60 protein-coding genes and 2 tRNA genes (2 of these 62 cut by a window edge) are annotated in these 52,784 nt (G+C 68.7%); 30 read left to right on the forward strand and 32 right to left on the reverse strand.

Annotated features, from left to right (window positions below; all coding sequences use genetic code 11):
- The 4 genes in view from V6M51_RS05015 to V6M51_RS05030 are tightly spaced (each overlapping or abutting the next) and all read left to right on the forward strand, a layout consistent with a single transcriptional unit that may run on beyond the window.
- Positions 1 to 102, forward strand: partial view of a hypothetical protein gene (locus V6M51_RS05015; RefSeq protein WP_332765172.1) — the end only. 630 nt of this gene lie to the left of the window's left edge; 102 of the gene's 732 nt are visible here — the last part of the coding sequence; its start codon lies off the left edge, out of view; its stop codon occupies positions 100 to 102.
- Entirely contained in the window at positions 99 to 965 is an 867-nt protein-coding gene (locus V6M51_RS05020; protein WP_332765173.1) for a VOC family protein, read from the forward strand. Before V6M51_RS05015 ends, V6M51_RS05020 begins: the two co-directional genes overlap by 4 nt.
- Entirely contained in the window at positions 962 to 1,573 is a 612-nt protein-coding gene (gene leuD / locus V6M51_RS05025; protein WP_332765174.1) for a 3-isopropylmalate dehydratase small subunit, read from the forward strand. The genes V6M51_RS05020 and leuD overlap by 4 nt, the downstream gene beginning before the upstream one ends.
- Positions 1,570 to 1,872 carry a putative quinol monooxygenase gene (locus tag V6M51_RS05030; protein ID WP_332765176.1) on the forward strand — a complete coding sequence of 101 codons (303 nt, stop codon included), beginning with the start codon at positions 1,570 to 1,572 and terminating at the stop codon, positions 1,870 to 1,872. Before leuD ends, V6M51_RS05030 begins: the two co-directional genes overlap by 4 nt.
- Here the strand turns inward: V6M51_RS05030 and V6M51_RS05035 are convergent.
- On the reverse strand, positions 1,869 to 2,705 hold the full coding sequence (locus tag V6M51_RS05035; protein ID WP_332765178.1) for an ATP-grasp domain-containing protein: 837 nt from the start codon (positions 2,703 to 2,705) through the stop codon (positions 1,869 to 1,871). The genes V6M51_RS05030 and V6M51_RS05035 overlap by 4 nt on opposite strands.
- Positions 2,706 to 2,849: 144 nt before the next feature.
- On the opposite strand from V6M51_RS05035, the gene leuB reads away from it, so the two are divergent.
- Both leuB and V6M51_RS05045 read left to right on the forward strand, forming a co-directional pair.
- Positions 2,850 to 3,902, forward strand: coding sequence for a 3-isopropylmalate dehydrogenase (gene leuB, locus V6M51_RS05040; RefSeq protein WP_332765180.1), 1,053 nt, complete (start codon positions 2,850 to 2,852; stop codon positions 3,900 to 3,902).
- A 107-nt stretch (positions 3,903 to 4,009) separates the two neighbouring features.
- Positions 4,010 to 4,339 (forward strand): DUF6481 family protein, encoded by a 330-nt coding sequence (locus V6M51_RS05045; RefSeq protein WP_332765182.1) that lies wholly within the window; start codon positions 4,010 to 4,012, stop codon positions 4,337 to 4,339.
- Positions 4,340 to 4,348: 9 nt separating this feature from the next.
- Here V6M51_RS05045 and V6M51_RS05050 read toward each other — a convergent pair whose 3' ends face one another.
- The 3 genes from V6M51_RS05050 to V6M51_RS05060 form a co-directional block, all read right to left on the reverse strand.
- Positions 4,349 to 5,617, reverse strand: coding sequence for a sulfatase family protein (locus tag V6M51_RS05050; protein WP_332765184.1), 1,269 nt, complete (start codon positions 5,615 to 5,617; stop codon positions 4,349 to 4,351).
- Between the two features lie 65 nt (positions 5,618 to 5,682).
- Complete coding sequence (locus V6M51_RS05055) at positions 5,683 to 6,600, reverse strand: bifunctional helix-turn-helix transcriptional regulator/GNAT family N-acetyltransferase (RefSeq protein ID WP_332765186.1); 918 nt, start codon at positions 6,598 to 6,600, stop codon at positions 5,683 to 5,685.
- Between the two features lie 81 nt (positions 6,601 to 6,681).
- Positions 6,682 to 7,125, reverse strand: coding sequence for a MarR family winged helix-turn-helix transcriptional regulator (locus V6M51_RS05060; RefSeq protein ID WP_332765188.1), 444 nt, complete (start codon positions 7,123 to 7,125; stop codon positions 6,682 to 6,684).
- An 87-nt stretch (positions 7,126 to 7,212) separates the two neighbouring features.
- On the opposite strand from V6M51_RS05060, the gene V6M51_RS05065 reads away from it, so the two are divergent.
- Positions 7,213 to 8,199, forward strand: a complete 987-nt coding sequence (locus tag V6M51_RS05065; RefSeq protein ID WP_332765190.1) for a D-2-hydroxyacid dehydrogenase — start codon at positions 7,213 to 7,215, stop codon at positions 8,197 to 8,199.
- On the opposite strand, the gene V6M51_RS05070 is transcribed toward V6M51_RS05065, so the two are convergent.
- The 3 genes from V6M51_RS05070 to V6M51_RS05080 are packed head-to-tail and all read right to left on the reverse strand — an operon-like array spanning position 8,196 to position 10,028.
- Complete coding sequence (locus tag V6M51_RS05070; protein ID WP_332765191.1) at positions 8,196 to 8,876, reverse strand: tetratricopeptide repeat protein; 681 nt, start codon at positions 8,874 to 8,876, stop codon at positions 8,196 to 8,198. The genes V6M51_RS05065 and V6M51_RS05070 overlap by 4 nt on opposite strands.
- A gap of 49 nt (positions 8,877 to 8,925) precedes the next feature.
- Positions 8,926 to 9,312: a PaaI family thioesterase gene (locus V6M51_RS05075; RefSeq protein WP_332765193.1), complete on the reverse strand. Its 387-nt coding sequence runs from the start codon at positions 9,310 to 9,312 to the stop codon at positions 8,926 to 8,928.
- A 20-nt stretch (positions 9,313 to 9,332) separates the two neighbouring features.
- The gene (locus V6M51_RS05080; RefSeq protein ID WP_332765195.1) at positions 9,333 to 10,028 is read right to left on the reverse strand and encodes an EF-hand domain-containing protein; all 696 of its coding nucleotides are present in this window, start codon (positions 10,026 to 10,028) and stop codon (positions 9,333 to 9,335) included.
- 155 nt (positions 10,029 to 10,183) lie between these two features.
- On the opposite strand from V6M51_RS05080, the gene V6M51_RS05085 reads away from it, so the two are divergent.
- Positions 10,184 to 11,215: an aspartate-semialdehyde dehydrogenase gene (locus V6M51_RS05085; RefSeq protein ID WP_332765197.1), complete on the forward strand. Its 1,032-nt coding sequence runs from the start codon at positions 10,184 to 10,186 to the stop codon at positions 11,213 to 11,215.
- A 72-nt stretch (positions 11,216 to 11,287) separates the two neighbouring features.
- Here V6M51_RS05085 and V6M51_RS05090 read toward each other — a convergent pair whose 3' ends face one another.
- The gene (locus V6M51_RS05090; protein ID WP_332765199.1) at positions 11,288 to 11,656 is read right to left on the reverse strand and encodes a winged helix-turn-helix transcriptional regulator; all 369 of its coding nucleotides are present in this window, start codon (positions 11,654 to 11,656) and stop codon (positions 11,288 to 11,290) included.
- Between the two features lie 57 nt (positions 11,657 to 11,713).
- Here V6M51_RS05090 and V6M51_RS05095 point away from each other — a divergent pair, with 57 nt between their 5' ends.
- From V6M51_RS05095 to V6M51_RS05105, 3 genes are read left to right on the forward strand one after another with little or no spacing between them, the layout of a single operon-like run.
- A complete protein-coding gene (locus V6M51_RS05095; RefSeq protein ID WP_332765201.1) occupies positions 11,714 to 12,250 on the forward strand; it encodes a carboxymuconolactone decarboxylase family protein in 537 nt (178 codons plus the stop codon).
- A 19-nt stretch (positions 12,251 to 12,269) separates the two neighbouring features.
- The gene (gene rarD, locus V6M51_RS05100; RefSeq protein WP_332765203.1) at positions 12,270 to 13,166 is read left to right on the forward strand and encodes an EamA family transporter RarD; all 897 of its coding nucleotides are present in this window, start codon (positions 12,270 to 12,272) and stop codon (positions 13,164 to 13,166) included.
- Between the two features lie 59 nt (positions 13,167 to 13,225).
- Entirely contained in the window at positions 13,226 to 14,305 is a 1,080-nt protein-coding gene (locus V6M51_RS05105; RefSeq protein ID WP_332765205.1) for an MBL fold metallo-hydrolase, read from the forward strand.
- Positions 14,306 to 14,315: 10 nt separating this feature from the next.
- On the opposite strand, the gene V6M51_RS05110 is transcribed toward V6M51_RS05105, so the two are convergent.
- From V6M51_RS05110 to V6M51_RS05125, 4 genes are all read right to left on the reverse strand, one after another.
- Entirely contained in the window at positions 14,316 to 15,440 is a 1,125-nt protein-coding gene (locus V6M51_RS05110; RefSeq protein WP_332765207.1) for a serine hydrolase domain-containing protein, read from the reverse strand.
- Positions 15,441 to 15,452: 12 nt separating this feature from the next.
- On the reverse strand, positions 15,453 to 16,301 hold the full coding sequence (locus tag V6M51_RS05115) for a PfkB family carbohydrate kinase (RefSeq protein ID WP_332765209.1): 849 nt from the start codon (positions 16,299 to 16,301) through the stop codon (positions 15,453 to 15,455).
- 19 nt (positions 16,302 to 16,320) lie between these two features.
- On the reverse strand, positions 16,321 to 17,712 hold the full coding sequence (gene ahcY, locus V6M51_RS05120) for an adenosylhomocysteinase (RefSeq protein ID WP_332765210.1): 1,392 nt from the start codon (positions 17,710 to 17,712) through the stop codon (positions 16,321 to 16,323).
- 98 nt (positions 17,713 to 17,810) lie between these two features.
- Positions 17,811 to 19,289, reverse strand: coding sequence for a CYTH and CHAD domain-containing protein (locus V6M51_RS05125; RefSeq protein WP_332765212.1), 1,479 nt, complete (start codon positions 19,287 to 19,289; stop codon positions 17,811 to 17,813).
- Positions 19,290 to 19,373: 84 nt separating this feature from the next.
- Between V6M51_RS05125 and bioB the strand changes: the two genes are divergently transcribed.
- From bioB to V6M51_RS05145, 4 genes are all read left to right on the forward strand, one after another.
- Positions 19,374 to 20,375 (forward strand): biotin synthase BioB, encoded by a 1,002-nt coding sequence (bioB, locus tag V6M51_RS05130; RefSeq protein WP_332765213.1) that lies wholly within the window; start codon positions 19,374 to 19,376, stop codon positions 20,373 to 20,375.
- A 175-nt stretch (positions 20,376 to 20,550) separates the two neighbouring features.
- The gene (locus tag V6M51_RS05135) at positions 20,551 to 20,850 is read left to right on the forward strand and encodes a hypothetical protein (protein ID WP_332765214.1); all 300 of its coding nucleotides are present in this window, start codon (positions 20,551 to 20,553) and stop codon (positions 20,848 to 20,850) included.
- Positions 20,851 to 20,924: 74 nt separating this feature from the next.
- The gene (locus V6M51_RS05140) at positions 20,925 to 21,887 is read left to right on the forward strand and encodes an ABC transporter ATP-binding protein (RefSeq protein ID WP_442957838.1); all 963 of its coding nucleotides are present in this window, start codon (positions 20,925 to 20,927) and stop codon (positions 21,885 to 21,887) included.
- Entirely contained in the window at positions 21,884 to 22,645 is a 762-nt protein-coding gene (locus V6M51_RS05145) for an ABC transporter permease (protein ID WP_332765217.1), read from the forward strand. The genes V6M51_RS05140 and V6M51_RS05145 overlap by 4 nt, the downstream gene beginning before the upstream one ends.
- Before the next feature lie 2 nt (positions 22,646 to 22,647).
- Here the strand turns inward: V6M51_RS05145 and V6M51_RS05150 are convergent, their stop codons facing one another.
- Complete coding sequence (locus tag V6M51_RS05150) at positions 22,648 to 23,544, reverse strand: DMT family transporter (protein ID WP_332765219.1); 897 nt, start codon at positions 23,542 to 23,544, stop codon at positions 22,648 to 22,650.
- A gap of 125 nt (positions 23,545 to 23,669) precedes the next feature.
- Between V6M51_RS05150 and V6M51_RS05155 the strand changes: the two genes are divergently transcribed.
- On the forward strand, positions 23,670 to 24,263 hold the full coding sequence (locus V6M51_RS05155) for a hypothetical protein (RefSeq protein WP_332765221.1): 594 nt from the start codon (positions 23,670 to 23,672) through the stop codon (positions 24,261 to 24,263).
- Positions 24,264 to 24,269: 6 nt separating this feature from the next.
- Here V6M51_RS05155 and V6M51_RS05160 read toward each other — a convergent pair whose 3' ends face one another.
- The 5 genes from V6M51_RS05160 to V6M51_RS05180 are packed head-to-tail and all read right to left on the reverse strand — an operon-like array spanning position 24,270 to position 27,743.
- Positions 24,270 to 24,542 carry an HPr family phosphocarrier protein gene (locus V6M51_RS05160; RefSeq protein WP_332765223.1) on the reverse strand — a complete coding sequence of 91 codons (273 nt, stop codon included), beginning with the start codon at positions 24,540 to 24,542 and terminating at the stop codon, positions 24,270 to 24,272.
- Positions 24,539 to 24,943: a PTS sugar transporter subunit IIA gene (locus V6M51_RS05165; protein WP_332765224.1), complete on the reverse strand. Its 405-nt coding sequence runs from the start codon at positions 24,941 to 24,943 to the stop codon at positions 24,539 to 24,541. The genes V6M51_RS05160 and V6M51_RS05165 overlap by 4 nt, the downstream gene beginning before the upstream one ends.
- 10 nt (positions 24,944 to 24,953) lie before the next feature.
- Positions 24,954 to 25,439, reverse strand: coding sequence for an HPr kinase/phosphorylase (locus V6M51_RS05170; protein ID WP_332765225.1), 486 nt, complete (start codon positions 25,437 to 25,439; stop codon positions 24,954 to 24,956).
- Positions 25,436 to 27,055, reverse strand: a complete 1,620-nt coding sequence (locus V6M51_RS05175) for an ATP-binding protein (protein ID WP_332765227.1) — start codon at positions 27,053 to 27,055, stop codon at positions 25,436 to 25,438. The genes V6M51_RS05170 and V6M51_RS05175 overlap by 4 nt, the downstream gene beginning before the upstream one ends.
- On the reverse strand, positions 27,024 to 27,743 hold the full coding sequence (locus tag V6M51_RS05180; RefSeq protein ID WP_332765228.1) for a response regulator transcription factor: 720 nt from the start codon (positions 27,741 to 27,743) through the stop codon (positions 27,024 to 27,026). Before V6M51_RS05180 ends, V6M51_RS05175 begins: the two co-directional genes overlap by 32 nt.
- Positions 27,744 to 28,002: 259 nt before the next feature.
- On the opposite strand from V6M51_RS05180, the gene V6M51_RS05185 reads away from it, so the two are divergent.
- On the forward strand, positions 28,003 to 29,715 hold the full coding sequence (locus tag V6M51_RS05185) for a hypothetical protein (RefSeq protein ID WP_332765229.1): 1,713 nt from the start codon (positions 28,003 to 28,005) through the stop codon (positions 29,713 to 29,715).
- Positions 29,716 to 29,735: 20 nt separating this feature from the next.
- Here the strand turns inward: V6M51_RS05185 and V6M51_RS05190 are convergent, their stop codons facing one another.
- From V6M51_RS05190 to pseB, 3 genes are all read right to left on the reverse strand, one after another.
- On the reverse strand, positions 29,736 to 30,296 hold the full coding sequence (locus V6M51_RS05190; RefSeq protein WP_332765230.1) for a hypothetical protein: 561 nt from the start codon (positions 30,294 to 30,296) through the stop codon (positions 29,736 to 29,738).
- A 238-nt stretch (positions 30,297 to 30,534) separates the two neighbouring features.
- Positions 30,535 to 31,686: a UDP-4-amino-4,6-dideoxy-N-acetyl-beta-L-altrosamine transaminase gene (pseC, locus tag V6M51_RS05195; protein ID WP_332765231.1), complete on the reverse strand. Its 1,152-nt coding sequence runs from the start codon at positions 31,684 to 31,686 to the stop codon at positions 30,535 to 30,537.
- 3 nt (positions 31,687 to 31,689) lie between these two features.
- Positions 31,690 to 32,748 (reverse strand): UDP-N-acetylglucosamine 4,6-dehydratase (inverting), encoded by a 1,059-nt coding sequence (gene pseB, locus V6M51_RS05200; protein WP_332765233.1) that lies wholly within the window; start codon positions 32,746 to 32,748, stop codon positions 31,690 to 31,692.
- Positions 32,749 to 32,843: 95 nt separating this feature from the next.
- Here pseB and V6M51_RS05205 point away from each other — a divergent pair, with 95 nt between their 5' ends.
- Entirely contained in the window at positions 32,844 to 33,242 is a 399-nt protein-coding gene (locus tag V6M51_RS05205) for a Tat pathway signal protein (protein WP_332765235.1), read from the forward strand.
- Positions 33,243 to 33,283: 41 nt separating this feature from the next.
- Here the strand turns inward: V6M51_RS05205 and V6M51_RS05210 are convergent, their stop codons facing one another.
- Genes V6M51_RS05210 through V6M51_RS05220 form a run of 3 tightly spaced genes read right to left on the reverse strand, consistent with a single transcriptional unit; the run spans position 33,284 to position 35,042 of the window.
- Positions 33,284 to 34,060, reverse strand: coding sequence for an SDR family oxidoreductase (locus V6M51_RS05210; protein WP_332765236.1), 777 nt, complete (start codon positions 34,058 to 34,060; stop codon positions 33,284 to 33,286).
- 20 nt (positions 34,061 to 34,080) lie between these two features.
- The gene (locus tag V6M51_RS05215; protein WP_332765238.1) at positions 34,081 to 34,386 is read right to left on the reverse strand and encodes a 4a-hydroxytetrahydrobiopterin dehydratase; all 306 of its coding nucleotides are present in this window, start codon (positions 34,384 to 34,386) and stop codon (positions 34,081 to 34,083) included.
- Positions 34,383 to 35,042 (reverse strand): HAD-IA family hydrolase, encoded by a 660-nt coding sequence (locus V6M51_RS05220; protein ID WP_332765240.1) that lies wholly within the window; start codon positions 35,040 to 35,042, stop codon positions 34,383 to 34,385. The genes V6M51_RS05215 and V6M51_RS05220 overlap by 4 nt, the downstream gene beginning before the upstream one ends.
- Before the next feature lie 102 nt (positions 35,043 to 35,144).
- On the opposite strand from V6M51_RS05220, the gene V6M51_RS05225 reads away from it, so the two are divergent.
- From V6M51_RS05225 to V6M51_RS05250, 6 genes are all read left to right on the forward strand, one after another.
- On the forward strand, positions 35,145 to 35,543 hold the full coding sequence (locus V6M51_RS05225; RefSeq protein ID WP_332765242.1) for a VanZ family protein: 399 nt from the start codon (positions 35,145 to 35,147) through the stop codon (positions 35,541 to 35,543).
- Positions 35,544 to 35,665: 122 nt separating this feature from the next.
- On the forward strand, positions 35,666 to 36,523 hold the full coding sequence (locus V6M51_RS05230) for a hypothetical protein (protein WP_332765244.1): 858 nt from the start codon (positions 35,666 to 35,668) through the stop codon (positions 36,521 to 36,523).
- Between the two features lie 51 nt (positions 36,524 to 36,574).
- Positions 36,575 to 37,345, forward strand: a complete 771-nt coding sequence (locus V6M51_RS05235) for a hypothetical protein (RefSeq protein WP_332765246.1) — start codon at positions 36,575 to 36,577, stop codon at positions 37,343 to 37,345.
- 146 nt (positions 37,346 to 37,491) lie between these two features.
- Positions 37,492 to 38,061: an SRPBCC family protein gene (locus V6M51_RS05240; RefSeq protein ID WP_332765248.1), complete on the forward strand. Its 570-nt coding sequence runs from the start codon at positions 37,492 to 37,494 to the stop codon at positions 38,059 to 38,061.
- 91 nt (positions 38,062 to 38,152) lie between these two features.
- A complete protein-coding gene (locus V6M51_RS05245; protein ID WP_332765250.1) occupies positions 38,153 to 38,524 on the forward strand; it encodes an MmcQ/YjbR family DNA-binding protein in 372 nt (123 codons plus the stop codon).
- Positions 38,525 to 38,819: 295 nt separating this feature from the next.
- Positions 38,820 to 39,770 carry an MBL fold metallo-hydrolase gene (locus V6M51_RS05250; RefSeq protein WP_332700928.1) on the forward strand — a complete coding sequence of 317 codons (951 nt, stop codon included), beginning with the start codon at positions 38,820 to 38,822 and terminating at the stop codon, positions 39,768 to 39,770.
- Between the two features lie 181 nt (positions 39,771 to 39,951).
- Here the strand turns inward: V6M51_RS05250 and V6M51_RS05255 are convergent.
- Both V6M51_RS05255 and V6M51_RS05260 read right to left on the reverse strand, forming a co-directional pair.
- Positions 39,952 to 40,028 (reverse strand) — tRNA-Arg (locus V6M51_RS05255).
- A gap of 52 nt (positions 40,029 to 40,080) precedes the next feature.
- The gene (locus V6M51_RS05260) at positions 40,081 to 41,022 is read right to left on the reverse strand and encodes an ABC transporter ATP-binding protein (RefSeq protein WP_332765251.1); all 942 of its coding nucleotides are present in this window, start codon (positions 41,020 to 41,022) and stop codon (positions 40,081 to 40,083) included.
- 163 nt (positions 41,023 to 41,185) lie between these two features.
- Between V6M51_RS05260 and V6M51_RS05265 the strand changes: the two genes are divergently transcribed.
- Positions 41,186 to 41,434 (forward strand): zinc-finger domain-containing protein, encoded by a 249-nt coding sequence (locus tag V6M51_RS05265; protein WP_332765312.1) that lies wholly within the window; start codon positions 41,186 to 41,188, stop codon positions 41,432 to 41,434.
- 90 nt (positions 41,435 to 41,524) lie between these two features.
- A complete protein-coding gene (locus tag V6M51_RS05270; protein WP_332765253.1) occupies positions 41,525 to 42,322 on the forward strand; it encodes an isocitrate lyase/PEP mutase family protein in 798 nt (265 codons plus the stop codon).
- Here V6M51_RS05270 and V6M51_RS05275 read toward each other — a convergent pair.
- On the reverse strand, positions 42,319 to 42,870 hold the full coding sequence (locus tag V6M51_RS05275; RefSeq protein ID WP_332765255.1) for a metallophosphoesterase family protein: 552 nt from the start codon (positions 42,868 to 42,870) through the stop codon (positions 42,319 to 42,321). The two genes, V6M51_RS05270 and V6M51_RS05275, sit on opposite strands and share 4 nt — an antisense overlap.
- 94 nt (positions 42,871 to 42,964) lie before the next feature.
- On the opposite strand from V6M51_RS05275, the gene polA reads away from it, so the two are divergent.
- The gene (polA, locus tag V6M51_RS05280; RefSeq protein ID WP_332765256.1) at positions 42,965 to 45,820 is read left to right on the forward strand and encodes a DNA polymerase I; all 2,856 of its coding nucleotides are present in this window, start codon (positions 42,965 to 42,967) and stop codon (positions 45,818 to 45,820) included.
- A gap of 26 nt (positions 45,821 to 45,846) precedes the next feature.
- Here the strand turns inward: polA and V6M51_RS05285 are convergent.
- Positions 45,847 to 45,922 (reverse strand) — tRNA-Ala (locus tag V6M51_RS05285).
- 116 nt (positions 45,923 to 46,038) lie between these two features.
- Here V6M51_RS05285 and V6M51_RS05290 point away from each other — a divergent pair.
- The gene (locus V6M51_RS05290) at positions 46,039 to 46,353 is read left to right on the forward strand and encodes a YggT family protein (protein ID WP_332765258.1); all 315 of its coding nucleotides are present in this window, start codon (positions 46,039 to 46,041) and stop codon (positions 46,351 to 46,353) included.
- Between the two features lie 3 nt (positions 46,354 to 46,356).
- On the forward strand, positions 46,357 to 46,641 hold the full coding sequence (locus V6M51_RS05295) for a DUF167 family protein (RefSeq protein ID WP_332765260.1): 285 nt from the start codon (positions 46,357 to 46,359) through the stop codon (positions 46,639 to 46,641).
- Here V6M51_RS05295 and V6M51_RS05300 read toward each other — a convergent pair.
- The 4 genes from V6M51_RS05300 to V6M51_RS05315 all read right to left on the reverse strand — a co-directional run bounded on the left by V6M51_RS05300 (position 46,632) and on the right by V6M51_RS05315 (position 52,056).
- A complete protein-coding gene (locus tag V6M51_RS05300; RefSeq protein ID WP_332765262.1) occupies positions 46,632 to 47,921 on the reverse strand; it encodes an ammonium transporter in 1,290 nt (429 codons plus the stop codon). The genes V6M51_RS05295 and V6M51_RS05300 overlap by 10 nt on opposite strands.
- Positions 47,922 to 48,181: 260 nt before the next feature.
- The gene (locus tag V6M51_RS05305; RefSeq protein WP_332765263.1) at positions 48,182 to 49,621 is read right to left on the reverse strand and encodes a methyl-accepting chemotaxis protein; all 1,440 of its coding nucleotides are present in this window, start codon (positions 49,619 to 49,621) and stop codon (positions 48,182 to 48,184) included.
- A 42-nt stretch (positions 49,622 to 49,663) separates the two neighbouring features.
- Complete coding sequence (locus tag V6M51_RS05310; RefSeq protein ID WP_332765264.1) at positions 49,664 to 50,149, reverse strand: chemotaxis protein CheW; 486 nt, start codon at positions 50,147 to 50,149, stop codon at positions 49,664 to 49,666.
- Positions 50,149 to 52,056: a HAMP domain-containing methyl-accepting chemotaxis protein gene (locus tag V6M51_RS05315; RefSeq protein ID WP_332765266.1), complete on the reverse strand. Its 1,908-nt coding sequence runs from the start codon at positions 52,054 to 52,056 to the stop codon at positions 50,149 to 50,151. The genes V6M51_RS05310 and V6M51_RS05315 overlap by 1 nt, the downstream gene beginning before the upstream one ends.
- Before the next feature lie 267 nt (positions 52,057 to 52,323).
- Between V6M51_RS05315 and V6M51_RS05320 the strand changes: the two genes are divergently transcribed.
- Positions 52,324 to 52,784, forward strand: the 5' portion of a protein-coding gene (locus V6M51_RS05320; protein WP_332765268.1) for an SIR2 family NAD-dependent protein deacylase. It continues 301 nt past the right edge of the window; the window shows 461 of its 762 coding nt (coding positions 1–461); the start codon lies at positions 52,324 to 52,326; the stop codon falls past the right edge of the window.

The following is a 52,784-nucleotide window of genomic DNA, read 5'->3' on the forward strand; positions in this document are numbered from 1 at the left end:
ACCGCCTTCCTCTATGCGGCGGCCAGCCTGCTTTGGCCGGGCGACGAGGATGAGGAAGAGAACGGCGCGGCCTATGGCGGCTATCCGGGACCGACCCGTTGATCACCGGTCTCGATCATATCGCGCTCGCCGTCACCGATCTGGACGCCGCGGTCGCCGGCTATGCCGCCCTGCTGGGCCGCGCGCCGAACTGGATCGGTGGCGACGGCGGCGCGCGCCACGCCTGGTTCCAGCTCGGCAACATGGCGCTGGACGTCATCTCGCCGGCCGGCGAGGGCGCCTTCGGGGGCGTCATCGCCAAGCATATCGAGACCCATGGCGAGGGGATCTGGGCCATGGCCTTCACGGTGGCGGACGCCGAGGCCGCCCACGCCCTGGTCACCCGGCGCGGGATCGGGGCGGTGAAGCCGCACTCCACCCGTTCGACCCATGACGACGGCCGCAAGCGCTACTGGACCAATTTCTCGCTCGACGCGGCCGACACCGGCGGCCTGAACATTCTGCTGGTGGGTCCGGCCCGGGACGGCTCGACCTGGCCGCTGTCGGAGCCGCTGGGCGACGAGGCCGCCACTTCGCCCCTGCTCGATCATGTCGTGGTCCACACCGCCAATCCCGAGCGCGCCGTCGCCGTCCATGCCGGCCGGCTGGGCCTCGATCTGCGGCTCGACCGTTCCAACCCCGACTGGGGCGTGCGCCAGCTTTTCTTCCGCGCCGGGTCCGCCGTGGTGGAGATGGCCGCCAGCCTGAAGATCCCGGTCTCCGACGCCCCCGATCGCTTCGGCGGCCTGGCCTGGCGGGTGACCGACGCCGACGCCGCGCGGGCTCGCATCGCCGCGGCCGGTTTCGATGTCTCCGAGGTCCGCGCCGGCCGTAAGCCGGGCACCAAGGTGTTCACCGTCCGCTCGGGCGTGCCGGCCGCCCCCGCCCTGATGATCCAGCAAAACGCCGAGACGACCGACCGATGAAAGCCTTCACCCGCCTCGACGCCAAGATCGCGCCCCTGCCCCTGGCCAATATCGACACCGACCAGATCATCCCCAAGCAGTTCCTCAAGACCGTGGAGCGCGAGGGGCTGAGCAAGGGCCTGTTCTACGACCTGCGCTTCGACGAGCAGGGCCGCGAGAAGCCGGACTTCGTCCTCAACCGCCCGGAGTACAAGGGCGCCGGCGTCTTGGTGGCCGGCGACAATTTCGGCTGCGGCTCGTCGCGCGAGCACGCCCCCTGGGCGCTGATGGATTTCGGGATCGACTGCGTGATCTCGTCCAGCTTCGCCGACATCTTCTACAACAACTGCTTCCAGAACGGCCTGCTGCCCGTGGTGCTCAAGCCCGACGAGGTCCAGGACCTGATGGAGGAGGCCAAGGGCGGCAACCACATGGTCACGGTGGACCTCCAGGCCCAGACGGTGATCTCGCCGTCGGGCAAGAGCTTCGCCTTCCAGATCGATCCGCAGCGCAAGGAGAAGATGCTGAAGGGCCTCGACGCCATCGGCGAGACCCTCCAGAAGGCGCGCTCCATCGACGTCTATGAAGGCCGGCGCGCCATCGGCCAGCCCTGGCTGGAACGGGCGTGAGCCTCATCATCGCCGGCACGGTGCGGATCCCGCCCGAGAACCTGGAACGGTTCAAGCCGCACATGCTGGCCATGCTGACCGCCAGCCGCGCCGAGGACGGCTGCCTTGAATATTCCTACGCCCAGGACGTGGCCGAACCCGGCCTGGTGCGGGTCTATGAGGTCTGGCGCGACCAGGCCTGCCTCGACGCCCATTTCCAGACGCCGCACATGGCGATCTGGCGCGGCCATTGGCCGGAATTCGGCGTCTCCGACCGCCGGCTCACCCTCTACGAGACCGCCGCCGAGCGGGCGCTCTAGCCCAGCAGCAAGCCGGCCAGGCGCTCGGCCGAGCCGGGCGCCAGCCCCATCAGCAGGTTGGGCTCGATGACTTCCAGCTCCATCAGCAGCGGACCCTTGGCCGAGGGCACGATGTCCACCCGCGCATAGGCCACGGGCTCGCCCACCGCCTCCAGCACCCGGCGGCCGAAGGCGAGTTCCTCGGCGCTTGGCCGATGGAGGACCGAGGCGGAATAGTCGATGCCGAAGGCGGACTTCAGGAAGGCGTGGCTGAAGCCGCCGCCCAGGAAGACCAGGGAGCGCTCACGCTCGGTCTCCACCGCGGCGAGATAGGGCTGGATCATGGCCTCGCGGGTCTCCGTCAGGCCGGCCAGGTGAACGGCGGCTTCGCCGGGGATCTGGCCGGCGGCGAAGCGCTTGGTCCCGAAGGCGCCGCCCGAGATGGTCGGCTTGACCACCAGTTCGTCCCAGCCCCGGTCGGCGCAAAGGGCGGCGAGATCGACGCTCTCACCCTGGCGGACGAACACGGTCGGGACCACGGCGACGCCGCGGACCTCCAGATCGGCCAGGTAACGCTTGTCCATGTTCCAGCGCAGCACCCGGTGGGCGTTGACCAGCCGGGTCTGCGAGGCGGCCAGGTCCAGCCAGGCGGCGAATTCCGCGATCCGGTGGAAGTAGTCCCAGGTGGAGCGGATCACCGTCACCGGCGCGGCCGACCAGTCGACCGCCGGATCGCTCCACACCGCGAACCGCACCCGCGCGCCGGTGGCGCTCAGGGCTTCCGCCAGCAGCTGATCGTCGGACCCGCCGTCCGGCAGGGCTTCATAGGTGACCAGGGTCACATCGAAGGACATGAGCGAACCTCATTCATATAATGATATAAGCATATCTTTATATGATTAACGGTCAAGCCGTGTTGTCGCGCCGGGCTTCCCGTAAGCCCTTCCTTCCCCTAGGACGTCGCCTCGCAACGCGACCGCCACGAGGGGCTCCCCACCATGACCGACCTGCTTCTCCTGCCCGGCGACGGCATCGGCCCGGAAGTGACCGCCCAGGTGCGGCGCGTGGCCGAGACCCTGACCCCGGAGCTCGTACTCGAGGAGCGGCTGTTCGGCGGCGCCAGCTATGACGCCCACGGCGTTCCCCTGACCGACGAGGCGCTGGCCTCCGCCAAGGCCGCCAAGGCGGTGCTGATGGGGGCGGTGGGCGGTCCGAAATGGGCCGGGACGCCTCGCGACAAGCGTCCCGAGGCGGGGCTGCTCAACCTGCGCGCCGGCATGGAGGTGTTCGCCAACCTCCGCCCGGCTCTCTGCTTCAACGCCCTGGCCGACGCCTCGACCCTCAAGCGCGAGGTGGTCGAGGGCCTCGACATGATGATCGTCCGCGAGCTGACCGGCGGCATCTATTTCGGTTCGCCGCGCTTCATCGAGGACCTGCCGGGCGGCGGCAAGCGCGCCGTCGACACCCAGGTCTATACGACCATGGAGATCGAGCGCGTCGCCCGGGTGGCCTTCGAGCTGGCCCGCGGCCGCCGCAACAAGGTCCACTCGGCCGAGAAGTCCAATGTGATGGATTCCGGCCTCCTGTGGCGCGAGGTGGTCACCGACCTGCACAGGCGCGAGTTCAGCGATGTGCAGCTTGAGCACATCCTGGCCGACAACGCCGCCATGCAGATCGTCAAGAACCCCAAGCAGTTCGACGTCATGGTCACCGACAACCTGTTCGGCGACATCCTCTCGGACGCCGCGGCCCAGCTCACAGGATCGCTCGGCATGCTGCCCTCGGCGGCGCTGGGCCTGCCCGGCAAGCCCGGCCTCTATGAGCCGATCCACGGCTCGGCGCCCGACATCGCCGGCCAGAACCTGGCCAATCCCCTGGCCGCCATCCTGTCTTTCGAGATGGCCCTGCGCTGGTCGCTGGGCCGCGCCGAGGCTGCCGACACGCTCTACGCGGCGGTGGTGAAGGCCCTGGAGGCCGGAGCCCGCACCCGCGACCTGGGCGGGGCGCTCACCACCACGCAAATGGGCGACGCGGTCCTCGCCGCGCTCTAGGCGCGTCTCATGGGAGCGTGCATCGGCGCCACACGGCGGCGCGCGACGACGGAACGCACCCGGCAGCGGTTGCAATTTCGCGCCGGATGTCACATGTCAGCGCCCGCATGAGAGACTTGAAGAACAACCGTTTCGACGAACGCGCCGCCGCCTCCCTCGAGGCCAAGAAGGCCCTCCTGGCGAAGATGAAGGTCAAGCCGACCGTCACCGCCCCCGTCGCCCCCGACCGCGCCGCCCAGAAGGCCGCCGAACTGGCCGAGTTGCGCGCCAAGCGCGAGGCCGAACGCACCGAGAAGCGCCGGATCGCCGCCGAGGCCGAGGCCCGCAAGGCTGAGATCGAGGCTTTCGACAGCGAGACCCGCGAGCTGGAGATGCGCGCCGCCCAAAAGGCAGCCCGCGACGCCCGCTACGCGGCCCGCAAGCAGAAGCGCCGCTAGGCTCCTGACCTAGTCGGGGTGGTCGGCCGCCGAGGCCGGCGCCACGTGCGGCGGGAAGGCCTTGGCCAGCGGCTCATAGCGCGCCCTGGCCGCCTCCAGCCGTGCGCGCATCTCCGCGGCCGCGTCGGGGAAGTTCAGCGCCACGCTGTAGTTCTCGCCGGGATCCGAATCCATGTCGAACAGCAGCGGATAGCGGTCCAGCGGGACGTCGTGGGTCCGGTAGTAGGACCGCGCCACATACTTCCAGCGCGCGGTGCGTACGGCCGCCACATGGGCGTTGTCGAACAGCACGATCTCCTCGTGCGGCGAGGGCGCGCCGGCCGTCAGCACGCCCGAGATATCCCGCCCGTCCAGCTCGCGATCACTTACCGGCCCTCGTCCGGCCATGGCCAGCAAGGTCGGCAGCAGGTCGAGATTGCTGGAGAGCGCCGAGCTGACGGCGCCTGCCGGCAGGGCGCCCGGCCGCCAGGCGATGAACGGCACCCGGAATCCCCCATCCCAGGCCGAGCCGCCCTTGCGGTCGCGGAACGGTCCCGACGAGCCCTCGAACCAGGGGCCGTTGTCCGAGGTGAAGATCACCATCGTGTCCTGGTCGAGCCCGAGCGCTTTCAGGCGATCCAGCAGCCGGCCGACATTGAGGTCGATCTCCTCGACCACCTCGCCATAGGCGCCTCCGGGAGAGCCGGTCAGGTCGTCGGGATTGGGCCTCAGGGGAATGTGCGGCGCGGTGAGGGCCAGCAGGACGAAGAACGGAGTCTCGCGGTTCTGCTCCACGAAGGCGGTGGCCTGGCCGAAAAACCACTCGGTGAGCTTGGCGAAGTCGGCCTTGCTCTCGGTCATGGGTGTCGTGGCGCTATCGAAAATCGATAGCGGTTTCATATCGTGGCTGTAGGGCAGGCCGTAGAAGCGGTCGAATCCATAGACCATGGGCGGCCAATGCGGCGCGGCGTGGCCCAGGTGCCACTTGCCGATCAGGGCGCTGGCGTAGCCCTCGCCCAGGGCCTTGGGGATGGTGAGCGCGTCCACCGGCAGGCCGGTCGTGTCGGCTGGCTGGATCACCTCGTGGGCCAGGCCGTTGCGGATGGCGTACTGGCCGGTCAACAGCCCCGCCCGCGACGGCGTGCAGACATTGGCGGAAGCATAGAAGTCGCTCAGGCGCACTCCTTCGGCGGCCATGCGGTCCAGGTTCGGCGTGCGGATCACCGTGCCGCCGTCGCAACCGAGATCGCCGTAGCCGAGGTCATCGGCCAGGATGACGATGAAGTTGGGCGGCCTCATGGGCGGGATCCTTTCGTGCGGGGCCGCCACCTCGCCCGGTCGACGCGAGGGCCGTCAAGCCTAACCTACAGCTTCAGCACCCAGGTCTCGCCGATCAGCTCGACGCCGATCGTGTTGTGCGGCGTGGAGTCGACCAGCTCGAAGCCGGCGGCGGCGTAGATGCCGCGCGCGGCGGTGAGGATGCTCTGGGTCCACAGCGTGATCTCGCCATAGCCCGCCTCGCGGGCGAAGGCGACGCACTCGGCCACCAGCCGCTTGCCCAGGCCAAGCCCTCGCGCCGATGGCTCCACCAACAGCAGGCGTAGCTTAGCCTGGTCGCCCTCGCCCTTGACCAGGAAGATCGAGCCGACGATCTCGCCGCCCCGCTCGGCGATCCAGCACCGCTCGCGGGCCGGGTCGAAGTTCTCGATGAAGTCGGCTGCGATCCTGGCCACCAGGGCCTCGAAGGCGTCGCCCCAGCCGTATTCGCGGGCGTAGAAGACCGCGTGGCGCCAGGTCACCCAGCCCATGTCGCCGACCCGGTGCGACCGCAGGATCACCTCGCCAGGGGGCGGGGCGGCCAACAGCCCCTCGATCTCCCGCATGGCGTCGACCAGCCGCGCCCGCTCCGGGGTGGCGAGCCCGCCGAGGATCCCCTCGACCGCACCCTCAGCCGTCTGGCGCAGGCCGTTATAGGCCTCGATGCCCGCCGAGGTCAGCCAGATGGAGACGCTGCGCCCATCCTTGCGCGAGGTCTCGCGGACCATCAGCCCCTCGCCCTCGAACCGCTTGAGGATGCGACTGAGATAGCCGGCGTCCAGGCCGGAGGCGGCGGCCAGGGCCTTGGGCGTCACCCCGGTGGGCGACTGGGCGACCTCGTACAGCACCCGCCCCTCGGCCAGGCTGTAGGGCGATCCCAGATGCGCCTCGTCCAGGGCGCCGATCCGGCGGGTATAGAAACGATTGAACCGGCGCACGGCCGAGATCGGGTCCTGAAGCAGCATGGCGGGCCTCCCGCCGACAGTTCGCCCAAGTTAGTTGACAGAGTCAACTAACCTTCAGGGAAGCCGACAAACCCTTGCAGGCTAAAGCTTGGCCGTGGCCGTCGCCCGCTTTCGCAGCAGGCTCAGCAGCTCGCCGCCGATCTCGAGCCAGGTCGGCGATAGGCCCGCTCCCAGGCCCTCCGCCCAGGCCGCGCGCCGCCGTTCAGCCTCCGAATGGGCGCTCGATCCGGCCTCGGTGAGGCGCGCCAGCTTGGCGCGGGCGTGACCCGGATTGTCCACGAAAGCGACGAAACCGGCGGCCGCCAGATCGTCAGTCAGCCGCTGGACGCCCTGACGTGCGACGCCGAGGACGCGGGCCAATTGCGAGACCGTGCGCGGCCCATCCTGCTCGGCCAGGGTCGCTAGGATCCGCGCCCGAGCGTGGCTGAGGCCCAGATCCGACAACAACCTGTCATCTGCGCTCACCAGGGCGTCGTGGGCCCGGTGGGTCGCCGCGATGAGTCGCGAGAGGGGATCGTTCGGCATGACGAAGGGAGGCTGCGCTCGTGACATGGTGTTGTCAAACGGCTTGACGCTTGGCTTTCGCGACGGGCGGCCGGTACGATCCAGGCCATGCAAGCCTTCCTGTTCCGCGCGGCCTTCGACCGCATCGCCGATCGCCTGCCCGCCGTCGCCCCCGACCTCGATGTGGTGGTGCTGGAACCCGATGGAGGCCTCAGCCTCAGGGGAGCGGCCCTCGCCCCCGCCGATCTCAAGCCGGAGGTATGGTGGCTGAGCCTGGAAGCCTTCGGCCCCCAGCGCCGGGAGTATTTCGGCCGGCTGCGCGACAGCGCCGAGGCCCGCTGGGTGCAGACGGTGTTCGCCGGCGTCGAGCATCCCAGCTTCAAGCCCCTGGCCCGCGACGGCCTCAAGGTGACCAATTCCAGCGCCCAGGCTCCGGCCATCGCCGAATATGTGGTGATCCATGCGCTCAGCCTGCTGCACCCCATCGAGGCCCAGGCGCGCCACCAGGCGGCCCATGACTGGAAGCCCGTGGATTTCCGCGAGGTGGGCCAGAGCCGCTGGCTGGTGATCGGCTTCGGCAATATCGGCCGCGAGATCGCCGCCCGCGCCAAGGCCTTCGGGGCCCACGTCGAGGCCGTACGCCGCTCGGCCGGCGCCGAGGGCCTGGCCGACGCGGTGTCGACCATCGCGGACCTGCCGTCTCGCCTGCCCCGGGCCGACGTGGTGGTCCTGGCCTGCGCGCTCAACGACGAGACCCGCGACCTGGCGAACGCTGAGTTCTTCGCCGCCATGAGGCCCGGTTCGATCTTGATCAATATCGGCCGTGGCGGCCTGTTGGACGAGGACGCCCTGCGCGCGAGCCTCGATGCCGACCGGCCGGGCCACGCGGTGCTGGACGTCTTCAAGACCGAGCCCCTGCCGGCGGACTCCTGGATCTGGGACCACCCGAAGGTCCGCGTCACCCCCCACGCCTCCAACCGCGGCGCGCTCACCGGCGCGCGCGGCGAGGCCCTGTTCCTGGAGAATCTCGGCCGCTACGTCCGCGGCGAGCCGCTGCTCAACTCGGTCAATCCGGCAGACATCGGCGTGGGCTAGTCGGCGATCGCCGGGTTCAGATGGACGGCGTGCGCCTTGTCCCCCGCGCCGCCGGGCAAATTGCCCATGGCTTCCTTGAGTTCACCCCGCCACCACCAGGCATAGTCCAAGGCGGGATCAAAGTGGACCGCGCGGTCGAAGGCCGCGAGGGCCAGGCTGTGCCGGTTTGCCCTGAGGTGGATTAGGCCAAGAAGTCCGTGGAGCTCGGCGTCACCGGGCGATAACCGGATTGCGCGTTCCGCATCGATCCAGGCGCGCTCAAGGTCGCTGGATTCCATGTGCAAGCCGGCCCTCTCCTCCAATGCTGGGACAAGGTCAGGAGCCGCTTGGATGGCCGCTTCGATCTCCACCATCGCGCGTTGGAAATCCCCTGAGAGCCGATGCACCCGTCCGCGATTCAGATGGGCGTTTGCCAAGCCCGGACTTAATTGGAGCGCGAGGTCCAGGTCGGCCATCGCGGCGGAGAAGTTATTCAGGGCCGCATGAGCCTCGGCGCGCTGGACGAGGATTTCGGGATGGTCAGGCGCGTGTCGAAGGAGGCGGTCAAAGACGACCACAGCCTCGGAGAAGTCCCCGGAGCGCATGAGAATCTTCGCGTGCGTCCAATTCCGGTCGGCCCAACCGCTAGACCGGGCCGGCGCAGTGAGTCCCCTGAGCAATTTCGAAAATCGAACCATTCGCCCTCTCGGTTGGCAACCTAGCTCAACCGGAACAAATCGGGAATACCTAACCCTCGATCGTCATCTGGGTCTGCAGGACCAGGCACAGCAGCTTGCCCTCGGCGTTGGTGATTTTCGTCTGCCAGACGCTGGAGCGGCGGCCGATGTGCAGGGGCGTGGCCTCGCCCCGCACCGTGGTCCCGACCTTGGCGGAGCCCAGGAAGTTGGTCTTGGACTCGAGCGTCGTGGTCCGCGCGCCGGGCGCCAGGTTCATCACCCCGCCGATGGCGCCCAGGGCGTCGGCGAAGGCCATGTAGGCGCCGCCGTGCAGGATGCCGCCGGCGGCGCAGAGATCATCGCGCACCAGGAGCCTTCCGACGACCCGTTCCTTGGTCCGTTCGACGATCTCCACGCCCATGAGGTTGGAGAACGGCATGCCGGTGTCTGCGGTCATCGCGCGCTCCTGGGCCGAGGTCAGCCGTTAGCGGAGGGCTCCTGAAGCGGCGGGTCAATGACCTCGTCGGTAACGGGGACGACCGGCGGGTTCTCGGCGAGTTCGACCGGCGGAGGCGTCTCCTCCACGACCGGCGGCGGCGGCTCTTCGATCGAGGGCGGCGCAGGCGGCGTGGCGCCGAGCGCCAGGGCCAGCTCGGCCACCGTGACCTTGCCGTCCCCGTCGCCGTCGAGGCGGTCGAAGGCGCGCTCGGCATGGGCGGCGCGGCCCTTGGCCTGGCCGGACTTGCCCGGCAGGGCGTCCTTGAGTTCATCGAGGCTGAAGGCGCCGTCGTCGTCGCCGTCGATAGCCGCGACCAGCTTCTCGGCGATGCTCTCGGGGGTGGGAACCGTCTGGTTCTTGATCAGGGCGTCCAGGGTCTTGGGACCGAAGCGCCGGGCGGCCGGAGGCTCGGCCGACATGGCCGCGGGCTCGGTCGAAGGGGCCTGGGCGGCAAGAATGGCCTGGGCGGGGCGACCATTCTTGCCGTGTCCGCCCTTTTCCAGCTTGGCGAGTTCCGTGACGCTGAGGGCGCCGTCGCCGTCGGTGTCCAGCTTGGCCGAAATCCTTTGCTGGGCAACGGCCGTGGGGTCCCCGTTCTGGGCCGGCTTGCGGTCCAGGAGGGGCGCGATCTGCGCCGAGGCGAGCTTTCCGTGCGAGAGGCCGTTGACGGACATGGCTGTCCTCCGGTGGATGTCGCCAATCCAGACGCAACCGCCGTGCCAAGTGGCGATGGGTCCACTATCTAAGCCCTTGGAAGCCTTCGTCTTGCGCCCGGGAACCACAGGGCGTAACGGGACGCTCCGCGACAAGTCATCTAGAGGAGACCGCCATGGGCTATCGGGTAGCCGTGGTCGGCGCCACGGGCAATGTGGGCCGCGAGATGTTGAACATCCTCGAGGAAGTGAACTTCCCCGTCGACAAGATCCACGCGATCGCCAGCCGCAAGTCCATCGGGGTCGAGGTCTCCTTCGGCGACAAGATCGTCAAGTGCGAGGACGTCGAGCAGTTCGACTTCACCACCGTCGATCTGGTGCTGATGAGCGTCTCGGGCACGTTCTCGAAGGAATGGTCCCCGAAGATCGGCGCCCAGGGCCCGATCGTCATCGACAATTCCTCGGCCTGGCGGATGGATCCCGACGTGCCGCTGATCGTCCCGGAGGTGAACCCGGACGACGTCAGCTACGCGGCCCGCAAGAACATCATCGCCAACCCCAACTGCTCCACCGCCCAGCTGGTGGTGGCGCTGAAGCCCCTGCACGACCGGGCGCGGATCAAGCGGGTGGTGGTCTCGACCTACCAGTCGGTCTCCGGCGCGGGCAAGGAAGGCATGGACGAGCTGTGGGACCAGACCAAGGGCGTCTTCGTCCTGGGCGCGCCCGAGCCCAAGAAGTTCCCCAAGCAGATCGCCTTCAACGTCATCCCCTTCATCGGCGCGTTCAACGAGGACGGCTACACCGACGAAGAGGCCAAGATGTGGATGGAGACCCACAAGATGATCGACCCGTCGATCAAGCTGACGGTCACCTGCGTCCGCGTGCCGGTGATGGTCGGCCACTCCGAGGCCGTGAACATCGAGTTCCATGACCCCATCGACGAGGACGAGGCCCGCGACCTGCTGCGCGAGAGCCCGGGCGTCATCGTCATCGATCAGCGGCACGACAAGGGCTACATGACCCCCAAGGAGGCCCAGGGCGAGTTCCCGGTCTTCATCAGCCGCATCCGCAACGACACCACGGTCGAGCACGGGCTGAACATGTGGGTCGTGGCCGACAACCTGCGCAAGGGCGCGGCGCTCAACGCGGTGCAGATCGCCGAGCTGCTGCACGAGCGCGGCCTGATCAAGATGAAGGCCATCGCCTAAATCCCCGTCGTCATCCTCCGGTCGTCTGAAAGACGATCCGGGGGACCCAAACGGCCCATCAGATTCTGCAATTCAGCTTGGGTCCCCCGGATCAGCCTGTGGCTGACCGGAGGATGACGAGGTGGGTTGCTCCCAGCCCTCCGCCCAGTCCGTCAGCGGCTTGAGCGCGGCCAGGAGTTCCCGGCCGCGCGGAGTCAGGGCGTAGCCCTCGTCCGCGCCCACCACGCCCGCCTCCCGCAACTCCTTCAGCCGCGTGTTCAACGTGCCGGGCGGCAGCTCGGCGGCGGCGCTCAGCGCGCGGAAGGTCAGGGCCTCGCCCCGCAACTCCCACAGGATGCGCAGGGCCCCACGCCGGCCCAGCAGGTCCAGCGCCGCCATGATCGGCCGGCCGGTGGACGAGCCACGCACCTTGCGACCCGGCGCGGGCGCTACAGTTTTCATAGCAATCGGACCTCCGTGGCGCTACAGTCTCTGTAGCAAAAAATCAGGAGTCCCGTCATGCCTCGTATCGCGCCCGCCGCCGAACCCTTCCCCGATGCCGTCCAGCGCCGGCTGGCCAAGCTGACGCCGCTCAATGGCCAGCACCTGCTGCTGTTCCGCACCCTGGCCCGGGACGAGCGGCTGTTCGCCCGATTCATGGACGGTGGCCTGCTGGATCGCGGCCACCTCTCCTTGCGGGAGCGGGAGCTGGTCATCCTGCGGGTCTGCGCGCTGAACCGCTCGGACTACGAGTGGGGCGTCCACGTGGCCTATTTCGCCGAGCGGGCCGGCTTCACCGAGGCCGAGGTGGCCGCCACGGCCGCGCCCTTCGACGCCCATCCCTGGACCGGTCGCGACGCCCTGGTCCTGCGCCTCTGCGACGCCCTGCAGGACGGCTGCGAGCTGGCCGACGATTTGTGGTCCGAAACCCGCCAAATATTCTCGGAAATGGCCTTGCTGGAAATCCTGATGCTCATAGGTAAGTACCGTCAGGTCTGCATCCTCACCAACGCCCTGCGGCTGGAGCGGGAGGCCGACACGCCCCGCCTCCCTTGAGCCCCCAGAAAGTCTCGCCTTGGCCAAGACGCCCGCCAACACCGCGCTCACGGCGGGCATCGCCTGCTACCTGATCTGGGGCTTCGTGCCCCTGGCCTTCCAGGTGATCGGCGCCTTCGGGGTGGGGTCGTGGGAGATCCTGGCGCACCGGATCGTCTGGAGCTTGCCGACCGCGCTGGTCTTCGTGCTGCTGGCCCACCAGTGGCGCCAGGTGGTCGCCGTCTTCCGCCAGCCCAGGGTGCTGGCCTGGCTGTGCCTGTCCTCGGCCCTAATCACCATCAACTGGATCGTGTTCATCTGGGCGGTGAATTCCGGCCGCGTGCTGGAAAGCAGCCTCGGCTACTACATCAATCCGTTGGTCAACATGGCCTGCGGGGCGCTGCTGTTCCGCGAACGGATCGACAGGATCGGCAAGGCCGCCATCGCCCTGGCCGTTGTCGGCGTGACCGTCCAGGCCTTCGCCCTGGGTCACCTGCCGCTGGTCTCGCTGGTGCTGGCCTTCTCGTTCGGCGGCTACGGCGTGGTGCGCAAGCAGGTGGCGGCCGACGCCCAGACCGGCCTGTTCGTCGAGTGCCTGATCCTGGGCCTGCCCAGCCTGGCCTTCATCCTGTGGCTGGAGCAGCAGGGCGGCGGCCACTTCCTGGGCAACCCCACGGCCACCGCCTGGATGCTGGCCTCGGGACCGATCACCGCCGTGCCCCTGGTGCTGTTCTCCTGGGCTGCGCGGCGCCTGCCGCTGTCAGCCATCGGCTTCCTGCAGTTCATCGCTCCCACCATCAGCTTCGCCATCGGCGTCGCCCAGGGCGAGGCCTTCACGCCGTTGCGGGCGCTCTCCTTCGTGTTCATCTGGGGCGGGGCGTCGGTGTTCGCCTATGGCGCATGGCGTCGCTCGCGGGCGCTCGGCGTGGTCGCATGACGAAGGCTTAACTAGGCCGCCGCGCCAGGACGGGCTTAGCCTCGGCCCGGGAGGCTGGCATGATCCGAACCATCCTGACGCTCTGCGTCCTGGCGCTGGCGAGCCCGGCCCTGGCCGCGCCCCTGACACCGGCCCAGGTCTTCGCGCGCCAGACTACCGCTGTCGCCCCCCACATCTGGCTGATCGCCAAGCCCGCCGTCACCGACCCGCCCTTCGAGGGCAATGTGGTGGTGATCGAACAGGCCAAGGGCTTGGTGCTGGTCGACGCCGGCGGCGCGCCGGTCTCGGGTCAGGCCGTGGTGGCCGAGATCCGCAAGCTGTCGAAGAAGCCGGTGACCTGGCTGGTCTATACCCACTATCACGGCGACCATAACCTGGGGGCCGGGGCCATCCGCGCCGTCTGGCCGGGCGTCCAGATCGTCTCCAGCACCCGCACCTGGGAGAACATGACCGGGCCGCCCATGGCCTATGTGGCCAGCTATGCGAAGTCCTATGGCGACTTGGCCGCCTTCGCCGCCGCCCAGGCCGAGGACGTCAAGCTGCCGGACCCCCTGCGCGAGGGCTGGCGGCGGACCGCCGAGGCGGGACCGGCGATGGTCGAGGCCTATTCCGGCCTTGAGCCCTATCCCGCCGACCTCACCTTCGAGAGCCGCATCACCCTGCCCGACGAGACCGCGCCGGTGGAGATCGCCTATCTCGGCCGCGCCAATACCGACGGTGACGTGGTGGCCTGGGCGCCGAAACAGCGGGTGCTGGCCACAGGCGACATCGTGGTCGCGCCGATCCCCTACGCCGCCCATACCTTTCCGGGCGACTGGGTCGAGGTGCTGCGCAAGCTGAAGGCTTACGACTTCAGGGTCCTGATCCCCGGCCACGGCCCTCCCCAGACCGATCGGGCCTATCTCGACCGGCTGATCGCCGCCCTGGAGAGCGTCCGCGCCCAGGTCGCGCCCCTGGCCAGGGCCGACCTGCCTCTGGAGGAGGTGCGTAAGCGCGTCGACCTTGAGCCGATCCGCAAGCAATTCGCCGGCGACGATCCCTGGCTGCGCTACGTGCTGGCCGTGGTGTTCACCGGCGACCTGATCTCCAACGCCTATAAGGAAGCGCGGGGCGAAACCGTGGTCCAGGGCAAGGGGTGACAGCGCACTGTCAAAGTGAAGCGTACGCCGCCTCGATCAGCCGCTTGGGCCGGCCGTCGCCCAGCAGGTCGGTGGACTGCTTGTTCATCACATAGGCGCCCGCCACCTTCGCCTCCGGATCGGCGAAGGCGCAGGACCCGCCCCAGCCGGAATGGCCGAAGGTTTCCTCGCCCGGCCCCCAGACCTTGACCGGCGCATTGCGCATGAAGCCGGCGCCCCAGCTCATCTCGAAGGGCAGGACCAGGTCCTGGCCGCGGATGCGTTCGCGCGAGGCCTCGGCGATCAGAGCCGGCGACAGGATCACCTCGCCATCCAGCCAGCCGTCATTGGCCAGCGCGCCCATCAGCCGCGCAAGGGCCGGGGCGGTGGCGTGGCCGTTGGCCGACGGGATCTCCATGCGCCGCCATTCCCCCTGGCCACGCCCGGCCGGGGAGGACCAGGGGGTGAGGAAGGCGGCGCGGGTGGCCTCGTTCACCTCGCCGAAGTTCGGCAGGCCGCTCGGCCGCTGCAGGTCGGCGGCGCGGCCGTGCTCGGAATCGGGCAGGCCGATCCAGACGTCCAGGCCGAAGGGCTCGGCCAGGTCCTGGCGCAGGGCGGCGCCCATGGTCCGCCCGTCGACCCGCCGGAAGATCTCGCCGGCCAGATAGCCGAAGGTGATCGGGTGGTAGCCGCTGGCCGTGCCTGGCGGCCAGAGCGGGGCCATGGCCGCGAGCCGGGCGCAGATCGCATCCCAATCGAACCACAGGGCGGGATCCATCTCGTCCGGAAAGCCGCTAAGGCCTTCCTGGTGGCTCATCACCTGTTCGACGGTGATGGCGGCCTTACCGGCCTGGGCGAACTCTGGCCATACCTCGGCGACGGGCTGGTCGTACCAGAGCTTGCCGGCGTCCACGAGCCGGGCGATCAGCAGGGCGGCGATGGCCTTGGTGGTGGAGAAGACCGGGGTCAGGGTCTTCTCGTCGAAGGGCCTGGTGCGCTGGCGGTCGGCGTGGCCGGCCCATAGGTCGACCACGGTCTCGCCGGCCCTGACCAGGGTGAAGCGCGCGCCCAGCTCCTGGCCGGACTCGAAATTGGCGGCGAAGGCGTCGCGCACGGCGTCGAAGCCCTCACCCGCGAATCCGTGGATCTCGGCCATAGCCACTCCTCGTCAGGCGAGGGGTTCTATACGCATCTGGGCGTCCGGGCGCATCAGCCGCGCGCCCAGGGCGACGATCGGCAGTTCGACCGCCCCCCAATCACGCGCCGCGTCCACGGTCATGGCCGCGGCGCGGGCGGCGCGCTCGGCGGCGGCCGCGCCCGGAAGCCCCTCGACCAGGCCGGCGCCGAACAGGGCCGTCACCAAGTCGCCGGTCCCATTGGGCACGCCGTCGCGGTGCGCGTGGGCGAACAGGGTCGATCCGGCGGCCTCGCTGCAGACCAGGCCGATCTCGCCCTCGCCGGCTGGGGCCGAGGTGACCAGGGCCGGCTTGCCGAGCGCGCGCACCGCCTCGACCACGTCCGCCGCATCGGCGATCTCGCGGCCGGTGAGATGGGAGATCTCCCAGAGGTTGGGCGTGATCCAGTCGGCCAGGGGAACAAGGTCTTCGGCCACCGCCCGCGCCACCTCCGGCTTCACATAGAGGCCCTTGGGCGCATCGCCGAGGACCGGATCGACCACCACGATAGGCGCCGGCCGATAGGCCCCAGCGCGGCCGGCGGCGCGGACCCGGGCGATGGTCTCGCAGGCGAGCGCCACCTGCTCCGAGCTGGAGAAATGTCCGGTGATCACCAGGTCGGCCATGCCGAACAGGCCCTGGGCCTCCACGCCGTTCAGCAGGTCATGGAAGAGGTCGGGCTCCACCGCCTTACCCCGTCCACCCTTGGCGGGGCTGCGGCCGTAGAGGACGGTCGGGACCAGCACCGGGTCGATTCCGCAGGCCGCCAGCGCGAACTGCTGGGCGCCGCCGCCGATCCGGTCGGCGGCGACATAGGAGGAGAGGATCAGCGCGAGCGGCATCCTCTCCCCTTACATCATCCTAGTAGCGGTAGTGATCCGGCTTGAACGGGCCGGTTTCCGGCACGCCGATATAGTCGGCCTGTTCCTTGGAGAGCTTGGTCAACTTCGCGCCCAGCTTGCCGAGGTGCAGCATGGCCACCTTCTCGTCGAGGTGCTTGGGCAGGGTGTAGACCTTGGTCTCGTACTTCGAGGCGTTGGTCCACAGTTCGATCTGGGCCAGGGTCTGGTTGGTGAAGCTGGCGCTCATCACGAAGCTGGGGTGGCCCGTAGCGTTGCCCAGGTTCACCAGGCGGCCTTCCGACAGGACGATGATCTTCTTGCCGTCCGGGAATTCCACGTGGTGGACCTGCGGTTTGATCTCGTCCCACTTGAAGTTCTTCAGGCCGGCGATCTGAATTTCAGAGTCGAAGTGGCCGATATTGGCGACGATGGCGTTGTTCTTCATCCGCCGCATATGGTCGACGGTGAGCACGTCCTTGTTGCCGGTGGCGGTGATGAAGATGTCGGCCTTGTCGGCGACGTCGTCCATGGTCTGGACCTCGTAGCCCTCCATGGCCGCCTGCAGGGCGCAGATCGGGTCGATCTCGGTGACGATGACCCGCGCGCCGCCGTTCCTCAGCGAGGCGGCCGAGCCCTTGCCCACGTCGCCATAGCCCAGGACCACGGCGACCTTGCCCGACAGCATCACGTCGGTGCCGCGGCGGATGGCGTCGACCAGGCTCTCGCGGCAGCCGTAGAGGTTGTCGAACTTCGACTTGGTGACGCTGTCATTGACGTTGATGGCCGGGAACGGCAGCTCGCCGCGTTCCGACATCTGGTAGAGGCGGTGGACCCCCGTGGTGGTCTCTTCCGACACGCCGGTGCAGGCGTCGCGGATGGCCGAATAGAAGCCGGGCTTTTCCTTCAGGTAGCGCTTCATCACCGTGTAGAGCGCTTCTTCTTCCTCGTTCTGCGGGTTGTTCAGGACGCTCGGGTCCTTCTCGGCCTTGGGGCCCAGCACGCAGAGCAAGGTGGCGTCGCCGCCGTCGTCGAGGATCAGGTTCGGGTAGCCGCCATCGTGCCATTCGAAGATCTTGTGGGCGTATTCCCAATACTCGATCAGATTCTCGCCCTTGATGGCGAAGACCGGGGTGCCGTTGGCGGCAATGGCCGCGGCGGCGTGGTCCTGGGTCGAGAAGATGTTGCAGGAGGCCCAGCGGACCTCCGCGCCGAGCGCTTCCAGGGTCTGGATCAGCACGGCGGTCTGGATGGTCATGTGCAGGGAGCCGGCGATCCGGGCGCCCTTCAGGACCTGGGCCTTGCCGAACTCGGCGCGCACGGCCATCAGGCCCGGCATCTCGGTTTCGGCGATTTCGATTTCCTTGCGACCGTAGTCGGCGAGGGTGATGTCTTTCACGACATAGTCGGTCATGGGGCGGTCCTGTCGGCGGAATGGCGTTTGACGGCTCTATAGCCGCGAGGCCGTTACGGAGCAACAAAACATATAAAGAAATCTTTATATGAGAGATTTCACCAGAAGACCGGCGTCTCGGCGAGCTTGGCCATGGCCTTGGCGGCGGCCTTCAGGGTCTTGGGTTTCTGGGCCGTGCGGGCGACGAGCAGGCGCCGGGCCGCGGCGAGCGCCGGGCCCTTGAGCGACAGCCGCGCCACCAGTTCGGCCGCCACCACCCCGTCGTTGAGCGCGCCCAGATGCTCTTGCAGCACCTTCAGGGTCTTGATGAACAGCTTGGCGTCCGCGTCGAACAGCGGCGCGAAGGCCTCGGCGGCGTAGCGCAGCTTCTTGGCGGCGATCCGCGCCTCGTGGCGGTCGGCGTCGGAAAGGGTCTCCAGGTCGCGGCCGAGCTTCAACAGGGTCTTGCGCCGATGGCTGAGCGCCTTGGCCGCGAAGCCCTGGACCGGCGCCTCGCGGGCGCGGCGGGCGGCCTTGCCGTGGGCGGTCAGCCAGGCGCCGGTCTCCACCCAGGCGGTGGCCTCCAGCACCAGGTCGCGGAACCGGCCCGAGGCGACGGCGGCGCAGGCCTTGGCGTGGCCCCGCTGGCGGGCGGCCTCCACCAGGGGCGCGAGGGCGTCGAGATCCAGGCCCGGCTGGGCGAAGGCGTCGTTGTCCAGGGCGAAGACGTCCAGGTCGCGGGCCTCGTCGCAGGCCCGGGCCAGCCACTTCAGCTCAGCCTTGATCGCCTCGACAGGCTCGCCGGCGGTGACACTCTTGAACGTGGAGATGGCGCTGCGCAGGCGGCGCACCGCGACGCGGAGCTGATGCACCGCCTCGACGCTGTCGGCCTCGCGTAGCACCACGCCATTGGCGGCGATCTGCACCAGGGCGTTGCGGGCGATGGCCTGGAAGGCCTCGGCGGTGGAGAGACCGCGGGCCAGGGGCGCCTTGTCGTGCCGGCGCGGGGCGCGGTCGGTCCCGTCCGCCAGGCCATAGCCCTGCGAGGCCTTGCCGTCGAAGGAGAGATAGAGCGGCGCCGTCCTGGAAAGCTGGCGGGCCAGGTCGAACATCGCGTCGCAGCCGCCGCCCTTCAACTCAAGCTCCACCTCGCTGACCCGCCGGACGCGATCACCCGCCTGGACCTCCCCCTCGTCCGCCGCGATCTCGATGCGCGACCCGCCGAACTCGAAGGTGCGCTGGCGTCTGACCACACGGACCGTGAAGCGAGGCGTCAGGGCCTTTCGCCGCGCCGCGCCCGGCAAGGCGGCCTTCAGCGCGGGCATGTTGAGATCGAGCGCCGCGCCGTCCAAGGTCGCCTCGTGCTCCTCGCGGGCGAAGCCGTCGCCGCGCTTGAGGGTCTGCACCCGCTTGCCGCCGCCTTCGCGGATGCGCAGGGAAATCCGCTGCTGGCGCAGGTCGCCGTCGGGGGTGTCGAAATAGGTGGAGACGAGATCCTTGCTCTGGGTTTCGCCATCGGGCGCGGCGGCCAGCACGGCGGTGAGGTCCGCCGGCTCGCACAGAAATTTCAGCTCAATCTCGTCTTCCGCTACGTGCATAGGCTAAAGGCTCCCGGCTGGTGGCGCTCCCGCCTGGGAGTCAGGCCGCATAAGGTGGCGCCCGTTCGCTTCAGGAGACCCTAGATGAACGCTCACGTCCGTCCCGTCGATCCCACGCAACCTCGGCATGATTGGACGCTAGCGGAGGTGGAGGCCCTGTTCGAGCTTCCCTTCGCCGAGCTGGTGTTCCGCGCCGCGCAGATTCACCGCGCCTGGTTCGACCCCGCCGAGGTGCAGCTCTCTCAGCTCCTGTCGGTCAAGACTGGAGGCTGCGCCGAGAACTGCGGCTATTGCAGCCAGTCCCAGCACTTCAAGACCGGGGTGGCCGCCACCAAGCTGATGGACGCCGACACCGTGATCGCCGCCGCCGCCGAGGCCAAGGCCGGCGGGGCGCAGCGCTTCTGCATGGGCGCGGCCTGGCGCGACCTGAAGGACCGCGACGTGCCCAAGATGGCCGCCATGATCTCGGGCGTGAAGGCGCTCGGCCTTGAGACCTGCGCGACGCTCGGCATGATGACCCGCGACCAGGCCCAGGCGCTGAAGGACGCCGGCCTCGACTATTACAACCACAACCTCGACACCGGCCCGGACTACTATGACAAGGTGGTGACGACCCGCACCTATCAGGAGCGGCTCGACACCCTGGAGGCCGTCCGGTCGGTGGGCATGTCCACCTGCTGCGGCGGTATCGTCGGCATGGGCGAGACGCGCCGCGACCGCGCCGGCCTGCTGCACGTCCTGGCCACCCTGCCCGCCCACCCCGATTCCCTGCCCATCAACGACCTGATGCCGATCCCCGGAACGCCGCTCGGCGGGTCCAATCCGGTCGACGGCTTCGAGTTCGTCCGCATGATCGCCGTGGCCCGCATCGTCTGCCCCAAGACCGTGGTGCGCCTCTCGGCCGGGCGCGAGCATATGAGCCGCGAGCTGCAGGCCCTGTGCTTCCTGGCCGGCGCCAATTCCATGTTCATCGGCGGCCGGCTGCTCACCACCGCCAACCCGGACAAGGACACCGACGCCGCCCTGATGGCCGAGCTGGGCATGCGGCCCATGACCATGGGCGCGCGGGCGACCGTCGAGGCCTGATCGGACCGCCGGCCCCGGCAAGAGTTCCCGCCGGCGGCAAAAATGTGCACGGCGGAGCTTACCGGCGCGGGCGGGCGGTGGCCGGCGGATCGGTCTTAACGCCTTGAAAACCTTCGTCTCGGCGAGGGTCGCACATATTTTGCAATCCTGGCGGGCAGCCTCTGGAGCCCCCGCCATGCAGATCCCTCCCTTCGCAGCCCAGCAAGCCAAGCCCGCCGCCTCCGGTTTCTTCGTCGGGCCCGAAAAGGCCGACAGCGCGGTCAAGCAGGAGTTCCTCGAATACGCGCGGATGACGCCGGCCGAGAAGGTTCGCAGGGACATCCTCGAGGCGATGGGCCTCAAGGAAGAGGACCTGGCGAACCTGGACCCGAAGCTGCGGGAAGCCATCGAAAACCGCATCAAGGAGACCATCAAGATGAAGGTCGAGGCGAGCCAGGAGCAGCAGACCGGCGTCTATATCGACATCAAGGCCTGAGATAGATCCCTCCCATGTCGGGACGGAGCGGCTCAATTCGTCCTGTGGGCTAGCCTGACCCTTCGCGCGCCCCTATCTGGCGAGGACGCCGAGAACAGCCTGGAGCCCGCGTGCTGCCCATCATTTCCGTATCCGGTCTCTCGAAGACCTATGCCGGCGGGTTCCAAGCGCTGAAAAGCGTCGACCTGGACATCCGCAAGGGCGAGATCTTCGCCCTGCTGGGCCCCAACGGCGCCGGCAAGACCACCCTGATCAGCATCATTTGCGGGATCGTCAACGCGACCACCGGAACGGTCGTCGCCGATGGTCACGACATCCGTAAGGAATACCGGGCCGCGCGCTCCAAGATCGGCCTGGTGCCGCAGGAGCTGTCCACCGACGCTTTCGAGGCGGTCTGGGACACGGTGAAGTTCTCCCGCGGCCTGTTCGGCAAGCCGCCCAACAACGCCTATCTCGAGAAAGTCCTCCGAGACCTCAGCCTCTGGGACAAGAAGGACAGCAAGATCATGGCGCTCTCGGGCGGCATGAAGCGCCGGGTGATGATCGCCAAGGCGCTGAGCCACGAGCCGCGGATTCTGTTCCTGGACGAGCCCACCGCCGGCGTCGATGTCGAGCTGCGCCGCGACATGTGGGAGATGGTCCGGGGGCTGCGCGAGAGCGGCGTCACCATCATCCTGACCACCCACTATATCGAGGAGGCCGAGGAGATGGCCGACCGGATCGGGGTGATCAACAACGGCGAGCTGATCCTGGTCGAAGACAAGGACGTGCTCATGCGCAAGCTGGGCAAGAAGCAGCTGACCTTGCACCTGCAGACGCCGCTGACGGACCTGCCCCGCGGGCTCGGCGCCTACCAGCTGGAACTGGCCGCCGACGGCCATGAGCTGGTCTACAGCTTCGACGCCCAGGCCGACGAGACCGGGATCGCGGCCCTGTTACGCCAGCTCAACGGAGCGGGCGTGGACTTCAAGGACCTCCAGACCAAGGAAAGCTCCCTGGAGGAGATCTTCGTCAGCCTGGTGAGCACGCGCCCATGAACTTGCACGCCATCAAGGCCATCTACATCTTCGAACTGGCGCGCACCTGGCGCACCCTGCTGCAGTCGATCGCCTCGCCGGTGATCTCGACCTCGCTCTATTTCGTCGTCTTCGGCTCGGCCATCGGCTCGCGAATGGCGCAGATCGACGGGGTCAGCTACGGCGCCTTCATCGTGCCCGGCCTGATCATGCTGTCGATCCTGACCGAGAGCATCTCCAACGCCAGTTTCGGCATCTACATGCCCAAGTGGTCCGGCACGATCTACGAAGTGCTGTCGGCGCCGATCTCGGCCTTCGAGATCGTCATCGGCTATGTGGGCGCGGCGGCCACCAAATCGGTGATCCTGGGGCTCATCATCCTGGCCACGGCGCGGCTGTTCGTGGACTTCAGCATCCTGCATCCCTTGGTGATGCTGGCCTTCCTGGTGCTGACCTCGTTGACCTTCAGCCTGTTCGGCTTCGTCATCGGCGTCTGGGCCGACGGCTTCGAGAAGCTCCAGATCGTCCCGACCATGATCGTCACGCCGCTGACCTTCCTGGGCGGCAGCTTCTACTCGATCAGCATGCTGCCGGAGGTCTGGCAGAAGATCGCCCTGTTCAACCCGGTGGTCTATCTGGTCTCGGGCTTCCGCTGGGCCTTCTACGGCGTGTCCGACGTCGATGTGGGGCTCAGCCTGACGGCAACCTTCGGCTTCATGGCGCTCTGCCTGGCCGCGATCTGGCAAATCTTCCGGACGGGCTACAAGCTGAAGACCTGAGGTCAGGCCGGGGTCGGCGGCGGGGCCGCCCCCAGGTCCGAGGGCGGCGAGCGGCCCTCGCCTAACACCACCGCGAAGCTCCCGGCGATGATCAGCAGCCCGCCAAGGCCGAGCGCCAGGGTCAGACGGTCGCCGAACGCCAGCACCCCGAGGGCCGCGCCCATCAGCGGCTCGATATTGATAAACACCCCGGCGCTGGCGGCGCCTACCCTGGCCGACCCGAACTGCCAGGCCGCGGTCGCCAGCAGGGTGGCGAACACGCCCTGCCCCACGATACCCGCCCAGGCGACAGGGCTGAGGTCCAGGCGTGGCGGGCCGTGCATGAAGAGGGCGATGGGCAGGATGGTGGCGGCCGCCACGACCACGGTCACGGCCGGGACCGCCATAGGGTCGGACGGCTTGGGCGCGCGGCGCAGCACCAGCAGCCAGGCCAGGAAGATCAGCAGGGCGCCGAGCGACAACGCCACCCCTAGCGGCGAACCGGCTCCGTCCGGCTTTCCGGCGATCAGGGCCGCGCCGAGGGTCGCCGCGCCGACGCCCGCCCAGGAGGCCCGGCTGACCCGCTCGCCCAGGAACCGGGCGGAGAGCGCGATCAGGGCCGGCATCAGACCGACCATCAGGGCCGCCAGGGTGACGCTGACGTGGGACAGGCCCTCGAACTGCACCATGAAGGCGACGCCGTAGAGCGCGCCGGCCAGCAGCACCGGCGGTGAACGGAACAGCGCCCGGGTCTCGGCGTGACGCAGGGCGAACGGCGCCGCGGCCAGGGCGGCGACCGCGAACCGCAGCAGGATCATGTGCGCCGCCTCGGTTTCCCGCAGAACCAGCTTTCCCAGGGGAAAGCCCAGCCCCCAGGAGGCGCCAGCCAGGGCGAGGGCGAGGAAGGCGAGGCTTTTCATGGCCGCTTCCTGCCGCATTCGCCGCGTCCTGGCGAGAGGCGCCTGTCGTGCCTAACCCGCCTTAGGGACGATTCTTCACGTCGAATTCAGCGCCCCTTGGGACGATGCCGCGTCGGCGAGGCCCTATGCACATTTCCAAGCTTGCGGCGGGCCAGCCTTCCGCCTCCAATTTCTCGGGCGGCCTCCCCGCCGCGACAGCGGTGCTGAACGACCCGGCCGGGTCGCTGCCCCAGCAGTTGAAGGCCTATCAGGTCCTGGCCGGCCGTTGGCGCGAGGCCGGTCCCGGCGAGCGGGCCGCCCTGGCCCCGACGCTCACCGAGTCGCCCTTCGCCCAGCGGGTGCAGTCGACGCTGAACGCCTTCACCCGCGCCGCCTGGGCCGGACCCGAGGCCACGCCGCCCGCGCCCCAGGCCAAGGCCCTCGAAGCCTTCGACGCCCTCTCGGAACCCGACCGCGAGATCGTCGCGGCCATGCAGGTCGATACCTCCGGCGAACCCGCCTATGTCTCGGCCGCGGCCTACCGGGCACGCCTGCAGGCCGATCTGGAGGCAGCCCGTACGCCCACCGACCGGGCGCAGGACGTGGTGACCCTGTCGGAAGCGGCCGTGCGCCACCTCACCGGCGATGGCGAGCCAGCATCGAGGCAAACTCCCCCGCCCGAAGCCGCGCATCCAGCGGTGGCCGCGGCGCTGGCCGCCTATGCCAGGGCGGCGCGCTAAAAGGCGCTATTCGTCCTCGTCGAAGCGGCGGGCGACGAGTTCGATCAGGGCGTCCAGCGCCGCGACGGCTTCCGACCCTTCAGCTTCGATCTCGATGGCGCTGCCGGGACCGGCGGCCAGCATCATCAGGCCCATGATCGAGCGGGCGTCGACCGTCTGACCGTCCTTGGAGACCCGCACCTCCGCCTCGAAGCTGGACGCGAGCTTGACGAACTTGGCCGAGGCGCGGGCGTGCAGCCCCCGCTTGTTGATGACGTCGACGCTGCGGACGTCCCTCACTTCTCGCCGGCCAGCACATAGGAGGCGACGGAGATGTACTTGCGGCCGGCCTCCTGGGCGCAGGCGACGCAATCGTCCAGGCTCTGCTTGGTCCGGACCGAAGCGAGCTTGATCAGCATGGGCAGGTTCAGGCCGGCGATCACCTCGGCCTTGGTCTGCTCCATCACCGAGATGGCCAGGTTCGACGGCGTGCCGCCGAACATGTCGGTCAGCAGGATCACGCCCGCGCCCGAGTTCACGCGCTCGCACGCCGCCAGGATGTCCTTGCGGCGCTTTTCCATGTCGTCCTCGGGGCCGATGCAGATCGACGCCACGGCGCTCTGCGGGCCGACCACGTGCTCCATCGCGAAGACGAATTCCTCGGCCAGTCGCCCGTGCGTGACGATCACGAGCCCGATCATGCCAACTCTCTCAACGGGAATCCCCACCCGGCCGCGGCGAGACGCCGGCCGCGAGGGCGTCTTGATACGCCCCTTCCGGCCCGGCTCCAAGATGCTGCAGTGCGCGACGGAGTTTCGCAGGTGCGCTGGATTCAAGCGGCGCGAGACTTAGGGCCGGTATGTTCAACCCAACGTAGTTTTCGGCGGCCGGCTCGGGCATTCTTTCCACCGGTCCGCAACGGACCGCGAGGTCGATCCGGCAGTAGCCGAGCGTCGGCTCGGGCAGGACGCCGAGACCGCGCACCTCCATCAGCCCCGCCAAGCTGTCGGGCGCCCGACCATACAGGGCGCCCTCGCAGGCCCAGACCAGGGTGCGGTCGTCGGCCACCAGCCGGAAGCCCTGGTCCAGGCAGCGTAGGGCCAGGTCGCTCTTGCCCGCGCCCGACTCGCCCAGGATCAGCACCCCGCGCCAGCCGCCGGGGAAGAAGGCCGCGACCAGGCCGGCATGGACGATCACCGCCGCGCCTCGGGCAGGGTGACGATGAAGCGAGCGCCGGCGATCTTGCCGTCCAGGCCGCGGCGGTTCTCCGCCCGGATCGACCCGCCCTGGGCCGCGGCGATCTGGCGGGCGATAGAGAGGCCCAGGCCCGAATTGCCACCGAAGGCCGCACCCTTCGGCCGCGAGGTGTAGAACCGTTCGAAGACGGTCTCCAGATTGTCGACCGGGATGCCCGGGCCGTCGTCCTCGACCACCGCCGTGGCCTCGCCGCGGCCGCGTTCCAGGGAGACCCGCACCTCGCCGCCCGACGGGCTGAATGAGCGGGCGTTGTCGATCAGGTTGCGGAACAGCTGGCCCAGCGGCCCTTCGCGGCCTGAGACCATGATCGGCTCCAGGGTCTCGGAGACCTGGAAGACGACGCTCGCCTCGCCCTTGCGTCGGGTGTCCTGGTAGAGCTGCACCACCTCGCCGATCAGCCGGCCCAGATCGAGGGCGCGGACGTCCTCCCGCGACAGCTCGGCGTCCAGGCGCGAGGCGTTGGAGATGTCGGTGACCAGGCGGTCCAGCCGCTGGACGTCGTTCTTGAGGATCGAGAGCAGCCGGTCTCGGGCTGCGGGGTCGGAGACCAGGTCCAGGGTCTCCACCGCCGAGCGCAGGGAGGTGAGCGGGTTCTTGATCTCGTGAGCCACGTCGGCGGCGAACCGTTCGATGGCGTCCATCCGTTCCGACAGGGCCTGGGTCATGTCCTCGAGGCTGCGGGTGAGGTCGCCCAGTTCGTCGTCGCGCCGCGCCAGGTCGGGCAGGGAGATGGCCCGCGCCCGCGACAGCCGCACCCCGTCGGCGGCGCGCGCCAGCCGCCGGACCGGCTGGGCGATCAGGTTGTTCAGCAGGACCGAGGACAGGATGCTGACCGTGATGGCGATCATGATGAAGGGCGCCAGGGCCGCGCGCTCGCGGGCGATGATCTCGTCGACGTCGCTGGCCTCCAGGGTCAGGACGCCCAGCACCGCCTGGACGTGCTGGATGGGGATGGAGACCGACACCACCCGCTCGCCATCCTCCGAGGTGCGCATTCCCGCCCAGTGGACCCCACGCAGCGCCTGGCTGACCTCGATGGCCAGGGCCCGCTGGGCGGCCGGGGCCGGCGGCGGCGGCGGACGGCCCATCTTCAGGTCGAGATTCAAACCCCCGTCCTCGCGGGCCTTGGCCGGCGGCAACACTTTCCATTCCACCCGGTCGGCCACCCAGTAGCTGTCGGCGATCAGCTCGCCCCGGGCGTTGAACAGCCGGGCCCGCTGCGAGCGGGGGTTCGACAGGATCTGCAGGATCTCGCTGGCGGCCCCGGCGTCGAGCTGCGGTGTCGGCTCGCCCACGGTGGCGGCGCGGTTGATCACGTTGACGATCAGCTCGCCCTGGGTGGTCAGGCTGTCGATCCGCGCGCCCACCAGGCCGCGGCGCAACTCGTTCAGCACCAGCGACCCGCCGATGATGATCGCCAGGCCCAGGACGTTCAGCGCGATGATCAGCCGCCCCAGCCGCGACCCCGGCAGCCAGCGCAGCCACCAGGACTGGCGCAGGCGCGGGGGCTTGGGCGGCGCCGGATCAGGCTTCGCGGTATCTGTAACCGACGCCATAGAGGGTTTCGATTGCGTCGAACTCAGGATCGACCTCGCGGAACTTCTTCCGCATCCGCTTGATGTGGCTGTCGATGGTGCGGTCATCGACATAGACCTGATCGTCGTAGGCGGCGTCCATCAGATTGTCGCGGCTCTTCACGAAACCGGGGCGCTGGGCCAGGGACTGCAGCAGCAGGAACTCGGTGACGGTGAGCTTCACCGGCTTGCCGTCCCACAGGCAGTCGTGGCGGGCGGGGTCCAGCGTCAGCTTGCCGCGCTTCAGCGCGCGAGCCGCGGCCTCGGCGCCGCCGCCGGCGGCCGCCGCGGCGGTGTCCTCGCCTTCGATCCCGGCCCGGCGCAGCACCGCCTTCACCCGCTCGATCAGCAGGCGCTGACTGAAGGGCTTGTGCATGTAGTCGTCGGCGCCGAGGTTGAAGCCCAGGATCTCGTCGATCTCCTCGTCCTTGGACGTGAGGATGATCACCGGCAGGTCGGAGGTCCGGCGCAGGCGGCGCAACACCTCCATGCCATCCATGCGCGGCATCTTCACATCCAGGATGGCGAGGTCGGGCGGCTCGTTCTCGAGCGCGGCCAGGCCCGCCGCGCCGTCGAAATACGCCTTGACCTCGTGGCCGTGGCTCTCGAGGGCGAGGCTGACTGACGTGACGATGTTCTCGTCGTCGTCCACCAGGGTGATCTTGGCCATATGTACTCGTCGCATCCTTCAGGCGAAGCTTGCATAGCTAATCGTCCGCCAGCATGGCCTCAATGGGGCGAATGATCGACAGGCGATGGCGCAGGCGAATTCGGGCGCTCTCCGGGCGCGGTCGGCGCCGACTGTTAAAGCTTGCCGAAGACTTGGGTTCCCGTCCCGCCGCGACACCGGGCCGCTGCGGCGAGAAGACAGGATAAATCCAGTATTAAGCTTGTTCGGCGAACGTAGTGGGCTGAAAGGGCTCCACCACGTGCAAGGTCATCAAGTCCATTATGAAGTATTCTCCCGGCGGGCGCCGGGCGGAGGCTGGACCCTGGACCAGGCGACGGAGAACCGCGCCCAGGCGATCGCCAACGCCCAGGAGATGATGAAGGAGGGCAAGGTCGCCGGCGTGCGGGTCACCAAGGAGACCCTCGACCCGGAGACCCGCGAGTTCCAGTCCGTCACCATCCTGAACCTCGGGTCGACCGAGACCGTCAAGAAGAAGAAGGTCGTCGAGAACCAGGACCCGCTCTGCGTCTCGCCGCAGGACCTCTACACCGTGCACGCCCGCGAACGCATCGGCCGCCTGCTGGAAGGCTGGCTGGAGCGCAAGGGCGCGACCCCGTTCGAACTGCTGCACCGCGCCGACCTGGTCGAGGAGCTGGAGGCCTCCGGCACCGACCTGCAGCACGCCATCCAGAAGGTCGCCATCCCCGAGGCCCAGGCCCGGGACATGACCGTCCATGAGCTGATCCGGACCTTCTCCAGCCTGGTCGAGCGCGCCATCGACCGACTGCTGAAGGATTTCCGCAAGGGCGGGATGCCCAATATCGATGCGGAGGGCTTCGCCCGCGCCGCCGAGCGGGTGAGCAAGGACCCGGAACGGGCCTATCTGCTGGGCGCCGGGGTCGCCGCCTCCATCGCCCCGGCCAAGACCTGGTCGGAGAAGATCTCCCGCCTGCTGGACCTGGCCGACGCCGCTCCGGTGACCGGGCCTCCGCGGGGCCTGGCCCTGCAGGTGATCGAACAGCCCCTGGCCGAGATCCTCGGCTCCAAGACCGGCCTCGACAACGTCATCGGCAAGGACCTGGACCTCGGCGCCCAGCTGGCGGCCATGACCCGGCTCGCGGCCTGCGACGCGATCGACGCCCTGATGCGGATCGAACCCTCGGTGGCCAAGGTCATGCCGCCCCTGTCCGAGGCCGCCACCCGGCTCTCCAAATGGCTGGCGGCCGAGGACTTCGAGAGCGTCCGCGCCGCCATCGCCCGGCGCGTGGTGCGCGAACTGAACGGCCCCCGCCGGCTTCGGCCCGGCGACGCCACCGGCGAGATCGAGGTGATGCGCGGCCTGGCCATGGCGCTGACCGCCGCGGCCGGCGCCCTGCTGCCGCTCGACGACATCCAGAACGCCTTCGTGCAGCGCTCCAAGATGCTGGTCACCGGCGACTTCGTGGAGGTCTATCTGGGCCGGGAACGCTCGGCCCGGGAAGAGGCCGAGGCCCTTATGTGGCTGGTGGAGAACGTGATCGGCGGCGCCAACAAGCGCCAGGCCGGCCGCTATCTGGGCGCCGGCATCGCCGCCCTGCGCTTCGAGAAGGAATTCCGCAACGGTCCGCAGACCGCGGCTGTCAAGCTGCAGATCCTCGCCGCCCTGCAGCGCTCGGTGGCCCGCAGCGGCCTGGTGGCCGAGGACTACACCCCCATCCAGATGAAGATCGGCGACGTGGGCGGCATGGTCGAGGCCGACGCCCGCCTGGTCCAGACCCTGGCCCGCACCCCGGCCTCCCCGTCGCAGAAGCTGCTGCTGATGCTGCGCCTGGCCGTCGGCGAGGTGGCGCCCCTCGGCCCCGCCGCCGACCGCGCCAAGCACGAGGCCTTCAAGCTGGTCCGCCAGGACGACACCCGCGCCGACCTGATCGAGCAGCCGGAATGCATGGGCAAGGTGCGGGAGCTGCTGGGCGCGCTGGGACACGCGGCTTAGGGGGCGGCCCTAGACAGAGCTCATTGCGCCATCTTGTAGGTTGCGGTCGCCACCACCTGGACACGGTCTAGGCGTTGGCCGGGCGCCTTTGCGCGGCTTACAAGAATGGAAAACGCTGGCTCCTCTCGGTTCCGGAAGACGGTCGTTATCAAGTCGCCATTGGCCTCTTCGCCGCTCTTCTCCCAGCGGCTGGCGAACGCGTTCGCGTCAAGCACAGATTCGACCACGGGCTGCAGGTCTGTGTCGCCGCCGCCGGTGACGTGGCACATCGGTAGCTGATCGGAGACCACTAGGACGTAGCCAGCCCCAGGTGTTGAGTTGATGCGCCAGTAGCGATTCGCGGCCCGTAGGGGTTTCGGCGGAAGCGACGTCTCGTCCACCCGCGCGACCAGCCCCATTTTGTCACCGAGGCCGACCGTCGAGACAAATGGCGCCACACCACTCGCCCAACTCTTCGGATTGAGAACCCATTCCTCGCAACCGCGCAACGCGCCGGCGAAACCCTGTTCCAGGGGCGATTGAGCCTGAACGGGGTTGCCGATCAGGAGAGCGGATGCGGCGTAAAACAAGGCGAAGCGCACGGGGCAGGCAGTCCTTACGAGCGTCGCCATAGAAGCTAGACTGCGGCGCTTCCGGGTTCCACCCAAAGCTGTCATCCCGGTTTCGGCCGCAGGCCGAAGACCGGGACCCATGAACACCGGATGGGGCAGGATGCGGCTCGGCCTCGCCATCTGGTTGGGTTCAGGCGCGTATGGGTCCCGGTCTTGCTTCGCAAACCGGGATGACGAGCGGGGGTGGGGTGGAGGCGTGTGACCGCCGCTAGGCGCCCAGCACCTCAGCCAACGCCGCGGCCACCTGATCCACGTCCTCGTCGGCCATGCCCGGATAGAGCGGCAGGGATAGGCAGCGGTCGTACCAGGCCTGCGCCCCCGGCAGGTCGAGCTCGCCGTAGCGTTCGCGATAATAGGGCTGGGTGTGGACGGGGATGTAGTGGACCTGGGTCCCGACGCCGCGCGCCTTCAGCGCCTCGACCACCTCGCGGCGTGTCTTGCCGGCGGCCTCGAAGTCGATCAGGGCGACCATCAGGTGCAGGACCGGGTCGCTCCAGTCCGGGCGGGTCGCCAGCCGCACGAGCGGGACCAACGGCGCCAGCGCCTCGACATAGCGCGCCGCCAGCAGACGCCTACGCGCAGCGAAGCGGTCGAGCTTGGCGAGCTGGGAGATGCCGAGCGCGCAGAGGATGTCGGGCAGGCGGTAGTTGAAGCCGGGCTCCGGCATCTCGTACCACCAGGGATCACCACCCTCTGGCCTCACCATGCCGTGGCTGCGCAGGCGCCTCAGGCGCTCGGCGAGGCGCGGGTCATTGGTGGTGACCATGCCGCCCTCCCCTGTGGCGATGGTCTTGACCGGATGGAACGAGAAGGTGGCCATGGACGAGTGGCGGCAGTCGCCCACCCGCTCGACGCTGTTGCCGAAGGTCAGGGTGGAGCCGAGCGCATGGGGCGCGTCCTCCACCAGCACCGCGCCGGCCTCGCGCGCCAGGGCCTCGAGCCCCGGCAGGTCGGCCGTGTCCCCGCGCAGATGCACCGGCAGCACGGCGCGGAGCTTGCGATCCCCCACCCGGGTCAGGGCCTCGGCCAGGGTGTCGGCGGTCATCAGCCCGCTCTCGGGGTCCACATCGGCGAACACCACCTCGGCGCCCACATAGCGGGCGCAGTTGGCGGTGGCGAGGAAGGTGATGGACGGCGCGATCACCACCTCGCCCGGCTGCACGTCCAGGGCCAGCATGGCCAGGTGCAGGGCCGCGGTGCCGTTGGCGCAGGCCACGGCGTGCTTCGCCCCCACCACCTCGCGGAAGGCCGCCTCGAAGGCGTCGACGGTCGGGCCCGTGGTCAGGAAGTCGCCGCGCAGGGCCTGCGCCACCGCGGCGATGTCGTCATCCTCGATGGTCTGGCGGCCGTAGGGGAGCATGGCCTAGTCGGTCGCCCGGCGGCGGCGGTCGCTGGGACCGCGATCGTCGAGCAGGGTCAGCAGGCCGTCGCCCGACAGCCACTCCTCATTGGTGTCGCTGGCATAGGAGAAGCCTTCCTCGACCAGGCGGTGGGTCTGGGCGAAGGGCGTGCGCGGATATTCCACGAAGGCCGGCTCGATGGCGTAGCGGTCGCCCAGGTCGACCGTTGTGCGCGCGTCGTCCACCGAGATCATCATCTCGTGCAGCTTCTCGCCCGGACGGATGCCGATCACCTTGATGGCGACGCCGGGGGCCATGGCCTCGGCCAGGTCGGTCATCTTCATGGAGGGGATCTTGGGCACGAAGATCTCGCCGCCGCGCATCTGGTCCAGGGAGGACAGCACGAAGTCGACCCCCTGGTTGAGCGTGATCCAGAACCGGGTCATCCGCGCGTCGGTGATCGGCAGCTCTGTCACGCCCTTGGCGATCAGCCGCTGGAACAGCGGCGCCACCGAGCCACGCGAGCCCACCACATTGCCGTAGCGGACCACCGAGAACCGGGTGCCGATGTCGCCCGACAGGTTGTTGGCCGCCACGAAGGTCTTGTCGGAGGCGAGCTTGGTCGCCCCGTAGAGGTTCACCGGGTTGCAGGCCTTGTCGGTGGAGAGCGCCACCACCTGCTTCACGTGGTTGTAGAGGCAGGCCCAGACCACGTTCTCGGCGCCCATGATATTGGTATGGATGCACTCCGAGGGATTGTATTCCGCCGCCGGCACCTGTTTCAGGGCTGCGGCGTGGATCACGATGTCGACGCCGCGCATGGCCAGCTGCAGCCGTTCGCGGTCGCGCACGTCGCCCAGGAAGAAGCGCATGGGCGAGAGCGTCGCGGCGTCGAACTTCTCCGCCAGGTCGATCTGCATCTCGTGCTGCTTCAGCTCGTCGCGGGAATAGACGATCAGTTTCCGTGGCTTGGCCTCTTTCAGCACGGTCTCGATGAAGCGGCGCCCGAACGATCCCGTGCCGCCGGTGACCAGGATCACCTTGCCGTCGAGGTCCAGGGAAGTGGGTGCGAACCGGCCCAAAAGCGGCGCTCCTGAAGGGAAATGCGAATCTTCGCCGCACTCTCGGCCCCCGGATGTAAAGAGAGCGCTAACCATGATGTGGCGTGCTGTCACGCATGGACAGCCGCCCCCTCCTCGCCCTCGCCCTGATCGCCGCGCTCGCGCCGGGCGGCGCCCTCGCCTCCGGCCCGGAGAAGAAGAAGGGCGGCGGCCTGACCTTCATCCAGCTCAACACGCTCACCTCCACGGTGATCCGCCCCGACGGCCGCCGCGGGGTGCTGACGGTTGAGACCGGGATCGACGTGCCCGACGAGAAGCTGCGCGCCAAGGCCGAGATGCTCGTGCCCCGCCTGCGCGCGGCCTATGTCCAGTCGCTGCAGATCTACGCCTCGGGCATGAACCCCAATTCCGCCCCCAACGCCGACCAGCTGGCGCTCCAGCTGCAGCGCGAGACCGACCGGGTCATGGGCCAGAAGGGCGCCCGGCTGCTGCTGGGCACGATGCTGATGAACTGAATTCTTCTCCCTCCCCTTTATGGGGAGGGAAAAGCAGCGCCTCACATCGCCGAGATGCCGCCGTCGAGCTTCAGCTCCGCGCCGGTCATGAACTTGCTCTCGTCGCTGGCCAGGTAGAGCACCGCATTGGCGATGTCCTCCGGCTCGCCGATGTGGCCGAGCGGGATCTGGCGGGCCAGCTTGCCTTCGGCGACCTCCTTGCCGAACTGCTGGCGCAGGGGGTCGAGGATCGGGGTGTCGATGAAGGTCGGATGGACGGAGTTGGAGCGGATATCCAGCCCCTGCTTGGCGCAGTGCAGGGCGATGCCCTTGCTGAGCAGCCAGACCCCCGCCTTGGAGGCATTGTAGACCGGCGAGTTGTGGGCGGCGATCAGGCCCGCGATCGAGGAGATGTTGACGATCGAGCCCGGCTGGCAGGCGCGCATGTATTTCAGCGCGTGCTTGGTCCCCAGGAAAACCGAGTCGACATTGACGCTCATCACCAGCTTCCAGTCCTCGAGACTGAGCTGCTCGATATTGCCGCCGCGGCTGATGCCGGCGTTGTTGACCAGGACCGAGATGCCGCCCATGGCCGCGTCGGCCTCCTCCAGGGCGAAGATCCACTGGTCTTCCTTGGTGACGTCCAGGGGGAAGGCGAAGGCCGTGCCCTCCCCGTGCGCCGCGTTGATCTCGGCGGCGACCGCCTTGGCGCCCTCGTGATTGATGTCGGCGATGGAAACCTTGGCCCCCTCGTCGGCCAGCTTGCGCGCCATGGCCGCGCCCAGGCCCTGGGCTCCGCCGGTGATGAAGGCCTTCTTGCCCGCGACCCGTCCCGCCATCGTCGTCTCCCGTCCGTCTGCTATTTGCCGCCGGCCGCCGCGGCGGCCTCGTTCATGAAGCTGGCCAGGGTCACGTCCAGCTCGGTGACCCCGTCGGCGTCGTGGGTCGCGAGCGTCACGTCCACCCGGTTATAGACATTGAACCACTCCGGATGGTGGTCGAGCTGCTCGGCCCGGATCGCCACGCGGGTCATGAAGCCGAAGGCCGCGTTGAAGTCGGCGAACTTGAAGCTGCGCTGGATGGCGTCGCGCTCGCCGGGCAGGGCGCTCCAGCCCGGCAGGCGGGCGAGCGCCGCCGGGGCGCCGATCCTGGCCGGCCGGGTCATGCCGAGACCTCCGCCTCGAAGATCAGGCCGGTGGCGGCCGAGAGCTCGGCGAGGGTCAGGTCGACGTCCGTCACCTTGATGGCCCGCATGCCCAGCGCCGCGGCCGGTTTGCAGTTGATGCCCAGGTCGTCGAGATAGACGCAGGTCTCCGGCGCCACGCCCAGGGCCTCGCACATCATCAGGTAGATCTTCGGGTCGGGCTTGCGCACCCCGGCCTTGGAGCTTTCGATGACGTGGTCGAACAGCGGCAGGATCTGGCCCATGGCGCCGGCCGCCTGCTGGGGTTCATCGGCCCCCGGGCTGTGGTGGCTGACCATGTTGTTGGTGATGCAGCCGACCTTGAAATGTTCCTTGCAGACCCGCAGCGCCGCCACCATCCGCGGCCGCACGGCCCCCGACAGCAGGGGCAGGACGTCGCGGCCGGGCACCGGATGGCCCAGCGCCGTGGACTCGGCCAGGAACAGGTCATCAAAGCCCTTGGCGTCGATCTCGTTGCGCTCGAACAGGGCCCAGGCGTTGGTGTCCGGATTGGTGGAATTGACCTTGCGGATCAGGTCCTTGGGCACGCCGTTCTCCGCCTCGTAGCGCGCGAAGGCCTCGAAGGGCGAGGTGGTGAACACCCCGCCGAAATCCCAGATCACCGCCTCGACCGTCATGAATTCAATCCGTCGTTTGAAATGCGGCGCGACGCTAGCGCCCGGCCGCCGAAAGTGGAAACCGCTTTTGCCGGAAGCGGCGTTCACAGGCTAGAGAGGCACATGCGCGCCACCTTCGCCTTCATCCCCCGGCCTGTTCGCCTGGGCGTCTTCCTGCTGGCGGTCGGCGTGATCCTCTACCTGACCCTCGCGCCCAGCGAGGACGTCCCGGGCGAGGGCTTCATCTGGGACAAGGCGGCGCACGCCATCGCCTTCGGCCTGCTGGCGCTCATCGGCCTGCTGTTCTCCACCCATCGCCGCTGGAAGGTGGTGCTGGCGGTCTGGGGCCTGGCGGTCGGGATCGAGGTCGCCCAGGCCATGATGCCGTTCGGTCGCCAGGGCGACTGGCGCGACGCCCTGGCCGACACCATCGGAATCGGCCTCGCATTAACCTTCTGGGCCACTGCCCGGCGGTTCAAGCCGAAGCCGGCGTCGCTGGAAAAAGACCTTTCGTTACAATAGAATATTCTTAATTGTCGCCCGTCAGGCGCGGCGGGCTCGCCCCTGGGGTGAAAGCCACAGCGTTAACGGGAATTGATCCGCATCCTTGGGGTTACGTCTCTGTAGCTGCCGGAAAATCCGCCATGCGCCTGCGTTCGATCCTGCCTCTCGCCGCCTTCCTGGCGCTCGCCGCGTGCGACAACGCCGCCGTGCGGCCGAAGATCGCCTCCAAGGACGCCGCCACGGGCGCGGTCACCCAGCCGCTGCCGGCGCCGAAGGCGGCCGCTCCGGGAACCCAGGTCGCCGCCGCCGGCTGCTGCGCCTGCCCGACGCCGGCCCAGGTCGCCGCCTGCCCGCCCAGCATGGCGCCCGAAAGCGCCGCGCCTGCGGTGAAGGCCAAGCATCACGGCGGCTATAAGGCCCGCCGCCACCTGGCCGCCCGCGCCCCGGCCCGGGCCGAACGGCGGATCGAGCGCCAATACGTCCGCGTGGAGCGCCCGACCTATGCGCCCGCCGAGCGCGACTACGCCCGGGTCGAGCGCCATGAGGACCTGCGCATCGAGGAACGCCGCGACTACGCCCGCGAGGACTTCGAACGCCGCGAGATGGAACGCCGCGATTTCGAGCGCCGCGACTACGAACGTCGGGAGTTCGAGCGACGTGAATTTGCTCGTCGCGACCTCGAGCGCCGCGAGATGGCGCAGCGGGAATTCGAACATCGCGAGATGGCCCGCCACGACGAGGAGCGCCGCCAGCAGGCGCGCTATGAGGAAGAGCGCCGCCTGCAGCTCGCCTGGCGCGAACAGGAAGCCCGCCGCGCGGCCCGCGCCTATGACGAAGTCCGCCGCGAGGAGCGCTACGAATCCTCGGTCCGCTATTCGGAACGCGGCGGCTACAGCTCGGGCGGCTACGCTTCCGGTGGGTCGGGCTGCAACACCTGCATCCGCCCGGCCGCCGGCCGCGACGCCGCCGGCTTCCTGACCTGGCCTGGCAAGCGCTAGACCCTGCCCCGCGACGGCTCCTATCATCGCCCCCAGTTTCAGGGGGACCTCATGGCCAAGGGTCAGGCGAAGGGCGGCAAACCCGCGCCGTCGATCTATCTCGCGACGCCGGCCTATGGCGGCCTCGTCTACATCCACTACGCCCAGTCCGTGCTGGCGCTGCAGACCGCCTGCGCCAACCGGGGCGTGCGGCTGCGCACCGAGATGATCGGCGGCGAGGCCCTGATCCAGCGGGGCCGCGCCCGGCTGCTGGCCAAGTTCCTCCACGAGACCGACGCCAGCCACATCCTGTTCTGCGACGCCGACATCGGTTTCTCACCCGACAACCTGTGGCGGCTGCTGAAGTCGGGGCGTGACGTGGTGGGCGGGGTCTATCCGGCCAAGACCCTGAACTGGGACAAGGCGCGCGCCGCGGCCCTGGCCGGCGCGGTCGACCTGCGGGCCGCGGCCCAGACCTATGTGGTCCGCTTCCTGCCCAATCCGGACAATAGCGTCCAGGTGGACGACGGCTTCGCCCGCGTCGCCTATTGCGGCACGGGCTTCCTGCTGATCAGCCGCAAGGCCGCCAAGGCGGTGGTCGAGGCCCATCCCGAGCTCACCGCCAGGATGGGCGACATGGCCGAGGGCGGCGGCGAGGCGGTCATGGTCTTCGACACCATGATCGAGCCCGGCACGGGCGAGTACCTTTCCGAGGACTACGCCTTTTGCCGCCGCTGGCGCGACCTGGGCGGCGAGATCTGGGTCGACCTGGAATCGCCCCTGACCCATGTGGGCACGGGGACCTTCACCGGTGCGGCGATCCACGCCCTGCGCAAGGGCTGAGCTAATCGTTCAACCGAACAGTTGACAATCCTTCGCGCGCCGATATGTTGAACCAAATGGTTCAACAACTGGCCGCCAGTCTCGCGGAACGCCTTCGCATTCTCGAAGGCTTGCTGCGCCAAAGCCCGAAGGAGCAAGCTGATCCCATGACCACCGCCCTGAGCCCGAAGGAGCAATCCGATCCGATGACACCCGCCAGTGGTCACGGCCGCGTGGTCGCACCCGACACCGTCCGGTTCGAACGCCTGCTGCCCGGCCCCATCGACCGGGTCTGGGCCTATGTCACCGACGGCGAGATGCGCGGGAAGTGGCTGGCCTCCGGCGCCTGGGACCTGCGCGTCGGCGGCCGGGTCGAGCTGAATTTCATGCACGCCGATCTTTCGCCCATCAAGGAACCGCCCCCGGCCGGCTTCGAGCAGATGGCCTGTGGCCATGCGGCGGTGGGCGAGGTCCTGGCGATCGACCCGCCGCGCATGGTGGCGATCACCTGGGAAGGGGGCTCGAACGTGACCTTCGAGCTGGCCGAGCGCGACGACGAAGTCTTGCTGACCGTGACCCACCGCAAGCTCGCCACCCGCGCCGAGATGCTGAACGTCTCCGGCGGCTGGCACGCCCACCTGGGCGTGCTGGAGGACCAGGCCCACGGGCGCACGCCCAGGCCGTTCTGGTCAGCCTGGCTGGCGCTCAAGGGCGAGTATGAGTCGCGCCTTCCCTGACCCGGCCGAGGCGGTCCGGGAAATCCCGGCCGCCTCTTGGGCCCGCGGCGCGAATAGAGGAAGCTCGGGCCTCCCTGTCCCGGAGGCGCCCGTGCTGAGTCCCGATCCGCAAGCTGTCCTCGAGCGTGTCCGCGCCGTCTGCCTGGCCTTGGCGCAGACCGATGAGATCGTCTCGCACGGCATCCCCGCGTTCCGGGTGGCGGGCAAGATGTTCGCCTATTTCCGGCACAACCATCACGGCGACGACATGACCGTGGTCTGCGTCAAGACCACCGGCCGCGACGAGCAGGAGCTGCTGATGGAGCTCGACCCCGACCTCTATGGCTGGCCGGCCTATCTCGGGCCCTCGGGCTGGATCTCGATCAATCTCGCCCCCGCCGACACCGACTGGGCCCACGTCGCCGAACGGCTCGCCGCCAGCTGGCGCCTAGCGGCCCCGAAGCGGCTGCTGGGCGTGGTCTAGGTCTTCAGGAGGACCGCTGGCGCGCCCGGTTGGATAAAACCGATAACTATGTGTCGCACTGTCTACTACGCTAGAGCCGCCTCCTACCGCATGCGTCCACCATATGCCCTCTGCACATGCTGTCGCGTACTATGACATTGCAGAGAACATCATTGGCGCTGTTTCGCAGATCCTCTTTCTGTAAGAACTGGCGGGAATCTACGACCCCAATACCTGTGTCTATCAGGCCAAAACAGGCGTTCGCTAAGGCTGACCCGTGTTATAGCTTTGCAGTGAGCGAAACGGAGCATGCGCTATGCTGCAATCACGACGCCATATCCTCGGTCAGCTTGCGGGAGCAGCGGTCGCGATCCCGGCCTCTGCCGCCACGTCGCATGTGGCAGATGAGACCCCAGGCCGAAGCGGCACGCGCCTGATCCTCCTGGGAACGGCTGGCGGACCGCGCCCGAGGCGCGCACGGTCTGCGACAGCGCAGGTCATTGTCGTGAACGGCGCGGCGTATGTCGTCGATTGCGGAGACGGTGTCGCCCGGCAACTTGCCGTGGCCGGCATCCCCCTGCGATCCGTAAGGCACATCTTCATCACCCACCAGCACTCCGACCACAATGCCGACTATGGGAACCTGCTCTCCGCCATATGGGTGTCGGGTCTTACGACGCAGGTCGACGGTTGGGGGCCGCCGCCGCTCGCGGAGATGACGCGGCATTTCTTCGCAATGAGCGCGGCGGACATCGATGTCCGGGTCAGGGATGAAGGGCGCATACCGCTGCCGCGGCTCGTCCAGGCGCATGACGTGAGCAGGGCCGGGCCGGTGATGCGCGATGCCAATGTCACGGTGTCCGCGGCAGTTGTCCGCCATCCGCCCGTCGTGCCCGCGCTGGCCTACCGCATCGATACCGCCGACAGATCGATAGTCATTTCCGGCGACACCAGCCCATCCGACAATCTTGTCGTCCTCGCTAAGGGCGCCGATGTGCTCGTTCATGAAGCGTTGCTGCCGGCGCGCATCGACGAGATGATCGGCAAATTGCCCAATGCCGAGCGGCTGAAGGCAAGTATCCTGTCGCATCACACGACAGCCGAACAGGCGGGGTGGATCGCGCAGCAGGCTGGCGTGAAGCTGCTGGTCCTGTCGCACCTCATCCCGGCCGAAGATCCCGATGTTCCCGACGAGGAATGGATCGCTGCAGCCAGCAAATTCTATCGCGGGCCGATTATCGTTGGAAAGGACCTGCTGGAGATATGAAAAGGCAAGGATTGGCGCGAAGCGGCCGAATCTACCTGAGGCGATTCGAGCATTTCCGCCGCTGGACACCGGCGCATCTACTACGCCCGTTTCCGACGCTCTTCCATCCGGCTTAGCTCCGGCGGTCGAGAGCGGCGTGAGACGGATCCAGCGTAGTCTGGCGTAGTACCCACGGCGGAATTGGCGCACCCGACACGATTCGAACGTGTGACCTTTGCCTTCGGAGGGCAACGCTCTATCCAGCTGAGCTACGGGTGCATATGCGCGGGAACGCTCCTCTAGCGGAAAGCGCGCCCGAACGAAAGAGCCGTCAGGCGGCCGCCTTGGACGTCAGCGAGACGAAGACGTCCTCCAGGTCCGGGTCCTCCGTCGAGATGTCCTTGATGTGCAGGCCGGTGGCGCGGACGGCGGCCAGCACCTGCTCGACGCTGGACTGGCCGGTGCGATAGGTGACCGAGAAGGCGCCGCCCGGGCGGGCCTTGGTCTCGAACCCCGCCACCTCCGGCGCGACCATCAGCGGCTCCTCCGGCGTGACCACGACATTGCGGGTGTCCAGGCGCTTCAACAGGGTGGCGGTGGGTTCGCAGGCCACCACCTCGCCCCGATTGACGATGGCGATCTGGTCGCAGAGTTCCTGGGCCTCTTCCAGGTAGTGGGTGGTGAGCACGATGGTCACGCCCTTGCGGTTCAGCTCCACCACATAGGCCCAGAGCTGCCGGCGCAGCTCCACGTCCACCCCGGCCGTGGGCTCGTCCAGGATCAGCACCGGGGGATTGTGCACCATGGCCTTGGCCACCATCAGCCGGCGCTTCATGCCGCCGGAGAGCTGGCGGACATAGGCCTCGGCCTTGTCGCCCAGGCCCAGCGCATTGAGCAGCTCCATGGTCCGGCGCTCCTTGGCCGGGACCCCGTACATGCCCGCCTGGACCTCCAGGCTCTCGCGCGGGGTGAAGAACGGGTCGGCGGAGATCTCCTGCGGCACCACCCCGATGGCGGCCCGCGCGTCGCGGGGCCGGGCATCGATGTCGCGGTCCCAGATGCGCACGCTCCCGGCGGTCTTCTTGGTCAGGCCCGCCAGGGTGTTGATGAAGGTCGACTTGCCCGCTCCGTTCGGGCCCAGCAGGCCGAAGATCGAGCCGCGCGGGATCTTCAGGTCGAGCCCGCGCAGGGCGTGCATCTCAGGCGTGGTCTTGGTGGCCGGATAGATCTTCACCAGGCCTTCGGCCTCGATGGCGTAATCGGGAAGGGTCATTCAAAGCGCCTAATTGTCGGCAAAGCGCCTAATTGACGGGCCGAGCCATGGTCGCATACCTAGGCGCGCGCGGCGCATCCGCCAAGCTTCCGCCGCCGGAGATCTGTTCATGGCCCGCAAAGCCCCCGTTCCCAACCAAGGCCGCTCCGCCAAGCTCGAGCCCATGCCCGCCAAGCCGGCCCTGACCCCGAACCTGCCGCCCTCGGAGGTGATCGTGGTGCGGTCGGGCCGGGTCGCCTGCGACGGCGTCGGCGGCGCGCTCGGCCATCCGAGGGTCTGGCTGGAGATGGGCGAGGCGACCTTCGTCGAGTGCCCCTATTGCGACCGCCGCTTCGTGCTGCCGACAGGTTCCGAAGGGCTGGAGGACGAGCGCTTCGCCCCCGGGGTCTATGAGGGTCCGCACGGGCACTAGGCCCGATTTCTGTCCCTGTCCGATTTCCGCCAGCATGTCACGGCGGCCCTACCTATATCGTCCTTCAGCAAAACCCCTGGAGGCGACCCCATGAGCCAAGCCGAGACCTTCCGCGCCCTGCACGCCGGGCCCGACATCCTGGTGCTGCCCAACGCCTGGGACGCGGCTAGCGCGGCCATGATGGAGGACGCCGGGGCCAAGGCCGTGGCCACCTCCTCGGCCGCCGTCGCCTGGGCGCACGGCTATGCCGACGGCGACATCCTGCCGATCCCGACCCTGCTGGCCGCCATCGGCGAGGTGGCCAGGGTGGTCAGGGTCCCGCTGACCGCCGACATCGAGGGCGGCTATTCCGATGACCTGCCGACCGTGGCCGAAACCATCAAGGGTGTGATCGGCGCCGGTGCGGTGGGGATCAATTTCGAGGACGGCGCGCGCGATCCCGAACTGCACGTGCGCAAGATCGAGACCGTGCGCAAGGCCGCCGCCCAGGCCGGCGTGGACCTGTTCGTCAACGCCCGGATCGACGTCTACCTGAAGGGCTTGGCCAAGGGCGAGGAAGCCCTGGCCGAAACCCTGCGGCGGGCCGAGCTCTACAAGGCCGCCGGCGCCGATGGGATCTTCGTCCCCGGGCCCGCCGAGGACGAGCTGCTGGCGACCCTGGCCAAGGGGATCGCCCTGCCGCTCAACGTCATGGGCCGCCCCGGCGTGGCCCCGGCCGCACGGCTGCAGGCGCTCGGCGTGCGGCGGCTGTCCTCGGCGACGGCGCCGTTCCGCGCGGCCTATGCGGCGCTGGGAACCTCGATCGCAGCCTATCTGAAGGACGGCGACGCCGGCGCCCTGGCCATGCTGGGCAAGGATCTTCCGGACCTCAACAAGCGCTTCGCCTAGCGAATCTCGACGAACTCGAAGTCGAACCGGTTCTCGCCGACGCTCAGGCGCACGAAGGCCCCAGGGACGCCATCCTCCATCCCGGTGGGCAGGGTGGCGCTTCCCGGGTTGAGCGCCATGCAGCCCGGAAACCAGCTCGACTGCGGCGTATGGGTGGAGGCGTAAAGCAGGGCCGTGATCTCGCCCCCGAACAGCTCTCGACACCTGGGGCGGAAGTTGAAGTCAGGCGTGAACGGGGCGACCGAGCTCGCAAGACCCGCGGCCACCGGATCGAAGACGCAGCCCAGGCGCGTCGCGCCGAGTTGCAGGACACGGACCTGCATATCTGTGCGCGGATCGTCGCTGTCGTCCTGCCCGCGGACGCCGAGCACCGGCGCGATCTGCGCCAGGCGGTCGAGGCCCGCAGCCTCGCCCATATCGCCCAGGGTGACGATCAGGTCGACGCCGGCCAGGGCCTCGAGGACTTGCGGCGTCCAGTCTGGACCGCCTCCCGGATGGATGTGGCAGTCGGCGAGAACGGCGACGATGACGGGGTCGGACTGGGCCATGGCGCCAGCCTAGCCCCAGGAACCCCCATCGCACACGCGCGATATTGCGATCTGGCGGGTGACCCCGGCGTCCCTCGCGCCTATCTTCCCCACCATGACCGAGACCCTCGACGCCGCCACGCCGCCCCTCGACGACCTTCCCCGCGATCACACCCAGGACGGACCGGCGGTCCGGCTGTATCTGGTGGACGGGTCGGGCTTCATCTTCCGCGCCTATCACGCCCTGCCGCCCCTGACGCGGAAGTCGGACGGCCTGCCCATCGGGGCGATCTCCGGCTTCTGCAACATGCTGTGGAAGCTGCTGGTGGACATGAAGGCCCAGGATGAGGCGCCGACCCACCTGGCGGTGATCTTCGACCATTCGGAGAAGACCTTCCGCAACAAGCTGTACGACCAATACAAGGCCCACCGCCCGCCGCCGCCCGAGGACCTGATCCCGCAGTTCCCGCTGATGCGCGACGCCACCCGGGCCTTCGGCGTGCCCTGTCTGGAGCTGCCAGGCTACGAGGCCGACGACCTGATCGCGGCCTATGCCTGCAAGGTCCGCGACGCCGGCGGCGAGGTGGTGATCATCTCGTCCGACAAGGACCTGATGCAGCTGGTCGGACCCCGGGTGTGGATGCTCGACACCATGAAGAACGTGAAGATCGGTCCTGAGCAGGTCTTCGAGAAGTTCGGGGTGGCGCCTGATCGCGTGGTGGATGTCCAGGCCCTGTGCGGCGACAGCGTCGACAATGTGCCGGGCGCCCCCGGCATCGGGGTGAAGACCGCCGCCCTGCTGATCAACGAATACGGCGACCTGGACTCGGTCCTGGCCCGCGCCGGCGAGGTCAAGCAGGAGAAGCGCCGCCAGACCCTGATCGATTTCGCCGACCAGATCCGCCTGTCGCGGGAGTTGGTGCGGCTGGACTGCGACACGCCCCTGCCCTCGCCGATCGACGACCTAGCGGTGGCCGAGCCGGACGCCGCGACGCTCGCCAAGTTCCTCGAGGAGATGGAATTCCGCAGCCTGGCCCGGCGCGTGGCCGGCGGCGGCGCGGCGGCGGCGGCGCCCGCTCCGGCGCCCCAACCCGTGGCCGGCGACCACGGCCCCATCGACACCAGCGCCTATGTCTGCGTGCGCGACCTGGCCACCCTCGACGCCTGGATCGCCAGGGCCCGCGCCCTGGGCGTGGTGGCTTTCGACACCGAGACCGACGCGCTCTCCTCCGCCAACGCCAATCTCTGCGGCGTCTCCCTGGCGGTGGCGCCGGGCGAGGCCTGCTACATCCCCGTGGGCCACGAGAACGAGGGCGCGGGCGGGCTGGAGTTCGAAACCCCGGCCGAGATCGAGCAGATCCCTTGCGACGAGGTCATGGCGCGCCTGAAGCCGCTGCTGGAGGACCCCTCGGTCCTGAAGGTGGCGCAGAACGCCAAGTACGACATCGCCGTCCTGTCGCGCTACGGGATCGATGTCACGCCCATCGATGACACCATGCTGATCAGCTATGTGCTGGAGGCCGGCGTCCACAAGAGCCACGGCATGGACGAGCTGTCCAAGCGCTGGCTCGACCATGAGCCCATCAAGTTCAAGGCGGTCACCGGGACCGGCAAGACTCAGAAGAGCTTCAAGCACGTGCCGCTGGAACCGGCCACCTGCTACGCCGCCGAGGACGCCGACGTCACCCTGCGGCTGTGGCTGCTGCTGCGGCCCCGGCTGGCCCGGGAAGGCCTGCTCACCGTCTACGAGACCCTCGAGCGCAAGCTGCCGAGCGTGCTGGCCGAGATGGAGAACCACGGGATCAAGGTCGATCCCGAACGCCTCCGCCAGCTCTCCAACGACTTCTCGGTGCGCATGGGCGAGCTGGAGCTCGAGGCCCACCGGCTCGCCGGCCGGCCGTTCAACCTGGGCTCGCCCAAACAGATCGGCGATCTGCTGTTCCAGGAGATGGGGCTCGCCTCGGGCCGGATGACCGCCACGGGGGCCGCCTCGACCGATGCCTCCATGCTGGAGGACCTGGCGGCCAAGGGCCACGAACTGCCCCGCGTCCTGCTGGACTGGCGCCAGCTCTCCAAGCTGAAGGGCACCTATACCGACAACCTGATCCCGGCCATCGCCCCGCGCACGGGCCGGGTGCACACCTCCTATGCGCTGGCCTCGACCACCACCGGACGGCTGTCGTCGTCGGACCCGAACCTGCAGAACATCCCGATCCGCACCGAGGAGGGCCGGCGCATCCGCAAGGCCTTCATCGCCGAGCCGGGCAATGTGCTGATCAGCGCCGACTACAGCCAGATCGAGCTGCGGATCCTGGCCCATGTGGGCGACATCCCGCAGCTGAAGAAGGCCTTCAAGGAGGGCCTGGACATCCACGCGGCCACCGCCTCGGAGATGTTCGGAGTCCCCATCGAGGGCATGCCCGCCGAGACGCGGCGGCGGGCCAAGGCGATCAATTTCGGCATCGTCTACGGCATCTCGGCTTTCGGCCTGGCCAACCAGCTCTCCATCCCGCAGGACGAGGCCGGGGCCTATATCAAGACCTATTTCGAGCGCTTCCCCGGCATCCGCGCCTATATGGACCGCACCAAGCAGATGGCGCGGACGCAAGGGTTCGTGACCACCGTCTTCGGGCGGAAGGTCAACATCCCGGCGGTGAACTCCAAGTCCGCCGCCGAGCGGGCCTTCGGAGATCGCGCGGCCATCAACGCCCCGATCCAGGGCGCGGCCGCCGACGTCATCCGCCGCGCCATGATCCGCATGCCCGCGGCGCTGAAGGCCGAGGGGCTATCGGCCCGCATGCTGCTGCAGGTCCACGACGAACTGGTCTTCGAGGCGCCGGAGGCCGAGGCCCAGGCCCTGATCGCCCTGGCCAAGCGGGTCATGGAGCGCGCCGCCGAGCCGGCGGTGTCGTTCACCGTGCCCCTGGTGGTCGAGGCTCGCGCCGCGGCCAACTGGGACGACGCGCACTAGGGCGCTCTGTGATGTCGGGAGGTTCCTGGTGGAGCCGAGCGGAGTCGAACCGCTGACCTCCTCATTGCGAACGAGGCGCTCTACCAACTGAGCTACGGCCCCAGGAGGGGCGGAATTAGGGGTGGGAGGGCCTGTCTGTCAAGCCGCAGAAGCGCGCGGCTTGCCACGGAAGGGCGGCCAGACGATACAGGGCCGGTCATTCCCTGCTGGAAACCTCGATGATCGCGCTGATCGGATTCGTCTTCTTCATCCTCGATAGCCTGCTGAGCCTGCTGATCTTCGCCATGATCGCCAGCGCCATCCTCTCCTGGTTGGTGGCCTTCGACGTGATCAACCTGCGCAACCAGTTCGTCTACGGAATCGCCAAGTTCCTCGACGCGGTGACCCGGCCGGTGCTGGCGCCGTTCCAGCGCATCATCCCGCCGCTGGGCAATGTGGACATCAGCCCGATCATCGCCATCCTGGTGATCAGCGGCATCCAGCGCTACCTGCTGCCGGCGGCGCAAGGCGCGCTGCTGAATCTCGTCGTCTAGGCCATGCGGCTGCCGGTCCGGGTCACGCCCAAGGGCGGCCGGGACGCGGTGGACGGCTGGGCCCGGGATCCGAGCGGCCGGCCCTATCTGAAGGTGCGGGTCAGCGCCGCGGCGGCCGATGGCGAGGCCAACGCCGCCCTGACCGTGTTCCTGGCCAAGACCCTGAAGGTCTCGAAGTCGTCCGTGCGCATCGTCTCTGGTGAGACGGCGCGCCTGAAGATGCTGGAGATCGAGGGGCTGGACGAGGCGGCTCTGGAGGCCGCCTTCGGACCGAAGCCTCAGGGATAGGCCCGCTCGCCGTGGTTGGCGAGGTCGAGGCCGTCCTCCACCGCCTCGGCGGAGGCGCGCAGGCCCACCGTACGGCGGACCACGAAGACCAGGACCAGGGTGGCGACCGCCGACCAGGCGCAGACCGCCGCCACGCCGATCAGCTGGGTGACCGCCTGGGAGCCCATGTCCACGCCCTCGGCGTAGCCCGTCCCGCCCAGCTCAGGGGTGGCCAGAATCGCCACCAGCAGGGTCCCCAGGATGCCGCCCACCCCGTGGACGGCGAAGACGTCGAGGCTGTCGTCGACCTTGAGCCGGCTCTTCACGAAGTCGACGGCCTGATAGCAGACGAAGCTGCCGGCCGCGCCGAGGATCACCCCGCCCAGCGGCCCCACGAAGCCCGAGGCCGGCGTGACGGTGGCCAGGCCCGCCACCACCCCGGTGACGATGCCCACCATGCTGGCGCGCTTGTAGCGGGTCCACTCGATCAGCGCCCAGGTCAGGCCGGCCGTGGCGGCCGACAGGTGGGTCGCGATCAGGGCCGAGCCCGCCGCGCCGTCGGCGGCCAGCGCGCTGCCGGCGTTGAAGCCGTACCAGCCGACCCACAGCATGGCCGCGCCCATCATGGTCATGCCCGGATTGTGCGGCGGCGAGAGATCGCGCGGGAAGCCGTCGCGCGGGCCCAGGCGCCAGGCGATCAGCAGGGCCGAAATCCCCGCCGTGGCGTGGACCACCAGGCCGCCCGCATAGTCCATGACCTTCATGGAGGCCAGCCAGCCGCCGCCCCAGACCCAGTGGCAGACCGGCGCATAGACCACCAGCAGCCAGAGGCCGGAGAACAGCATGACGGCGGAGAACTTGATTCGCTCGACGAAGGCGCCGACGATCAGGGCCGGGGTGATGATGGCGAAGGTCATCTGGAAGCCGAAGAACACGCTCTCCGGCAGGACGCCGGTCACCGCGTCGCGGCCGACCGAGGCGAGCGCGAACTTGGCCAGGTCGCCGACCAGCGGATGGGTCCCGGAGAAGGCCAGGCTGTAGCCGCCGAACAGCCACAGCACCGAGGCCAGGCAGGCGATGCCCACGCAATGCATCATCACCGACAGCACGTTCTTCGAACGCACCAGGCCGGCATAGAACAGCGCCAGGCCCGGCAGGGTCATGAACAGCACCAGGGCCGTGGCGCTGAGGATCCAGGCGGTGGCGGCGGGGTCGGCGACGGGGGCGGCGTCCTGCGCCCAGGCCGGGGTCGCGACCATGGCCATGGTGATCAACGCAACCGCGCGTCGCAGGTATGACATGCCGCCTAGCCCCCAGAATCCGGTTCGACGGACCCTGGCTACAGGACTATTCGCCCGATGTGCAGGCACAATCTTGCGGCGGCCGCCCGAAATTTGGGCGCCCTACCAACGCTCGTCATCCTCCGGTCAGCCGCAGGCTGATCCGGGGGACGCTGGCGGCTGACTCTCAGGATGTGGCGGACGCCGCTTGGGTCCCCCGGATCGTCTTTCAGACGACCGGAGGATGACGAGTTGTGGAGATATCGTCAGGCGATAAACGCCTAGAATTCTTCCCAGCTATCCTGGCGGCCGACCACGGCCAGGCGTGGCGAGCCGCCCTGGGCGGCGCGGGCGCGGACGGGCGGGGCGGCGGCCTGGATCGGTTCGCCGTCGTGGGTGCGGAACTGGCCGATCAGCTTGGCGAGCTCCACCGCTTCGTTGGCCAGGGCGTGACTGGCGGCGGTGGATTCCTCGACCATGGCGGCGTTCTGCTGGGTCACCTGGTCCATCTGGTTGACGGCGGAATTGACCTGATGGAGTCCGGTCGCCTGCTCCTGGGCGCTGGAGGCGATCTCGGAGACGATGCCGTTGATCTCGGCCACCTGGCTGACGATCACCTGCAGGGCCTTGCCCGTCTCGGCCACCAGGCTCACCCCTTGGCCGACCTGCTCGCCCGAGGCGTGGATCAGGGCCTTGATCTCCTTGGCCGCCTGAGCCGAGCGCTGGGCCAGGGCCCGGACCTCCGAGGCGACCACGGCGAAGCCGCGGCCGGCGTCTCCCGCCCGGGCAGCTTCCACCCCGGCGTTCAGGGCCAGGAGGTTGGTCTGGAAGGCGATCTCGTCGATCACCCCGATGATCTGCTCGATCTGGCGCGACGAACCCTCGATCTCGCCCATGGCGGCGGTGGCCTTGCGGACCACCTCGGCGCTCTGGGCGGCGTTGACGCGGGCGGTCTCGACGACGCTGCGGGCGTGGGTGGCGCCCTCCGCGGTTCGGCGGACGGTCTCGGTGATCTCGTCCAGGGCCGCGGCGGTCTCTTCCAGGCTGGCGGCTTGGCGCTCCGTGCGGTGGGAGAGGTCGTCGGCGGCGCGGCTGATCTCGTCGGCTCCGGAGCGCATGCTGGAGGTCGCGCCGACCACCACGCCCATGGTGTTCTGCAATTGGCTCATGGCCACGTTGAAGTCGTGCTTCAGGGCCTCGTATTCGGGGGCGACGTCCTGCTCGACGCGGGCGGTCAGGTCGCCATGGGCCAGGCGCGCCAGCCCGTCGGCCAGGGCCGCGACCACCACCGCCTGGTTCTGGGAGACGGCGGAACGTTCGGACGACAGGCGATGGCGCTCGGTCTCGGCCGCAGTGCTGGCGGCTTCACGGCCAGCGCGCACGGCGCGGGCCTCGGCCAGATCATGGCGCAGGGTGTCCAGGGCGCGGGCCACGACGCCGGCCTCGTCGTTCAGTTCCAGGCCGTGCACTGGCTTCTCGTAGCGCCCGGCCGCCAGTTCGGCGACCGACGCCGAGAGCTCGACTAGCGGCGCCTTGACCAGGCCGCGGAAGACCATGGAGAGCACGAAGAGGGCCAGCAGCCCCATGGCGATCCCACCGCCGATCAGCATCAGGCCGCCGATCTTGGCCGCGACCAGAGCCCAGGCCCCGGCGGCCGTGACGCCCATGGCGCAGGCTGTCGCCCAGGTGAGTTTCGCGGTGATCGACGGGCGGGCCGGCATCTTTGGGGGTGTTTCCTGGTATGCGAAAAGAAGAGGGGTTCGTCAGGCCGCGGCGGCGGCGGCGGCCGTCGCCTGCACGTCGGGCGGGAGGATGTGGTCGAGGGACAGCAGCGAGACGATGCCGGTGTCGGTGGTCATCACCCCGGCCACATAGGTGGTGGATTCGACGCTGCCGACCGACGGGGGCGGTTGGATCAGGCCCTCGGTGACGGTGAGAATGTCGGAGACCGCGTCGACCACCAGGCCCATCTGGGAGTCGCCGATCTGGGCCACCACCACCACCGAGGCGGGGCCGGGGTTGGCCGCGCCGAGGCCGAGGCGAGCGCCGAGATCGATGACCGGCAGGATCGCCCCGCGGAGGTTCATCATGCCCAGGACGTGGGGCGGCGCGTGCGGCAAGGGCGTCGCCGCGGTCCAACCCCTAATCTCGCGCACGGCCATGATGTCGATGGCGTAGGCCTGATCACCGATTCGAACCGAGATCAGTTCCGCCCCGGGGGACGGGATGCGCGACGTCGTGATTTCCATCAGAACTCCTCCCAGCTGTCGGCCTCGAACGCCGGCTCGAGCTTCACCGCGGCGTTTCCGCGGGTGGCGTAGGCCTTTGCGCGCAAGGGCTTTGCGGCCGACGGAGCGGCGGGCCTGCGCGCGGCGGCCTGGGGCGTGACCGCCCCGATGGTGAACTGGCCCATGAGGCGCGCGAGCTCGATCGCTTCGTTGGCGAGGGCGTGGCTGGCGGCGGTGGACTGTTCGACCATGGCCGCATTCTGCTGCGTAACCTGATCCATCTGATTAACGGCCGTGTTGACCTGCTGCAGGCCGACCGCCTGCTCCTGGGCGCTGGCTGCGATCTCGACCACCGAGGCGTTGATCTCGGCGACCTGGGTGGCGATCCGCTGCAGCGCTTTGCCGGTTTCGGCGACCAGCTCGACACCGGAGCCGACCTGGGCCGACGAGGCGTTGATCAGGGCCTTGATCTCCTTGGCCGCTTCCGCCGAGCGCTGGGCCAGCGCCCGGACCTCGGAGGCGACGACCGCGAAGCCCTTGCCCGCGTCGCCGGCGCGGGCGGCTTCGACGCCCGCGTTCAGGGCCAGCAGGTTGGTCTGGAAGGCGATCTCGTCGATCACCCCGATGATCTGGCCGATCTGCTTGGAGGAGCCCTCGATCTCGCCCATGGCCGCGGTGGCCCTGCTGACGATGACCGCACTCTCCTCGGCGTCGGCGCGGGCGGTGGCGACCACGGTGCTGGCGTGATTGGCGCCCTCGGCGGTCTTCTTCACCGTGGCGGTGATCTGGTCGAGCGCCGCGGCGGTCTCCTCCAGGCTCGCGGCCTGCTGCTCGGTGCGCCGCGACAGGTCGTCGGCCGCCGTGGAGATCTCCCCGGCCCCCGACTGCATGCTGGCGGTGTTGCCGCTGATCACCGCCATGGTCTCCTGCAGACGGTCCATGGCGGCGTTGAAGTCGATCTTGAGCTGGGCGTAGTCGACCGCGAAGGCGGCCTCGATGCGGAAGGTCAGGTCGCCGTCGGAAAGTTGCGAAAGACCGCGGGCCAGGGACTCGACGACCACGGCCTGTTCGCGGGCGGCGGCGGCGCGGGCTTCCTCGGCGGCGCGGCGCTCGGCCTCGGCCGCGGCGCGGACCTGGGCGGCCTCGCCCTCGACGCGCAGCTTCTCGATGGCGGCGTCCTTGAAGGCCAGGACCGCCTGGGCCATTTCGCCCACCTCGTCCTTGCGGCCGATGGCCGGCACGTCGACGCCGTTGTCGCCCGCCGCCAGCCGGCCCATGACGCGGGTCATGGCGCCGACCGGCGCGGCGATGGCCCGCGACAGCAGCCAGGCCATCAGGCAGGCGGCAGCCAGGGCGCCCAGGCTGCCGACGATCAGCGTCAGCTTGGCCTGACCGATCGCCTTCTGCTGGGTCTCCCAGCGCGACGCGACCAACTGGTTCTGGGCCGTCATGAGCTCGCCCTGGGCCTCGCGGACCTTGGTCAGGCGCACCGTGCCCACCTGGGCGCGGGCCTGATCGATGGTGGCGGGGTCGCGGGCGAGGTCGATCACGCCGGCGTTCTGCGACCGCCAGTCGGCGATGATCGCCTTCAGCCTGTCGGCGCGCTCGACCTGCAGCGGCTGGGTGGTGCGTTCGCGGAAGTCGGCGATGTGCTGGTCGACCACCGCGCCGTTCTTTTCGTAGTTGTCGAGGAACTTCGCGTCAGCCGTCGCCGCGAAGCCGCGCATGGCGTTCTGTTGTTCGATGGTGGCGCTCAAGATTCCGGCCACGTCCTGGCTATTCTGGTAGCTGACATTGTTCTTGCGCGCGGCCTCCAGCGTCGTGTTCAAGCTCATGAACAGCGCCCCCGCCGACAGGGTGAACACCGCAAGGATCACGGCGAAGGCCGCGATCAACTTGGTCGAGATACGCGCGTTACTGAAGTTCATGATGACGCCCCGCAAGTAAATATGAGGCATTCACTAGCGATCCGAACCTTCGCCTTGATTAACGCCAATTAATGGATAACCGGCAAATTGTCGCATACCGCCATTTTGACTTTATAGTGCGGAACATGCGCTGCGGAGTGGCCGGTATTACTTCGCATCAAAGCTGGGTCGCCGGGTATGGCCAGGGCGTCGGAGCGGCCATACCGGGACACCCGTTGCCATGGCGAGCCCGGCCCGCTCCAATGGCGGGGTTGAAGGAACAGGACCATGGACCATACCTCGCCCCGAGGCGCCGCGCCGTCCCCCCGCGACCTCGCCCGGGCCATCGCCCAGGCGCGCAAGGTGGTGGTGTTCACCGGCGCCGGCATCTCCACGGAGTCCGGCGTGCCCGACTTCCGCAGTCCGGGCGGGGTGTGGAGTCGCATGACGCCGATCAGGTTCCAGGACTTCGTCGCCGACGAGGCGCAGCGGCGGGAGGCCTGGACCCGCACCTTTTCCGGCGCGGCCCGGTGGACCGGGGCCAAGCCCAACGCCGGGCACGCGACGGTGGCCCGGCTGGTGGCGGAGGGCAAGGTCACGGCCGTCATCACCCAGAACGTCGACAACCTGCACCAGGATTCCGGCGTGCCGGCGGACCGGATCGTCGAGCTGCACGGCAACGCCCACTACGCCCGCTGCCTGGCCTGCGGTCTGCGCCACGAGTTCGATGACTTCCGCGAGGCGTTCCT

Source organism: Phenylobacterium sp., assembly GCF_036677185.1.
In the GTDB taxonomy this organism is placed as follows: domain Bacteria; phylum Pseudomonadota; class Alphaproteobacteria; order Caulobacterales; family Caulobacteraceae; genus Phenylobacterium.

What these genes read in the sequence shown, in the direction of transcription:
- V6M51_RS05220 (WP_332765240.1), bottom strand. Translation starts at nt 35,042, where the DNA reads ATGACGGTCGAGGCGGTGATCTGGGATTTCGGCGGGGTGTTCACCACC.
- V6M51_RS05045 (WP_332765182.1), top strand. Translation starts at nt 4,010, where the DNA reads ATGAGAGACTTGAAGAACAACCGTTTCGACGAACGCGCCGCCGCCTCC.
- V6M51_RS05155 (WP_332765221.1), top strand. Translation starts at nt 23,670, where the DNA reads ATGCACATTTCCAAGCTTGCGGCGGGCCAGCCTTCCGCCTCCAATTTC.
- V6M51_RS05225 (WP_332765242.1), top strand. Translation starts at nt 35,145, where the DNA reads ATGCGCGCCACCTTCGCCTTCATCCCCCGGCCTGTTCGCCTGGGCGTC.
- V6M51_RS05180 (WP_332765228.1), bottom strand. Translation starts at nt 27,743, where the DNA reads ATGGCCAAGATCACCCTGGTGGACGACGACGAGAACATCGTCACGTCA.
- V6M51_RS05250 (WP_332700928.1), top strand. Translation starts at nt 38,820, where the DNA reads ATGCTGCAATCACGACGCCATATCCTCGGTCAGCTTGCGGGAGCAGCG.
- V6M51_RS05310 (WP_332765264.1), bottom strand. Translation starts at nt 50,149, where the DNA reads ATGGAAATCACGACGTCGCGCATCCCGTCCCCCGGGGCGGAACTGATC.
- pseC (WP_332765231.1), bottom strand. Translation starts at nt 31,686, where the DNA reads ATGCTCCCCTACGGCCGCCAGACCATCGAGGATGACGACATCGCCGCG.
- leuD (WP_332765174.1), top strand. Translation starts at nt 962, where the DNA reads ATGAAAGCCTTCACCCGCCTCGACGCCAAGATCGCGCCCCTGCCCCTG.
- V6M51_RS05060 (WP_332765188.1), bottom strand. Translation starts at nt 7,125, where the DNA reads ATGCCGAACGATCCCCTCTCGCGACTCATCGCGGCGACCCACCGGGCC.
- V6M51_RS05295 (WP_332765260.1), top strand. Translation starts at nt 46,357, where the DNA reads ATGCGGCTGCCGGTCCGGGTCACGCCCAAGGGCGGCCGGGACGCGGTG.
- V6M51_RS05305 (WP_332765263.1), bottom strand. Translation starts at nt 49,621, where the DNA reads ATGCCGGCCCGCCCGTCGATCACCGCGAAACTCACCTGGGCGACAGCC.
- V6M51_RS05260 (WP_332765251.1), bottom strand. Translation starts at nt 41,022, where the DNA reads ATGACCCTTCCCGATTACGCCATCGAGGCCGAAGGCCTGGTGAAGATC.
- V6M51_RS05300 (WP_332765262.1), bottom strand. Translation starts at nt 47,921, where the DNA reads ATGTCATACCTGCGACGCGCGGTTGCGTTGATCACCATGGCCATGGTC.
- V6M51_RS05175 (WP_332765227.1), bottom strand. Translation starts at nt 27,055, where the DNA reads ATGGCGTCGGTTACAGATACCGCGAAGCCTGATCCGGCGCCGCCCAAG.
- V6M51_RS05215 (WP_332765238.1), bottom strand. Translation starts at nt 34,386, where the DNA reads ATGACCCGGCCGGCCAGGATCGGCGCCCCGGCGGCGCTCGCCCGCCTG.
- V6M51_RS05265 (WP_332765312.1), top strand. Translation starts at nt 41,186, where the DNA reads ATGCCCGCCAAGCCGGCCCTGACCCCGAACCTGCCGCCCTCGGAGGTG.
- V6M51_RS05050 (WP_332765184.1), bottom strand. Translation starts at nt 5,617, where the DNA reads ATGAGGCCGCCCAACTTCATCGTCATCCTGGCCGATGACCTCGGCTAC.
- V6M51_RS05270 (WP_332765253.1), top strand. Translation starts at nt 41,525, where the DNA reads ATGAGCCAAGCCGAGACCTTCCGCGCCCTGCACGCCGGGCCCGACATC.
- V6M51_RS05210 (WP_332765236.1), bottom strand. Translation starts at nt 34,060, where the DNA reads ATGGCGGGACGGGTCGCGGGCAAGAAGGCCTTCATCACCGGCGGAGCC.
- V6M51_RS05105 (WP_332765205.1), top strand. Translation starts at nt 13,226, where the DNA reads ATGATCCGAACCATCCTGACGCTCTGCGTCCTGGCGCTGGCGAGCCCG.
- V6M51_RS05145 (WP_332765217.1), top strand. Translation starts at nt 21,884, where the DNA reads ATGAACTTGCACGCCATCAAGGCCATCTACATCTTCGAACTGGCGCGC.
- V6M51_RS05230 (WP_332765244.1), top strand. Translation starts at nt 35,666, where the DNA reads ATGCGCCTGCGTTCGATCCTGCCTCTCGCCGCCTTCCTGGCGCTCGCC.
- V6M51_RS05075 (WP_332765193.1), bottom strand. Translation starts at nt 9,312, where the DNA reads ATGACCGCAGACACCGGCATGCCGTTCTCCAACCTCATGGGCGTGGAG.
- V6M51_RS05275 (WP_332765255.1), bottom strand. Translation starts at nt 42,870, where the DNA reads ATGGCCCAGTCCGACCCCGTCATCGTCGCCGTTCTCGCCGACTGCCAC.
- V6M51_RS05080 (WP_332765195.1), bottom strand. Translation starts at nt 10,028, where the DNA reads ATGTCCGTCAACGGCCTCTCGCACGGAAAGCTCGCCTCGGCGCAGATC.
- V6M51_RS05125 (WP_332765212.1), bottom strand. Translation starts at nt 19,289, where the DNA reads ATGCACGTAGCGGAAGACGAGATTGAGCTGAAATTTCTGTGCGAGCCG.
- V6M51_RS05110 (WP_332765207.1), bottom strand. Translation starts at nt 15,440, where the DNA reads ATGGCCGAGATCCACGGATTCGCGGGTGAGGGCTTCGACGCCGTGCGC.
- V6M51_RS05090 (WP_332765199.1), bottom strand. Translation starts at nt 11,656, where the DNA reads ATGAAAACTGTAGCGCCCGCGCCGGGTCGCAAGGTGCGTGGCTCGTCC.
- polA (WP_332765256.1), top strand. Translation starts at nt 42,965, where the DNA reads ATGACCGAGACCCTCGACGCCGCCACGCCGCCCCTCGACGACCTTCCC.
- V6M51_RS05235 (WP_332765246.1), top strand. Translation starts at nt 36,575, where the DNA reads ATGGCCAAGGGTCAGGCGAAGGGCGGCAAACCCGCGCCGTCGATCTAT.
- V6M51_RS05070 (WP_332765191.1), bottom strand. Translation starts at nt 8,876, where the DNA reads ATGGTTCGATTTTCGAAATTGCTCAGGGGACTCACTGCGCCGGCCCGG.
- V6M51_RS05115 (WP_332765209.1), bottom strand. Translation starts at nt 16,301, where the DNA reads ATGCCGCTCGCGCTGATCCTCTCCTCCTATGTCGCCGCCGACCGGATC.
- leuB (WP_332765180.1), top strand. Translation starts at nt 2,850, where the DNA reads ATGACCGACCTGCTTCTCCTGCCCGGCGACGGCATCGGCCCGGAAGTG.
- V6M51_RS05135 (WP_332765214.1), top strand. Translation starts at nt 20,551, where the DNA reads ATGCAGATCCCTCCCTTCGCAGCCCAGCAAGCCAAGCCCGCCGCCTCC.
- bioB (WP_332765213.1), top strand. Translation starts at nt 19,374, where the DNA reads ATGAACGCTCACGTCCGTCCCGTCGATCCCACGCAACCTCGGCATGAT.
- V6M51_RS05095 (WP_332765201.1), top strand. Translation starts at nt 11,714, where the DNA reads ATGCCTCGTATCGCGCCCGCCGCCGAACCCTTCCCCGATGCCGTCCAG.
- V6M51_RS05055 (WP_332765186.1), bottom strand. Translation starts at nt 6,600, where the DNA reads ATGCTGCTTCAGGACCCGATCTCGGCCGTGCGCCGGTTCAATCGTTTC.
- V6M51_RS05315 (WP_332765266.1), bottom strand. Translation starts at nt 52,056, where the DNA reads ATGAACTTCAGTAACGCGCGTATCTCGACCAAGTTGATCGCGGCCTTC.
- V6M51_RS05165 (WP_332765224.1), bottom strand. Translation starts at nt 24,943, where the DNA reads ATGATCGGGCTCGTGATCGTCACGCACGGGCGACTGGCCGAGGAATTC.
- V6M51_RS05240 (WP_332765248.1), top strand. Translation starts at nt 37,492, where the DNA reads ATGACCACCGCCCTGAGCCCGAAGGAGCAATCCGATCCGATGACACCC.
- ahcY (WP_332765210.1), bottom strand. Translation starts at nt 17,712, where the DNA reads ATGACCGACTATGTCGTGAAAGACATCACCCTCGCCGACTACGGTCGC.
- V6M51_RS05085 (WP_332765197.1), top strand. Translation starts at nt 10,184, where the DNA reads ATGGGCTATCGGGTAGCCGTGGTCGGCGCCACGGGCAATGTGGGCCGC.
- V6M51_RS05035 (WP_332765178.1), bottom strand. Translation starts at nt 2,705, where the DNA reads ATGTCCTTCGATGTGACCCTGGTCACCTATGAAGCCCTGCCGGACGGC.
- V6M51_RS05150 (WP_332765219.1), bottom strand. Translation starts at nt 23,544, where the DNA reads ATGAAAAGCCTCGCCTTCCTCGCCCTCGCCCTGGCTGGCGCCTCCTGG.
- V6M51_RS05205 (WP_332765235.1), top strand. Translation starts at nt 32,844, where the DNA reads ATGGACAGCCGCCCCCTCCTCGCCCTCGCCCTGATCGCCGCGCTCGCG.
- V6M51_RS05290 (WP_332765258.1), top strand. Translation starts at nt 46,039, where the DNA reads ATGATCGCGCTGATCGGATTCGTCTTCTTCATCCTCGATAGCCTGCTG.
- V6M51_RS05065 (WP_332765190.1), top strand. Translation starts at nt 7,213, where the DNA reads ATGCAAGCCTTCCTGTTCCGCGCGGCCTTCGACCGCATCGCCGATCGC.